Source organism: Natrinema hispanicum, assembly GCF_004217335.1.
Lineage (GTDB): Archaea > Halobacteriota > Halobacteria > Halobacteriales > Natrialbaceae > Natrinema > Natrinema hispanicum.
In genome coordinates this window covers 55,929-111,689 of sequence record NZ_SHMP01000005.1, presented here as the reverse complement: position 1 = coordinate 111,689, position 55,761 = coordinate 55,929, and the positions used below count along the sequence as shown (strand labels likewise).

At 63.6% G+C, this 55,761-nt stretch carries 56 protein-coding genes and 1 tRNA gene (1 of these 57 cut by a window edge); 32 read left to right on the top strand and 25 right to left on the bottom strand.

The window, feature by feature from the left end:
* Positions 1-88 precede the first annotated feature (88 nt).
* The 7 genes from hpt to BDK88_RS12635 all read left to right on the top strand — a co-directional run bounded on the left by hpt (position 89) and on the right by BDK88_RS12635 (position 7,468).
* Complete coding sequence (gene hpt, locus BDK88_RS12665; protein ID WP_130500736.1) at positions 89-658, top strand: hypoxanthine/guanine phosphoribosyltransferase; 570 nt, start codon at positions 89-91, stop codon at positions 656-658.
* 181 nt (positions 659-839) lie between these two features.
* On the top strand, positions 840-2,498 hold the full coding sequence (locus tag BDK88_RS12660) for an ABC transporter substrate-binding protein (RefSeq protein ID WP_207225290.1): 1,659 nt from the start codon (positions 840-842) through the stop codon (positions 2,496-2,498).
* A gap of 5 nt (positions 2,499-2,503) precedes the next feature.
* Positions 2,504-3,451: an ABC transporter permease gene (locus tag BDK88_RS12655; protein WP_130500735.1), complete on the top strand. Its 948-nt coding sequence runs from the start codon at positions 2,504-2,506 to the stop codon at positions 3,449-3,451.
* A gap of 3 nt (positions 3,452-3,454) precedes the next feature.
* Complete coding sequence (locus BDK88_RS12650; protein ID WP_130500734.1) at positions 3,455-4,588, top strand: ABC transporter permease; 1,134 nt, start codon at positions 3,455-3,457, stop codon at positions 4,586-4,588.
* Positions 4,588-5,667 carry an ABC transporter ATP-binding protein gene (locus tag BDK88_RS12645; RefSeq protein WP_130500733.1) on the top strand — a complete coding sequence of 360 codons (1,080 nt, stop codon included), beginning with the start codon at positions 4,588-4,590 and terminating at the stop codon, positions 5,665-5,667. The genes BDK88_RS12650 and BDK88_RS12645 overlap by 1 nt, the downstream gene beginning before the upstream one ends.
* Entirely contained in the window at positions 5,664-6,983 is a 1,320-nt protein-coding gene (locus BDK88_RS12640) for an ABC transporter ATP-binding protein (RefSeq protein ID WP_130500732.1), read from the top strand. Before BDK88_RS12645 ends, BDK88_RS12640 begins: the two co-directional genes overlap by 4 nt.
* Positions 6,980-7,468: a COG1361 family protein gene (locus tag BDK88_RS12635; RefSeq protein ID WP_130500731.1), complete on the top strand. Its 489-nt coding sequence runs from the start codon at positions 6,980-6,982 to the stop codon at positions 7,466-7,468. The genes BDK88_RS12640 and BDK88_RS12635 overlap by 4 nt, the downstream gene beginning before the upstream one ends.
* Before the next feature lie 450 nt (positions 7,469-7,918).
* Here BDK88_RS12635 and BDK88_RS12630 read toward each other — a convergent pair.
* The 3 genes from BDK88_RS12630 to BDK88_RS12620 all read right to left on the bottom strand — a co-directional run bounded on the left by BDK88_RS12630 (position 7,919) and on the right by BDK88_RS12620 (position 8,961).
* Positions 7,919-7,993: transfer RNA gene (locus BDK88_RS12630), tRNA-Met, on the bottom strand.
* A 66-nt stretch (positions 7,994-8,059) separates the two neighbouring features.
* Positions 8,060-8,506 carry a GtrA family protein gene (locus BDK88_RS12625; protein WP_130500730.1) on the bottom strand — a complete coding sequence of 149 codons (447 nt, stop codon included), beginning with the start codon at positions 8,504-8,506 and terminating at the stop codon, positions 8,060-8,062.
* A gap of 188 nt (positions 8,507-8,694) precedes the next feature.
* A complete protein-coding gene (locus tag BDK88_RS12620) occupies positions 8,695-8,961 on the bottom strand; it encodes an HAH_0734 family protein (RefSeq protein ID WP_130500729.1) in 267 nt (88 codons plus the stop codon).
* A gap of 199 nt (positions 8,962-9,160) precedes the next feature.
* On the opposite strand from BDK88_RS12620, the gene BDK88_RS12615 reads away from it, so the two are divergent.
* From BDK88_RS12615 to BDK88_RS12595, 5 genes are read left to right on the top strand one after another with little or no spacing between them, the layout of a single operon-like run.
* Positions 9,161-9,442 carry a 50S ribosomal protein L44e gene (locus BDK88_RS12615; RefSeq protein ID WP_092933981.1) on the top strand — a complete coding sequence of 94 codons (282 nt, stop codon included), beginning with the start codon at positions 9,161-9,163 and terminating at the stop codon, positions 9,440-9,442.
* A 5-nt stretch (positions 9,443-9,447) separates the two neighbouring features.
* Positions 9,448-9,621: a 30S ribosomal protein S27e gene (locus BDK88_RS12610; RefSeq protein WP_008009490.1), complete on the top strand. Its 174-nt coding sequence runs from the start codon at positions 9,448-9,450 to the stop codon at positions 9,619-9,621.
* Positions 9,618-10,418 (top strand): translation initiation factor IF-2 subunit alpha, encoded by an 801-nt coding sequence (locus BDK88_RS12605; RefSeq protein ID WP_130500728.1) that lies wholly within the window; start codon positions 9,618-9,620, stop codon positions 10,416-10,418. Before BDK88_RS12610 ends, BDK88_RS12605 begins: the two co-directional genes overlap by 4 nt.
* A complete protein-coding gene (locus tag BDK88_RS12600) occupies positions 10,418-10,597 on the top strand; it encodes an RNA-protein complex protein Nop10 (protein WP_130500727.1) in 180 nt (59 codons plus the stop codon). The genes BDK88_RS12605 and BDK88_RS12600 overlap by 1 nt, the downstream gene beginning before the upstream one ends.
* Before the next feature lie 6 nt (positions 10,598-10,603).
* Positions 10,604-11,371 carry a proteasome assembly chaperone family protein gene (locus BDK88_RS12595; protein WP_130500726.1) on the top strand — a complete coding sequence of 256 codons (768 nt, stop codon included), beginning with the start codon at positions 10,604-10,606 and terminating at the stop codon, positions 11,369-11,371.
* Positions 11,372-11,545: 174 nt separating this feature from the next.
* Here BDK88_RS12595 and BDK88_RS12590 read toward each other — a convergent pair whose 3' ends face one another.
* Entirely contained in the window at positions 11,546-12,325 is a 780-nt protein-coding gene (locus BDK88_RS12590; RefSeq protein WP_130500725.1) for a DUF7839 domain-containing protein, read from the bottom strand.
* Positions 12,326-12,430: 105 nt separating this feature from the next.
* On the opposite strand from BDK88_RS12590, the gene artA reads away from it, so the two are divergent.
* Both artA and BDK88_RS12580 read left to right on the top strand, forming a co-directional pair.
* Complete coding sequence (artA, locus tag BDK88_RS12585) at positions 12,431-13,423, top strand: archaeosortase A (protein ID WP_394342674.1); 993 nt, start codon at positions 12,431-12,433, stop codon at positions 13,421-13,423.
* Positions 13,416-14,135, top strand: coding sequence for a metallophosphoesterase (locus BDK88_RS12580; protein ID WP_130500723.1), 720 nt, complete (start codon positions 13,416-13,418; stop codon positions 14,133-14,135). Before artA ends, BDK88_RS12580 begins: the two co-directional genes overlap by 8 nt.
* Positions 14,136-14,175: 40 nt before the next feature.
* Here the strand turns inward: BDK88_RS12580 and BDK88_RS12575 are convergent, their stop codons facing one another.
* The 3 genes from BDK88_RS12575 to BDK88_RS12565 form a co-directional block, all read right to left on the bottom strand.
* A complete protein-coding gene (locus BDK88_RS12575) occupies positions 14,176-15,033 on the bottom strand; it encodes a metallophosphoesterase family protein (RefSeq protein WP_130500722.1) in 858 nt (285 codons plus the stop codon).
* Positions 15,034-15,091: 58 nt separating this feature from the next.
* Positions 15,092-16,447 carry an NAD(P)/FAD-dependent oxidoreductase gene (locus BDK88_RS12570; protein WP_130500721.1) on the bottom strand — a complete coding sequence of 452 codons (1,356 nt, stop codon included), beginning with the start codon at positions 16,445-16,447 and terminating at the stop codon, positions 15,092-15,094.
* Positions 16,448-16,546: 99 nt separating this feature from the next.
* Positions 16,547-16,681: a transporter gene (locus BDK88_RS12565; RefSeq protein ID WP_130500720.1), complete on the bottom strand. Its 135-nt coding sequence runs from the start codon at positions 16,679-16,681 to the stop codon at positions 16,547-16,549.
* Between the two features lie 147 nt (positions 16,682-16,828).
* Here BDK88_RS12565 and BDK88_RS12560 point away from each other — a divergent pair, with 147 nt between their 5' ends.
* On the top strand, positions 16,829-17,623 hold the full coding sequence (locus BDK88_RS12560) for an N-acyl homoserine lactonase family protein (protein WP_130500719.1): 795 nt from the start codon (positions 16,829-16,831) through the stop codon (positions 17,621-17,623).
* 172 nt (positions 17,624-17,795) lie between these two features.
* Here BDK88_RS12560 and gatB read toward each other — a convergent pair whose 3' ends face one another.
* Positions 17,796-19,292, bottom strand: a complete 1,497-nt coding sequence (gene gatB / locus BDK88_RS12555; RefSeq protein WP_130500643.1) for an Asp-tRNA(Asn)/Glu-tRNA(Gln) amidotransferase subunit GatB — start codon at positions 19,290-19,292, stop codon at positions 17,796-17,798.
* 201 nt (positions 19,293-19,493) lie between these two features.
* On the opposite strand from gatB, the gene BDK88_RS12550 reads away from it, so the two are divergent.
* The 3 genes from BDK88_RS12550 (at position 19,494) to BDK88_RS12540 (ending at position 24,380) form a co-directional block, all read left to right on the top strand.
* A complete protein-coding gene (locus BDK88_RS12550) occupies positions 19,494-19,793 on the top strand; it encodes a DUF7518 family protein (protein ID WP_130500718.1) in 300 nt (99 codons plus the stop codon).
* 89 nt (positions 19,794-19,882) lie between these two features.
* The gene (gene smc, locus BDK88_RS12545) at positions 19,883-23,455 is read left to right on the top strand and encodes a chromosome segregation protein SMC (protein WP_130500717.1); all 3,573 of its coding nucleotides are present in this window, start codon (positions 19,883-19,885) and stop codon (positions 23,453-23,455) included.
* Positions 23,448-24,380 carry a segregation and condensation protein A gene (locus tag BDK88_RS12540; RefSeq protein WP_130500646.1) on the top strand — a complete coding sequence of 311 codons (933 nt, stop codon included), beginning with the start codon at positions 23,448-23,450 and terminating at the stop codon, positions 24,378-24,380. The genes smc and BDK88_RS12540 overlap by 8 nt, the downstream gene beginning before the upstream one ends.
* Before the next feature lie 106 nt (positions 24,381-24,486).
* Here the strand turns inward: BDK88_RS12540 and BDK88_RS12535 are convergent, their stop codons facing one another.
* Positions 24,487-25,539 carry a dipeptide epimerase gene (locus BDK88_RS12535; protein WP_130500647.1) on the bottom strand — a complete coding sequence of 351 codons (1,053 nt, stop codon included), beginning with the start codon at positions 25,537-25,539 and terminating at the stop codon, positions 24,487-24,489.
* Complete coding sequence (locus tag BDK88_RS12530) at positions 25,536-26,555, bottom strand: DUF1611 domain-containing protein (protein ID WP_130500648.1); 1,020 nt, start codon at positions 26,553-26,555, stop codon at positions 25,536-25,538. The genes BDK88_RS12535 and BDK88_RS12530 overlap by 4 nt, the downstream gene beginning before the upstream one ends.
* A gap of 286 nt (positions 26,556-26,841) precedes the next feature.
* Here BDK88_RS12530 and BDK88_RS12525 point away from each other — a divergent pair, with 286 nt between their 5' ends.
* Positions 26,842-27,036: a hypothetical protein gene (locus tag BDK88_RS12525; protein ID WP_130500716.1), complete on the top strand. Its 195-nt coding sequence runs from the start codon at positions 26,842-26,844 to the stop codon at positions 27,034-27,036.
* A 123-nt stretch (positions 27,037-27,159) separates the two neighbouring features.
* On the opposite strand, the gene BDK88_RS12520 is transcribed toward BDK88_RS12525, so the two are convergent.
* Both BDK88_RS12520 and BDK88_RS12515 read right to left on the bottom strand, forming a co-directional pair.
* Positions 27,160-28,089 (bottom strand): Vms1/Ankzf1 family peptidyl-tRNA hydrolase, encoded by a 930-nt coding sequence (locus tag BDK88_RS12520; protein ID WP_130501045.1) that lies wholly within the window; start codon positions 28,087-28,089, stop codon positions 27,160-27,162.
* A gap of 29 nt (positions 28,090-28,118) precedes the next feature.
* Positions 28,119-28,511: a DUF5802 family protein gene (locus BDK88_RS12515; protein ID WP_130500715.1), complete on the bottom strand. Its 393-nt coding sequence runs from the start codon at positions 28,509-28,511 to the stop codon at positions 28,119-28,121.
* Positions 28,512-28,836: 325 nt separating this feature from the next.
* Between BDK88_RS12515 and BDK88_RS12510 the strand changes: the two genes are divergently transcribed.
* Complete coding sequence (locus tag BDK88_RS12510) at positions 28,837-29,775, top strand: prolipoprotein diacylglyceryl transferase (RefSeq protein ID WP_130500714.1); 939 nt, start codon at positions 28,837-28,839, stop codon at positions 29,773-29,775.
* An 87-nt stretch (positions 29,776-29,862) separates the two neighbouring features.
* Positions 29,863-30,522, top strand: a complete 660-nt coding sequence (locus BDK88_RS12505; protein ID WP_092934022.1) for a metalloregulator ArsR/SmtB family transcription factor — start codon at positions 29,863-29,865, stop codon at positions 30,520-30,522.
* Between the two features lie 45 nt (positions 30,523-30,567).
* On the opposite strand, the gene BDK88_RS12500 is transcribed toward BDK88_RS12505, so the two are convergent.
* The 4 genes from BDK88_RS12500 to thiC form a co-directional block, all read right to left on the bottom strand.
* Entirely contained in the window at positions 30,568-31,119 is a 552-nt protein-coding gene (locus tag BDK88_RS12500; protein ID WP_130500713.1) for a DUF456 domain-containing protein, read from the bottom strand.
* A 106-nt stretch (positions 31,120-31,225) separates the two neighbouring features.
* The gene (ppsA, locus tag BDK88_RS12495) at positions 31,226-33,562 is read right to left on the bottom strand and encodes a phosphoenolpyruvate synthase (protein ID WP_130500712.1); all 2,337 of its coding nucleotides are present in this window, start codon (positions 33,560-33,562) and stop codon (positions 31,226-31,228) included.
* Positions 33,563-33,854: 292 nt separating this feature from the next.
* Positions 33,855-34,754 (bottom strand): PhzF family phenazine biosynthesis protein, encoded by a 900-nt coding sequence (locus tag BDK88_RS12490; RefSeq protein WP_130500711.1) that lies wholly within the window; start codon positions 34,752-34,754, stop codon positions 33,855-33,857.
* Between the two features lie 53 nt (positions 34,755-34,807).
* On the bottom strand, positions 34,808-36,256 hold the full coding sequence (gene thiC, locus BDK88_RS12485) for a phosphomethylpyrimidine synthase ThiC (RefSeq protein WP_130500710.1): 1,449 nt from the start codon (positions 36,254-36,256) through the stop codon (positions 34,808-34,810).
* A 139-nt stretch (positions 36,257-36,395) separates the two neighbouring features.
* On the opposite strand from thiC, the gene BDK88_RS12480 reads away from it, so the two are divergent.
* From BDK88_RS12480 to BDK88_RS12460, 5 genes are all read left to right on the top strand, one after another.
* Entirely contained in the window at positions 36,396-37,094 is a 699-nt protein-coding gene (locus BDK88_RS12480) for a phosphoribosyltransferase (protein ID WP_130500709.1), read from the top strand.
* A 176-nt stretch (positions 37,095-37,270) separates the two neighbouring features.
* Positions 37,271-37,999, top strand: a complete 729-nt coding sequence (locus BDK88_RS12475; protein ID WP_130500708.1) for a sporulation protein — start codon at positions 37,271-37,273, stop codon at positions 37,997-37,999.
* A 73-nt stretch (positions 38,000-38,072) separates the two neighbouring features.
* The gene (gene mtnP, locus BDK88_RS12470; protein ID WP_130500707.1) at positions 38,073-38,933 is read left to right on the top strand and encodes an S-methyl-5'-thioadenosine phosphorylase; all 861 of its coding nucleotides are present in this window, start codon (positions 38,073-38,075) and stop codon (positions 38,931-38,933) included.
* Between the two features lie 133 nt (positions 38,934-39,066).
* Positions 39,067-39,303, top strand: a complete 237-nt coding sequence (locus BDK88_RS12465; RefSeq protein WP_008009447.1) for a UPF0058 family protein — start codon at positions 39,067-39,069, stop codon at positions 39,301-39,303.
* Positions 39,304-39,448: 145 nt separating this feature from the next.
* Positions 39,449-39,886: a universal stress protein gene (locus BDK88_RS12460; RefSeq protein WP_130500706.1), complete on the top strand. Its 438-nt coding sequence runs from the start codon at positions 39,449-39,451 to the stop codon at positions 39,884-39,886.
* Positions 39,887-39,897: 11 nt separating this feature from the next.
* Here the strand turns inward: BDK88_RS12460 and BDK88_RS12455 are convergent, their stop codons facing one another.
* Together BDK88_RS12455 and BDK88_RS12450 are read right to left on the bottom strand one after the other, a co-directional pair.
* On the bottom strand, positions 39,898-40,377 hold the full coding sequence (locus BDK88_RS12455; protein WP_130500705.1) for an ATP-binding protein: 480 nt from the start codon (positions 40,375-40,377) through the stop codon (positions 39,898-39,900).
* 83 nt (positions 40,378-40,460) lie between these two features.
* Positions 40,461-41,516 (bottom strand): hypothetical protein, encoded by a 1,056-nt coding sequence (locus BDK88_RS12450; protein WP_130500704.1) that lies wholly within the window; start codon positions 41,514-41,516, stop codon positions 40,461-40,463.
* 215 nt (positions 41,517-41,731) lie between these two features.
* Here BDK88_RS12450 and BDK88_RS12445 point away from each other — a divergent pair, with 215 nt between their 5' ends.
* On the top strand, positions 41,732-42,241 hold the full coding sequence (locus BDK88_RS12445; RefSeq protein ID WP_130500703.1) for an FxLYD domain-containing protein: 510 nt from the start codon (positions 41,732-41,734) through the stop codon (positions 42,239-42,241).
* Positions 42,242-42,285: 44 nt separating this feature from the next.
* Here BDK88_RS12445 and BDK88_RS12440 read toward each other — a convergent pair whose 3' ends face one another.
* Complete coding sequence (locus tag BDK88_RS12440) at positions 42,286-42,633, bottom strand: hypothetical protein (protein ID WP_130500702.1); 348 nt, start codon at positions 42,631-42,633, stop codon at positions 42,286-42,288.
* A 299-nt stretch (positions 42,634-42,932) separates the two neighbouring features.
* Positions 42,933-43,757 carry a PspA/IM30 family protein gene (locus BDK88_RS12435; RefSeq protein WP_130500701.1) on the bottom strand — a complete coding sequence of 275 codons (825 nt, stop codon included), beginning with the start codon at positions 43,755-43,757 and terminating at the stop codon, positions 42,933-42,935.
* Positions 43,758-43,869: 112 nt separating this feature from the next.
* On the opposite strand from BDK88_RS12435, the gene BDK88_RS12430 reads away from it, so the two are divergent.
* Together BDK88_RS12430 and BDK88_RS12425 are read left to right on the top strand one after the other, a co-directional pair.
* Positions 43,870-44,478 carry an alpha/beta hydrolase gene (locus BDK88_RS12430; protein WP_130500700.1) on the top strand — a complete coding sequence of 203 codons (609 nt, stop codon included), beginning with the start codon at positions 43,870-43,872 and terminating at the stop codon, positions 44,476-44,478.
* 180 nt (positions 44,479-44,658) lie between these two features.
* Complete coding sequence (locus BDK88_RS12425) at positions 44,659-46,272, top strand: long-chain-fatty-acid--CoA ligase (protein WP_130500699.1); 1,614 nt, start codon at positions 44,659-44,661, stop codon at positions 46,270-46,272.
* 194 nt (positions 46,273-46,466) lie between these two features.
* On the opposite strand, the gene BDK88_RS12420 is transcribed toward BDK88_RS12425, so the two are convergent.
* From BDK88_RS12420 to BDK88_RS12410, 3 genes are all read right to left on the bottom strand, one after another.
* Positions 46,467-48,320: an ATP-binding protein gene (locus BDK88_RS12420; protein ID WP_130500698.1), complete on the bottom strand. Its 1,854-nt coding sequence runs from the start codon at positions 48,318-48,320 to the stop codon at positions 46,467-46,469.
* 57 nt (positions 48,321-48,377) lie between these two features.
* Positions 48,378-49,160, bottom strand: a complete 783-nt coding sequence (locus tag BDK88_RS12415) for a cohesin domain-containing protein (RefSeq protein ID WP_130500697.1) — start codon at positions 49,158-49,160, stop codon at positions 48,378-48,380.
* A gap of 135 nt (positions 49,161-49,295) precedes the next feature.
* A complete protein-coding gene (locus BDK88_RS12410) occupies positions 49,296-49,925 on the bottom strand; it encodes a DUF7344 domain-containing protein (protein WP_130500696.1) in 630 nt (209 codons plus the stop codon).
* Between the two features lie 348 nt (positions 49,926-50,273).
* On the opposite strand from BDK88_RS12410, the gene BDK88_RS12405 reads away from it, so the two are divergent.
* A complete protein-coding gene (locus BDK88_RS12405; RefSeq protein WP_130500695.1) occupies positions 50,274-50,609 on the top strand; it encodes a DUF7113 family protein in 336 nt (111 codons plus the stop codon).
* 19 nt (positions 50,610-50,628) lie between these two features.
* On the opposite strand, the gene BDK88_RS12400 is transcribed toward BDK88_RS12405, so the two are convergent.
* Positions 50,629-51,906: a DNA double-strand break repair nuclease NurA gene (locus tag BDK88_RS12400; RefSeq protein WP_130500694.1), complete on the bottom strand. Its 1,278-nt coding sequence runs from the start codon at positions 51,904-51,906 to the stop codon at positions 50,629-50,631.
* 93 nt (positions 51,907-51,999) lie between these two features.
* Here BDK88_RS12400 and BDK88_RS12395 point away from each other — a divergent pair, with 93 nt between their 5' ends.
* Complete coding sequence (locus BDK88_RS12395; protein ID WP_130500693.1) at positions 52,000-52,296, top strand: hypothetical protein; 297 nt, start codon at positions 52,000-52,002, stop codon at positions 52,294-52,296.
* 267 nt (positions 52,297-52,563) lie between these two features.
* Complete coding sequence (gpmI, locus tag BDK88_RS12390) at positions 52,564-54,141, top strand: 2,3-bisphosphoglycerate-independent phosphoglycerate mutase (protein ID WP_130500692.1); 1,578 nt, start codon at positions 52,564-52,566, stop codon at positions 54,139-54,141.
* Positions 54,142-54,324: 183 nt separating this feature from the next.
* On the opposite strand, the gene BDK88_RS12385 is transcribed toward gpmI, so the two are convergent.
* A protein-coding gene (locus tag BDK88_RS12385; protein ID WP_338143221.1) for an alkaline phosphatase PhoX crosses the window boundary here: on the bottom strand, positions 54,325-55,761 show its 3' portion. Its footprint extends 726 nt past the window's final position; 1,437 of the gene's 2,163 nt are visible here — the last part of the coding sequence; its start codon lies beyond the right edge, outside the window; it ends in the stop codon at positions 54,325-54,327.

Here is a 55,761-nt window from a genome sequence, read left to right as displayed (position 1 = left end):
ATCGTGTGGGCAGCAAACACATCCCGCCGCTTGGCGGCTCACTCGGCCGGATCGTCAACTTTTACTCTCCGACCGTCCGACCGACGACATGGATCAACTCAAGCAGTCCCTCCTCGACGCGCCGATCATCGAGAAGAACGGCTATCATTACTTCGTGCACCCGATCAGCGACGGCCTCCCCAAACTCGAGCCGGGTCTGTTGCGCGAGATCGTCATCCGAATCATCCGCAAGGCCGAACTCGAGGACGTCGATCGGATCGTCACGCCTGCAGCGATGGGCATTCACATCTCGACGGCTGTCTCGCTGATGACCGACATCCCGCTGACCGTGATCCGAAAGCGCAAGTACGGGCTCGAGGACGAGGTCGCGATCTCCCAGCAGACCGGCTACTCGGAGAACGAGATGTACATCAACGACGTCCGCGAGGGCGAGCGCGTGCTCGTCATCGACGACGTGCTCTCGACGGGCGGGACGCTCGCAGCGGTGCTCACCGCACTGGACGACATCGGTGCGGAAGTCATCGACACGGTCGCCGTGATCAAGAAGGTCGGCGGCGAAAACAAGGTCGACGACGCCGGCTACGACGTCAAGACGCTGATCAACGTCGATGTCGTCGATGGCGAGGTCGTCATCGTCGACGAGGAAGGCGATTCGTAAGCGAGCGTCGACGCCTGTTCCAGCACCCGCCGCTGGATCGACCGCAGACGAGAGGCTGGATTGTCACCGGTGACTGTGGAGTTCGGACGACGAGTAGCGACAGGACTCGCTGTCGGCGGTCGAATCGGTCCATGTCGGCCCAACACAAGGAATATGGTCGCAGAATCGGAATCTCACGCGTATGGCTGGGAATAGTGTCGGGTCAGGTGAACGCACTCGGCTGGGACGGCGTTCGTTTCTGACGCGTGCGGGGGCCCTTGGGGGTGCAGGACTGGCAGGCTGTCTCAACTTCGACAGCGCCACGACCGACGGACCGGCCGCGGAACTGATCGAGGAGGGATTCGCGGCAGCGGACATCGAGCCGCCGTTCGAAACGACGATCGCCATCACGCAGGACGAAGAGCGAACCCGGTTCGCACAGCTCCTTCAGAGCGAACTCGACGGAACCGGCTTTTTCGATGTCGAAATCGAATCGCGGGATTTCGGCTCGCACGTCGAGGCGATGCTTTCTGCGGCAGACACGGAAGAAAACGCCATCTTCGTTTCGAGTTTGACCGGCGGCTGGGATCCCAGCAACTACGTCACCATGCTCTTTCACTCGGAGAACCGGACGCCAAACGGGCTCAACGTCGGCCACTACGAAAACGAAACCGTCGACGAGTACATCGATGCTGGGCTCACCGAGACCGACCCCGACGAACGTGTCGAGATCTATCGGAACCTCCAAAAAGAACTGGTCGCGGACTCGCCGGCATCGTTCGTCCGGTTTCGCGAGGCCACCCACGTCTGGAATGGCGATGTCGTCAACGACTGGCAGACGTACCCGCTGCAGCCGGGCTCATACTACGCGGTGTACGCCCCCTGGGCCGGTGTCTACACCGACCTCGAGAACGAAACCGAATTCGTCGGCGATTTCGGCAGCGATGTCACGAACTACGATCCCGTCGAAATAAATGGCACCGTCTCGAGTCAGGCGACGGCGCTCGTCTACGAGCAACTCGTCGGCGTCGACTTCGACGGCGAGGTCCAGCCGATGCTCGCGACCGACTGGGAACAACTCGACGCGACGACGTATCGGTTCTCTCTCCGCGAGGGCGTCGAGTTCCACAACGGCGAAGTGCTTACGGCTACCCACGTCAAGCGCTCGTTCGAGCGCTACGAGGGAACGACACGGGAGAGCGACGTCTACGACTGGTACGAGAGCAGCACGATCATCGACGATCACACGATCGAGATCAATTGCTGGCGGGAGTATGGCCCGTTCGAGACGGCACTGTTCAACGTCTCGATCGTCCCGCTGGCCGCGATCGATGGTGAAGGCGAAGCCGACCACGACCTCGAGACGGAGCCGATCGGAACCGGCCCATACCGGTTCGTCGAACACGAGTCTGGAACCCACTGGCGACTGCGCCGGTTCGACGACCACTGGTTTGCAGGCGACGAGACGGTCCCCGCGACCCCACCGATCGAAACCGTCACGCTCGAGATTATCACCGACCAATCGTCCCGGCAGGCAGCCCTCGAGCGCGGTGATCTCCACTTCAGCTACAACCTGCCGTCGGCGAGTCTCAGCGATTTCGAGGCGAACGACGACTATGGCGTCGGCCGGCGTGTCAGTGGTGGGTTCGATATGATTCTGTATCCCTGCTATCTGCCCCCGTTTTCGGAGCCGTCGGTTCGCCGCGGCTGTAACATGTTGGTTCCGCGCGAGCGTACCCTCGAGACCGTCTATCACGGCATCGGACAGGTGGCGTATACACCGATCTCACCGCTGCTCGAGGACTACGCAGCTGAATCGTTTCAGGAAGCGATCGCAAACGAGTACGTTCGCTCGAACTGACACTGATGTCACTCGGTCGATACGTGGGTCGACGGCTGGCGGTCACGGTGCCGGTCTTAGTCGGCGTCACCGCACTGACGTTCTCGTTCGTCCACCTGTTGCCGGGTGATGCGGTCGACGCGATCGTAGGCGTTCGAGACGTGAGCCCTGCGACCGAGGCGGCGATCCGGGCCGAATATCACCTCGATCAGCCGGTATGGGACCAATACCTGTTGTGGCTGCGTGATGCGCTCACCCTCGAGTTCGGCGAGTCGCCGGTCACCGGCCGCGACGTGTCGGCGACGATCAGCCGCCGGCTTCCGGCGACGCTCGCACTCGGTGGGGCGGCGTGGCTGCTCGCGCTCGCGATCGGCATTCCCGCAGGGATCGTCGCCGCCGTCAGCGCGGGCGAGCCGGCCGACGAGGCCGGGCGGATCGCGGCGCTTGCCGGGATCGCGACGCCGAACTTCTGGCTCGGCCTCATCCTGTTGTTCGTCTTCAGCGTCCGGCTCGGCTGGTTTCGGGTTCTCCCACCGGACGCACCGCTCGTGAGTCTCGCGACCGCGAAGTTTCTCGTGTTACCGACGATCACGCTGGGAACAGCTTCGGCCGCGCTCGTCATGCGCCTGCTCCGGTCGTCGGTGCGACGAGAACTCGACGCACCGTATGTCACAGCCGCGCGCGCGAAGGGGCTCCCGGAACGGACGGTGATCCTGAAACACGTCTTGCGAAACGCCTTCCTGCCGGTCGTCACCGTCGCTGGCCTCCAGCTTGCGTTCCTGGTCGACGGGGCCGTCGTCGTCGAGGGGATCTTCTCCTGGCCGGGTATGGGCCGACTGCTGGTACGGTCGATTCTTCGGCGGGATTACCCCGTTATTCAGGCGATCGTCCTCGTCATTGGCACCGCGATCGTCCTTGCAAATCTGCTCGTCGACATCGTCTACGCGATCCTCGATCCACGCATTCGATACTAACAGATGAGCGACCGACAGCCCACCACCGACCGCGGCCGCATTCGCATCGTCGGCTTCGACGATGCCGCCGAACAGAAGCGGGACAGCGACACGAGTAGCGACGCTGCCAACGCAGATGGCGCGGCGACTGACCAACACATCGCCTCGAGGGCGGCCACAGGCATCGAATCGACGACAGCGTCGACGTCGGCGCTCGCTCAGCCAGGACGTCGTCTCGAGAACGCGTGGCGGCGGTTCCGCCGGAACCGGTCGGCAATGGCCGGGCTGGCAGTCCTCATCGTCATGACGGTGCTCGCAGTCTTCGCCCGGCCGATCGCGGTGTCGACGACCGAGGTGACGATCACGCTGCAGCCGTTCTCGCTGGCACCCTCCGATCCAGCTGCGATGTTCGTCGGGCCGCCGAACGCCCCGCCCTCGCTGGCACATCCTTTCGGAACCGACTGGGCGGGCCGCGATCAGTTCTCGCGGGTGCTCGTCGGCGGTCGGTACACGCTCAGTATCGGTCTCGTCGCCGTCGGGCTGGCGCTCTGTGTCGGCGTTCCGCTGGGTGCGATCGCCGGCTATTTCGGCGGCTGGATCGACGAGGTGATCATGCGGATCGTCGACGTGCTCTATGCGTTCCCGTTTCTGGTGTTGGCGATCGCCATCGTTCCGATCCTCGAGCCGGTGCCGATCCTCGGGAGCGGCTACTGGACGGTGGTGGTCGCACTCGCCGTCACCGGCTGGGTCGGCTACGCCAGACTGATACGCGGCGAAGTCCTCTCGGTGCGCGAACGCGAGTACGTTACGGCCGCGCGGGCGCTCGGCGTTCCCGATCGGACGATTATCCGACGGCACGTCGTGCCAAACGCCATCGCCCCCGTCGTCGTCCAGGCGACGCTCAACATCGGGACGGTCGTCCTCACTGCGGCGGCGCTTGGCTTTCTCGGCCTCGGTCTCGAGCCCGGCAGCGCCGAGTGGGGCGCGATGCTCGCACAGGGCCGCAGCTCGCTGCTCCGGGGCGACTGGCACGTGACCGCCTTCCCCGGGCTCGCGATCTTCCTGTTCGTGCTGGCGATCAACCTCGTTGGTGACGGGATCAACGATGCGCTCGAGCCCGACCGGGACGTCGACGACGATCGGAGGCGGATGCGCTGATGGCGCTGCTCGAGGTTGAAGATCTGGTCGTCCAGTACTACACCGACGACGGCGTGGTTCGGGCGGTCGACGGCATCAGTTACGAGATCCGTGCCGGCGAGACGGTCGGCCTCGTCGGCGAGAGCGGAGCCGGGAAAAGCGCCGCCAGCCGCGCGGTGCTCCGCCTGCTCGACGGGGCAGGTGAGATCGTAGGCGGTGAAATTCGGTTTCGCGGCCGCGACATTCGCGAGTTATCGGCCGACGACCTCCGGGCGATCCGTGGCAACGAGATCGCGATGGTCTTTCAGGACGCCGGCGCGGCACTCAACCCCGTCTACACCGTCGGCGAACAGATCGCTGAGACGATCCGCGCCCACGAAGACGTCACCGACAGCGAAGCCCGTGACCGGACGATCGCCCTCCTCGATCGGGTCGGAATTCCGAACCCAGCTGCCCGATACGCCGACTACCCCCACGAGTTTTCCGGCGGAATGCAACAGCGGGCCGTCATCGCAATGGCGCTGTCCTGTGATCCCGCCGTGCTCATCTGCGACGAGCCGACGACCGGACTCGACGTGACGGTCCAGGCCGGCATCCTCGAGTTGCTCGCGGAGCTCGCAGCCAAATCAGAGACGGCGATCCAACTGGTGACTCACGATCTCGGCGTCGTCGCCGAGCTCTGTGACCGGGTGCTGGTCCAGTACGCCGGCGAGATCGTCGAGCGCGCGCCGGTCGACGAACTGTACTACGATCCCAAACACCCCTACACCGTCGGGCTGTTAGCCGCGACACCACGGCTCGGTGACGACCGCAAGCGTCTGCCGACGATTCCGGGGACGGCCCCCGATCTCGTGGCTCCGCCGACGGGCTGTCGGTTCCACCCGCGCTGTCCGTACGCGGAGGACTGCTGTGCCAGCCGTCGGCCGTCGCTTGTCGATCCGGTGTCAGGTCGGCCGGCCGATGGCGATCCCGACGCCCACGTCGCCGCCTGCCTCGAGTACACTGGCGACCTCGAGGCCGGGCTGGACTACGAGGTGCAGGTGAGAGACGATGCGGACAGTGACTGCCGCGAACAGAAACAGCAAGGTGAACCGCGATGACCGGCCGCGATGACGAGCCGCTGTTGCGCGCCGAGGGGCTTGCGACACACTATACCACCGCCGACGGCATCCTGGATCGGCTGCTCGGGCGCGGCGAGACGGTTCGGGCGGTCGACGGCGTCGACCTCGAGCTTCACGCCGGCGAGACGGTCGGTCTGGTCGGCGAGAGCGGCTGTGGCAAGACCACGCTCGGCCGCACGCTCGTCGGACTGCTCGAGCCCGCCGCTGGCTCGGTCACCTACCGCGGGACCGACCTCACCGCGTGCGCTCGAGGTGAGCTGCGGGAGCTGCGAAGCGAGATCCAGTACGTCTTTCAGGACCCGCTCTCGAGTCTGAATCCGCAGTTGACCGTCGCCGAGAGTATTGGCGAAGCGCTCGCAGTCCACGACGTGGTGCCGCCAGCGCGCCGCGACGAACGGGTTCGAGAGTTGCTCGAGACGGTCGGCCTGCAGGCCGATTACGCGACCCGATATCCCCACGAGTTCTCCGGCGGGCAGCGCCAGCGGATCGGCATCGCCCGCGCGCTCGCCGTCGAACCCGAGATGCTCATCTGCGACGAGCCGGTGTCCGCGCTCGACGTTTCGGTTCAGGCCGGGATTCTCAACCTGCTGGCCGACTTGCAAGACCGGTTTGGACTCTCCTATCTGCTGATCACCCACGACCTCTCGGTCGTCGAGCACCTCGCCGACCGGGTGGCCGTGATGTATCTCGGTCGGTTCGTCGAAACGGGACCGACCGCTGAGGTCTTTGCCGATCCCTCTCATCCCTACACCGAGGCACTGCTGTCTGCGATTCCCGAACCCGACCCCCGCTGGGACGGCGACCGGATCGTCCTCGAGGGAGCCGCCCCTTCGCCGAGCGACATCCCGCCGGGCTGCCGATTTCATCCGCGCTGTCCGCGGGTACTCCCGCCCGCGGCGTCCGACCTCGTCGACGACGAGTTCCGCGCCGTGATGGCGCTGCGAATCCGACTGAGCGACGTTGACGACGACGCTGGACTCGCGGCGCTGCTCCCGCGAGTTGACGACCACACAGCCGGTCCGGCTGCGCTCCGAGATGCCTACGACATCCCCCGACAGCTCTCCGATCCGGACGCCGACGACGCGCTCGCTGACGCGCTCGAGGCCGCCGTAGACGGAAATCTCGAGGACGCACGGACCCGGCTCGCGTCGGCGTTCGAGACGCCCTGTGAAACGACCGAACCGGTGCTAACGCCGGGGTCAGCATCCCATCCGATTGCTTGCCATCGGTTCGACGACCGGTTTACAGGTGATACCGACGCCGCCGAGTCCGGCACCCGACCGACCGACAAATGACTCGAGACGCCCGCCTACGCGAGCGCGCGACCGACGAGCGCACGCGGACGATCGACTGGGCGGCACTCAGCCACGCGGTGACGCCGCAGGCACTTCGCTATCCGGCGATCGATGTCGGCGTGTCGACGGACAAACGGCGGTACGAACCCGGCGACCCGGTCGACATCACGATCACGTTTCGCAACCGGCTCCCGATCCCGATCCGGATTCGGACGGATTCGCCGAACTACTGGTACTGGACCGTCGACGGACTCCGCTCGGCGTCACAGGTACCTCGAGCGGTGCCCGACCGGCCCGCCGCGTTTTCGTTCACGCGGCGTGAACGCAAACGCTTCCAGCGGCAGTGGCACCAGCGAATGCAAGTCAGCGAAGACGAATGGCAGCCGGTCGATCCCGGTACGTACACGCTTGCAGTGTCTCTCACTCGCTCGGACGCTGCTGCTCGCGGGCTCATCGATCACACCACCATCGAAATCGTCGACTGACCTGCTGGATTTCCGACGGTGGATTCGTGGCCAGCGGCTCGAGGAGGGTGTGCTCGAGCGCGGCGCTGAACGGTTGTCATCGGCGTGTTCACGGTCAGAAAGCGCGAGAAGGCGTTGAATTGTGAGTCACTCCTCGTTCTGTGCTGTCCGATTCGAGATCCGACCGTGCTCGAGATGGAACTCCCGGATTCGGTCACGCCAAAACGTCGCGGGAGGAAGATTTGAGCCACGCCGACTTCGGTCGCTTCGGTCCCTCGTCGTCTAGTTCAAATCTACTCGTCGTCTTTCGACGAATTCCGGACTCACTCCTCGCTCCACTCGTTGTTCGTCGGTGAATTCGTCAAAAGTAGCGGGAGGTAGATTTGAACCACGGTCGCAGCGAAGCTGCTTCCTGACTCAAACTACAACCGTGCTATGGTTGGCGCTCACGAGTTAGTTCGCGCCAAAACATAGCGGGAGGTAGATTTGAACTACCGATCTGCGGGTTATGAGCCCGCCGGAATCTCCTGGCTATCCCATCCCGCTACCTGTTCATACCCGAGTCGCCTAGTTAAGGGTTGTGATTCGGCTGCCGTATGCGGGTTTCTCCCGTTAGTCCTGATGGACCTGCCACGTATAGAGGCTCTCACAGGTGTAGTTAACGAAGAAGCCGACGCCAATTCCGACGACGTTCGCCAGCACATACCAGACCGCAAACCGGCGAACCAGAACAGCTAGTACCGCCAGCGTCACGAGAAACCCACCAAGTCGGACCACGTTTGAACGCAGGAATCGCTTCCCCAGGGGTCGAAGTCCACTCTTTCCGTAGTCAGCAAACGTCCATCGTTCGTTGACCGCAAAGATTACCGCGATGCCGAGCTCCCAAGAGAGCACTTTCGCGATAACCGGACCGAGAACTGTCGCCTCGACTAACAACACGAGAACCACATTGTCGACGGCCGCTCCGACGGCACCGACGCCGACGAACTGCCCGAATCGCGTCGTCGAACACAGCGCGCGAACCCGCATCCGGACGGCCTCTGACAGGGAATTACTCATCGTCGTATTCGGTCTCGAGCGTACCGGTCACTGTCGACGGCTTGGATTTCCATCTTCCGGTCGCCGCGTAAAAATAGCAACTAAGAGACAGATCTGTGAACTCGAGCACGCTGTCTGAGTCGCCGATGGAAGCCGGTCATGAATGGACTGGGCGGACAGAACTCGGGACGAGAGTGTATCGATGCCGATCAGATCGCGAGATCGGCTTTCGGCCGGATAACTTCGACATCCTCGGCCTCGACATGGTCGACCTCGAGGAAGTGTGGCATGTAGTTCCGTTTCTCGTAATCCTCGTATTCGTCTTCCTTGCCGACGGTACACCAGAGCTGGACCCGGTCAGGACCGTGGTACTCGCCGTTTCTGTTGATCCCAAAACAGACCACTTCCGACTCCCCGTATCGGATGATGGCCCCATTTCGAATGCCGGGATCGCCGTGGATGATGAGCTGCTTCATGCCTTCAGCTTCACAGGAGAGCGGATTAAACGCTTCGGAGGCTGCTGTCGCCTCGCGAGGCGGACGACAGAAAGCAGCCTTGTCTGCACGTCAACAGCGAGCGTGGCCGGCAGCCCGTCGTCGCCCGTGGGCGGTGGCCCGGCGGCTATCAAACGGTTTTTAAACAGCGCTGCCATAGGCCACAGCAAGTGAGATAACCATGCAGATGCCACGCCGATTCAATACGTACTGCCCGCACTGCAACGAACACCACGAACACGAAGTCGAAAAGTCCCGAACGGGCCGCTCCTCGGGGATGAAATGGGACGCTCGCCGTACCCGGCGCAACAGCGCGTCGATCGGGAACTCCGGTCGCTTCTCGAAGGTGCCCGGTGGCGAGAAGCCGACCAAGAAGACCGACCTCAAGTACCGCTGCAACGAATGTGGCAAAGCCCACCTCCGCGAGGGATGGCGCGCTGGCCGACTCGAGTTCCAGGAGTGATTTCAATGGCAGGAAACTTCTACAGCGTCCGATGCGGTGACTGCGAGAACGAACAGACCGTCTTCGGCAAGGCCTCCACGGAGGTCGCCTGTGCCGTCTGTGGCACGACGCTTGCGCGACCGACCGGCGGCAAAGCCGAGATCGAACACGAGATCATCGACACAGTCGAGTCACGATGAAATACAGCGGCTGGCCCGACCCCGGCGAACTCGTCGTCGGCAAGATCGACGAAATCGAGGACTTCGGTGTCTTCGTCGATCTCGAGGAGTACGAGGACAAGCGCGGACTGATCCACATCTCCGAAGTCGCAAGCGGCTGGATCAAAAACGTCCGCGACCACGTCCGCGAGGGCCAGATCGTCGTCTGTAAGGTCCTAGATGTCGACGAGAGCTCCCAGCAGATCGACCTCTCGCTGAAAGACGTCAACGACCACCAGCGCTCCGACAAGATTCAGGAGTGGAAAAACGAGCAGAAGGCCGACAACTGGATGGAACTGGCCTTCGGCGACGACATCGACGACGAGGCCTACACCGCGATCGCCAACGAACTGATCGGGGCCCATGGAAGCCTCTACGACGGCTTCAAGCAGGCCGCGATCCACGGTGAGGAAGCGCTCGAGAACACTGATCTCGACGACGACGAGATCGACGAGATCGTCGAGACGGCCCGCGAGAACGTCTCGGTGCCGTATGTCAACGTCACTGGCTACGTCGACTTGGAGAACCCGTCGCCAAGCGGTGTCGACGGCATCCGCGAGGCTCTCGAGGCGGCCGAAGGCAACGGCGAAGTGCCCGAGGAAGTCGACCTCGAAGTGAGCTACGTCGGCGCGCCCGAGTACCGCATCGAGGTGCAGGCACCCAACTACAAGACCGCCGAATCCCAACTCGAGGATAGCGCCGACCGCGCGATCGCCGCAATCGAAGGCCACGACGGCAGCGGCGAGTACCATCGCGAGCGACGCACCGACGACGAGTAATGAAATCCGACATTCGGGTGTGTTCGGCGTGGCGGACGGCCCACGACCGCCCGGTGTATACCCTTTCTGCGGTCTGTCCCGAGTGCGGTGCCGACGCCGAAAACAGCGCGCCGGCTCCGTTCGACCCCGAAGATCCCCACGGCGAGTACCGACGCGCTCTTAAACGTCGCAATCGCTGATACGGTATGGACGAACTCGAGATCGACGTAGTCGCCGAGGTCGAACTGGACGACCCCGTCCTCGTCGAGGGGTTGCCGGGGGTCGGACACGTCGGCACGCTCGCCGTCGAACACTTGCTCGAGGAACTCGAAGGCGAGAGCACGCTCGTCCGACGGGTCTACTCCCGCGAGTTCCCGCCGCAGGTAAGCATCGAGAACGGCGTCTCAGAACTGACCTGTGCTGAGGTCTACGCCGTCGACGTTCCCGACGGCAGGGATCTCCTGCTTTTGACCGGCGATCATCAGGCCCAGAGCAACGCCGGCCACTACACGCTGACCGACGCCTTCCTCGATATCGCCGCGGAGTTCGGCGCGACGGAGGTGTATGCACTCGGTGGCGTCCCGACCGGTGAACTCATCGACGAGTACGCCGTCGTCGGGGCCGTCAGCGACGAGTCGTTGCTCGAGGGACTCGAAGACGCTGGCGTCGAGTTCCGCGAGGACGAACCCGCCGGTGGCATCGTCGGTGTCTCCGGGCTCTTGCTGGGGCTTGGCGAGCGCCGCGGCTTCGATGCGGCCTGCCTGATGGGCGAGACCAGCGGCTATCTCGTCGATCCGAAAAGCGCTCGATCGGTGCTCGAGGTGCTCGCTGACGTGCTCGGCTTCGACCTCGATTATGAATCCCTCGACGAGCGGGCCGACGAGATGGAAGACGTCATCGGCAAGATCCAGGAGATGGAACAGCAACAGAGCATGGACGTGCCGACCGACGACGACCTGCGCTACATCGGGTAACGACTCGATTTGCTTCGTTTCTGCAACCAGTTGTGTCGCTGAGTGAGCCGCGCAGTCTTCCCGTATCAGAACTGGGAGACGGGTCGTTGGCCGGGCCGCTTATATCCGTCACTGTGTCCCGGCGCACCCGCAGCGGGTTACGGGGACGCTAAAACTGTCTGGCAGCTGTCCGTATCAACCCTCGAGTACTTCGTAGGACACGTCGGAATCACGCAGTGCGTCGGTGACACGGCCGACGGCGTCGGTCGTCGCGACGGCGGTGACCGCGAGGCCGTGACTTGCAGCGTCAGCTGCGACGTCACCAACGGCGAAGGTAACCGCAGGGTCAGTACCGGCCTGTCGGCAGGCGACGACGGCCTCGACACCGGTGGCGACGACGAGATCGGCGTCGGTACACGCGTCGGTGACCGTCGCATCGTCGATCGCACGGCTGCCGCCGGTACGGATCGATGGCACCTGGAGGACGGTGACGGAGCCGGGCTCGAGTTCCATGACACCCTCGAAGCTGGTGACACCGACATCGGTCCCGGCTTCAGCGTCGCTGGTCGCGATCCCGGTCGCGGGACCCTCATTCCCCGGCGTGGCATGAAGCAGGCCGTCCTCAACGGTCAGTGAGACCGTCTCGCCCTCCTCGATGTCGTCGGTGGCGATGTACGCATCCTCGCTCATCGCGCCGAGGACGTCGCCGGTGACGTGGTCGGCGAACCGACGAACGTCGTCGGCCGCACGGAAGAGCCAGTCGACGCCTTCGCGAGTGACGCGATATCGAGAGCGGCCTTCCTTTTCGACGAATCCTTCCTCGACGAGTTCGCGAATGTATTCGCTGACGGCCTGACTCGTCACGCCGACTTCCTCGGCGATCTCACCCTGGCTGACCGCGGGCTGGCGCTCGGCGATCTGGACGAGAATCCGGAACCGCGTCGCGGCCCGCTTGTTGTCGAGGACGTCGACCATACCGCTATATTTCGGTGCGCGGCAAAAAGGGACGCGGTCGGCCCGCTGTGTCGATCGGCCGTACCGAGGCGTCAAGTTGATAGCCGGAGAGACCATCGGAGTGAGATGAACATGCCGACCCTACCCGCGTCGACAGCGGTAACTATCGGTTCGATTCCGCTCGGAGACGTCCTCGCCTGGACCGCGATCGGCGCGTTCGTCGCAGCGATGGTCCTCGAATGGCGCGATTTCGTCGACCCTGCACGCTACCTCGCAGCAGGTGCCTGGGTCGTCTTCGGCCTCTTCTGGCTGACGATGGTCCCACACTACTATCTCGAGGTCAAAAGTCCGATTCAAACGCTGCTGACACTGGCTGCACTGCCGCTGTCCGTCTATGCCGGGTATCTGCTCGTACAGGGACGAGAGTCACTGCTCGTGCTGTCGAACGCCGTCGCGTTCATGGGTCTCTTCTATCTGCCTGCGGAGACGATCCCCGTCGTTCGCACGTGGCTGATCGAGACGACGGCCGCCCAGACGCATTTCGGGATGGAACTGTTCGGCTACAGTCCCGGCATCATCGAAGGGAGCAACGGCTACATGAGCAAGTTCGGGTTCGATCCCAACGAGACGGTGACCGGCCGGACGACCTACATCATCATGTCCTGTACCGGCATTGGCAGCATGGCCATCTTCGGCGGTCTCATCGCAGCGGTCGACGCACCGCTCAAGCGGAAAGTTACGCCCTTCGTGCTCTCGATCGGCGTCATCTGGTTTCTGAATCTCGTCCGGAACGTCTTCATCGGGCTGGCCTCGCCGTGGGGCTGGTTCCAGCAGGATTTCTTCGTCTACTTCGTCACGGAGTTCATGGGCGCACCCGCCGACCGAACCTCCTATCTCGTCGCCCACAACTTCATCGCCCAGTCGCTGTCGATCGTCGCCCTGCTTGGCATTACGTACCTCGTCGTCCGCCTGCTCCCCGAAGTGCTCGAGCCCCTCGAGGAAGTCATCTACATCCTGACTGGGACGGAGTACGACCTCGCGGACGCCCTCGGCACGGACGGTCAGGGCGAGACCGACGCGGCGGCACGCACGGCCCGCTCCGAAACGGGCGATGACTGACACCGGCGTCGCGATCGACGTTCCGTTTGCCGTCTACGACCGCGCTGTCTTTGTTCCCGCTGCCGAAACGCTCGTCCTCGCGGACGTTCACCTCGGGAAAGCAGCCGCCTCGAGCGTCGACGCCCCGATCGACGACGGTACCGACGTTTGCGACAGACTCGCGGACCTGCTCGCGGCGACCGAGCCGAGCACGGTCGTCATCGCTGGCGACCTGTTAGACTCGTTTTCGCGCCTTCCACACGGCGTCGAACGCGATCTCGAGCGACTAATCGATGTCGTCAACGCGGTTGAAGCCGAGTTTGTCGTCACACCTGGCAATCACGACACGATGCTCGAGGCGGCCTTCGACGGCGAAACGGCGCTCGAGTACGAACTGGCAGACGGCGAGACAGTAGTCTGTCACGGCCACGAGCGCCCGGAGACGACAGCCGACCGGTACGTCGTCGGCCACGACCATCCCGCGCTGTCGATCGAGGGTCGCAAACGGCCGTGTGTGCTCTACGGCCCCGATGCCTACGAGGGCGCGGACGTGCTCGTCCTTCCCGCGTTTACCCGGCTTGCTGCCGGCGCGACCGTCAACGGCATGGCCGGTCGTGACTTCCAGACGCCGCTCGTCCGGAATCCCGATGGGTTCTATCCAGCCGTTCACGACGACTCGAGCAGCGAGACGCTGTGGTTTCCGCCGCTGGGAAAACTCCGGAAACTGCTGTGAAGCCGCCTGAGTCGGCATCGTCGGCTGCGTTCCGATGCGCTTACTCGACCGGTGGTTCGGCATCGGTGATCGAGACGTCGCCGTTCTCGAGGGCCACGTCGTAGGCACTCCGGTAGCCGGCGTTGAGACAGGGCGTGCCGGCGACTGTTTCGACGCCCTCGGCCTCGTGGATGTGTCCGCACGCGACGAACGAAATGTCGTGATCGGTCAGCAGGTTCGTGAGTGCGATCGATCCCCAGTGGCGACCGCCGATACGGGGAAAGGACTCGGCTACCTGGTCGAGCGTCGTGTTGAACGGCGGGACGTGTGTGAGTCCGATCGTCCCGTGGCTGTCCTCGCCAGCCGTCGCGAGCGACGTCAGCGTCTCGTATCCGTCACTGTAGGTGGCAAACTGCTGGTCGATCTCCTCGAGTCGGTCGCGCAACGCGTCGGCAGCTTCCGTGTCGTCGCCTGTGGCACGGTCGAGCGTTCGCGCGAGCCACGCGTCGGGGTCGTCGATCCCAGTCATCTCGTCGGGATCGTATCGGACTTCCGGACCGTCGTCGAGCAGCTCGCTCCCGAAGCCGAACACGTGGCATGACCCGAGATCGGCCGTCGCTCGATGCAGGTTCCGGACCCCTGTCGTGCCGTCGATGAACTCCTCGTGTCGATGGTGATCGTGGTTGCCGGGAACCGTTAGAACTGGGACGTCGAGTTCGTCTAGGTGCTCGAAGAACGCGTTCGCCTCCTCGAGTCCGACCAGTTCCTCTTGCTGCAGCGTCCCGTTTGCGACGCTCACGCGAGAGTGAGCGACGTCGCCGACGGTGAGGACGGCGTCGAACCGCTCCCACGACGGATGCGGACGACCGGCGTACCCGTCCTCGCCGAGGTGAAGGTCTCCGAGTACAAGCAGCCTCATGTGAGAAATCAGACTGGAGAGACGGAGACCAGTGACTTAACGATTGGTGATCGAGCCGTCAGCGGCCGCGAGACGCCGACAGGTCGTCGATAACAGCCTTCGCTGCCTGTCGGCCGCTCTCCATCGCACCCTGAATGGACGACCACCGCATGTAGTCGCCCGCCAGATAGACTGGTCCCGCCGGATCGCGAACGTCGGGCAGCTGCTCGCGAAAGCCCGGTGGCTGGACGAACTGGGCAAACGGCACCCGCTCAGTATGGAGGGTCTCGAGTCCGTCGAACCGCTGAGTGGGATACCACGACTCGAGCGTTCGTTGCGTCAGCTCGGATAGTTCCCCGTCGCGTTCCGCCGCTCCGCGGCTCGCGCCGCTCTGCCTCGAGGGCCATTGGCCCTCGCCGCCGAGATACGTCGCACTGATGAGCGTCGTCCCGTCAGGGGCGTACGTCGGCGCGACCGCGCTATGCGGGACGACGTGGTTCGGCCCCTCTTCGGTCGCGTTCAACAGCAGCCGCCGGTCGGTCTCGAGGTCGACGCCGGGTGGCAGCGCGTAATACTGGGTGACACAGCCGCGTGCCTCCGTAGGGATCGCATCGACGCCGGTCAGCTCGCGGGCGGTCGGTGGGTCGGTCGCGACGACGACCGCGTCAGCTGCGACGGTCCCGGTATCGGTCTCGACCCTGACAGAACCATCCGATCCGCTCGAGTCGCCCCCGGTCGCGGTAACCGACTCGACCCTGACGCCAGTCTCGATAGTGCCGCCGACCTCGCGGACGCGGTCTGCGAGTTGGGCCGTGATCGCTCCCATTCCCGCAGCGGGGACAGCAATCTCACCCGCCGCAAGGGTCCGGAACGTGTACTCGAACACGCGACTGGAGGTCGACAGCGAGCGATCGAGGGTGATCCCACCGTAAAAGGGGGCGACGAACTCGTCGATGAACCGGTCTGAGAACCCGCGTTTATCGAGGTATGCCCGGATCGTCTCGTCGGTGCCATCCTCGAGCACCGTCTCGGGATCGGTTCGACGGAGGTCCCACCAGAGTCGAGCGATTCGGAGCGCGTCACCGACAGCGACGACGGGATTTGATAGCGTCGCCGGGATCGTGCCGGGCTCTCGAAGCGGGTCCGCGAGCACCGTTCGGCCGTCGGGGCCCGCGATGGTGGCACCCGGCGCGAACCGTCGTAGGTCGAGTGCCTCGAGATCGAGCTCCCGCTGGACTGCGGGATAGGCCGTAAACAACACTTGAAAGCCGCGATCGAACCGGTAACAGTCGCGCTCGACGGTTCGGACGCGGCCGCCGACCGTCTCGCGGCGCTCGAGCAAGGTGATGTCGACGCCACCGCCGGCGAGGTGCCGGGCGGCGACGAGTCCGGCGAGACCGCCGCCGGCGACGAGAACGTGCGGGGATGAAGCCATACGTACTGATTGAACGACAGTCAATAAAACCGTGGACCTAACGATGCAGGCTGTGCGAGCCGACGCTCGCCTCGAGTCACGTGACGACCATGGCTGTGATCAGTGATCGGTCAGGATTCTGAACGCAGCCCCGACGAGAATCACGATTGCGCCGAGGACCGTCGCCACGGGTGGAATCGGGACGAACAGTAATCCAACACCGACGACGAGCACGATCGTCGAAGCTCTGACCATGTGGAAACGACGCCCTGACGACAGGAAGAATCACGGCAGGCATTGACAACGAGATCGGAGCGAGAGACAGGACAGGATCGCTCCGAGTAGCCGGCCGCGCCGATATCGAGTCCGCACCCATAAGCGCATCCCACACGTGATATGCGTATGGTCGACGCGACACTCACACCGATCGATCGCGGGACGATCACCGCCGACGTCAACAACATTATCCAGGGAGCCGTCCTCGGAACCGCCGACGAGCCAAATCCCGAGACGGTCATGGAGGACGCGCCGGTCTACAACGTCGTCATCGACCACCCCGAGGCGACGATCCTCTGGGATACCGGTTCCCATCCCGACGCCGCAGACGGCCACTGGCCCGCCGACCTCTATGCGGCCTTCGAACACACCGGCCTCCGCCCGCTCGAGGACGATCTGGCCGACGCTGGCTACGCAATCGCCGACATCGACATGGTGATCCAGACGCATCTGCACCTCGACCATGCCGGCGGGCTTTACGCGTTCGAGGATACTGACACGCCGATCGTCGTCCACGAGGCGGAGCTGAAATACGCCTACTACAGCGCCAAAACCGACGCGGGCGACGTGGCCTACCTCGCCGGTGACTTCGACCGCGACCTGAACTGGAAGCCTGTCCACGGCGACCGCCGCCAACTCCTCGACGGCCTCGAGCTCGTTCACTTGCCCGGCCACACGCCCGGCTTGCTTGGCGTGGTGCTCGAACTCGATGACGCCGGCACGGTGATCCTCGCGGGCGATCAGGCCTACACCCGCGAGAACTACGACCAGGGCCTCCCGATGGGTGGGGGACTCCTCTGGAGCAATCGCGACTGGCATGAGAGCCTGCGAACGGTCAGGGACCTCGAGCGCCGCCACGATGCGCGGGTGTGCTGTGGACACGCCAGGGCGGATCTCGAGGCGCTACAGGATGGACTATAGGGAGACTATTCCTCGAGTTCGGCCCGCAACAACTGATTCACGTCGCCCGGATCGGCGCTGCCACCGGTCAGTTTTGCCACCTTTTTCACGTCGGGTTGCTCGCTGGACTCGCAACCCAACGTGAAAAATCTGGACCAAAAAGCCGAACGCTCGCTTTGCTCGCGTTCGGTAGTTATCTTTCCAACTCCGCTCGCAACAACTGGTTGACATCGCCCGGATCGGCGCTGCCGCCGGTCTTTTGCATGACCTGGCCCACGAGGAAGTTGATCGCGCCGTCGTCGCCCGACTCGTAGTCGTCGACGGCATCAGGATTCTCGTCGATCGCCTCGACGACGGCCTGCTGGACCTCGTCTTCGCCGGTCTTGCCTAAGCCCTCCTCGGCGACGACCTCGTCCGGCGTGCGGCCGTCGTCGAGCATCGAGCGCAGCACCGTTTCGCGGGCGTTTTTCGCCGTGATTTCGTCCTCGGCGACGAGTTCGACCAGTCGGGTGACTTCCTCGAGTCGGTCCTCGATCTCGGTGATCTCGATGTCGCGGTAGTTGAGTTCGCCAAGCAGGTTGTCCGCGACCCATGTGGCGGCGAGATCGGGATCGAACTCGCCGGCGACGTCCTCGTAGAAGTCCGCGACCTGTTTCGTCGAGGTAAGCTTCGAGGCGGCCTCCTCGTTCAGACTGTACTCCTCCTGGAACCGTTCGCGACGAGCCGAGGGGAGTTCCGGGATCGCGATCTCGTCTTTCCACCCGGAGACGCGAAGCGGCGGCAGGTCGGCCTCCTCGAAGTAGCGGTAGTCTTTCTCCTCTTCTTTCGAGCGCATCGAGACCGTGATGCCCCGACTCTCGTCCCAGTGGCGGGTCTCCTGTTCGACCGCGCGGCCGCGCTGGATGGCGTTCTTCTGGCGGGTCTCCTCGTATGCCAGAGCCTTCTCTGCGCCCTTGTGACTCGAGATGTTCTTGACCTCCGTGCGGTTCGCCGCGGCCAGCGCCTCTTCGCCGATCTCGTCGACGTCATCGCCGTCGATTTCGTCCTCGGGGATGATCGAGAGGTTGGCGTCGATCCGCAGGCTGCCGTCGCGCTCGGCGTCGAAAACACCCAGGTACTCGAGCACTTCCTCGAGTTCCGCGAGGAAGGCTCGCACTTCGCTCGGACTGCGGAAGTCCGGTGCGGTGACGATCTCCATCAGCGGCGTGCCCGCGCGGTTGTAGTCGACGAGGGTGTACTCCGCGGAGTCGATGCCGCCACCGCCGCCGACGTGCTGGAGGCTGCCCGGGTCCTCCTCTAGATGAGCGCGCTCAATTGTGATGGTACGGCGCTGGCCCTCGACAGCAACCTCGAGTTCGCCGTCGGCACAGATCGGCTCGTCGTACTGGGTGATCTGGAAGTTCTTTGGCAGGTCAGGGTAGTAGTAGTTCTTCCGGTGGAAGCGGGTCTCCTCTGGGATGTCGGCGTCGATCGCCTTCCCGATCTTGACGGCGGCCTCGACGGCGGCCTCGTTGAGGACCGGCAGCGCTCCTGGCAGGCCGAGACAGACCGGGCAGACGTTCTCGTTGGGGTCGTCGGTCTGGTCGGTCGAACAGCCACAGAAGATCTTCGTATCGGTTTCCAGCTGAACGTGGACCTCGAGCCCGATGACGGTCACGAGGTCGCCCTGCTGGACGGTCTGGGCAGTCATTGGACATCGATTCGGCCCCACGGGGGTAAAACGTAACGGGACGAAGTCGCCGCGCTTGGCTGTGCCGTCTTCGAGCACCCCAGATTCGTTGTCGGTGTCTACTCGCGTGTTCGTGACCGATCGGTCGTCGCAGGACCGTATATAAGATAGCTTATATTCGTCTGACGTACGTTTATGTGGCCGGACGGCCCCCTAGCAGATATGTCGAACAACCGTGTCGAGCAGCTCGAATCGACGGTTTCGGAACTCGAGTCGACGGTAACAGGCCTGACGGAGGAATTGATCGAGGCGAAAGAGCGGATCCGTGTTCTCGAGGCCGAACTCGATGCCGACACGCCGACGCGCGTTCCCGAGCGACGGGCGGAGCCTGCCGATGGGGACGAGACCCCCGAAGACGAACCCGACGACGTCGCCGAAGCGGCGGCCGACGCCGACGGTGAGGCAGACACGAGCGGTGACGAAACGGAAGACTCAGGTAGCGACGACATTATCGTAGCATAACTGCAGGCGACGCCGTGGGGCGGGGAACAGAGCCGTGACGAGTACCCACGACCGACGGCGCTCGACGACACGGAGGCCGCGCAAGGAGAATGTATATCAAGGCGATCATCCTCGACGATTTCAAGAGTTTTGGGAGGAAGACCAAGATCCCGTTTTACGAGGATTTCACGGTGGTGACGGGCCCGAACGGCTCCGGAAAGTCGAACATCATCGACGCCGTCCTCTTTGCGCTCGGACTCGCCCGAACCCGCGGGATCCGCGCCGAGAAGCTGACCGACCTGATTTACAACCCCGGTCACGAGGACGGGAACACGTCCAGTGGCCCCCGCGAGGCCACCGTCGAAGTAATTCTCGACAACGCCGACGGCACCCTGGAGCGCTCGCAGGTCGTCAACGCCGCGGGCAGTGAGGACGTCGGCGACGTCGACGAGATCCGCATCCGACGGCGCGTCAAAGAGACCGAGGACAACTACTACTCGTACTACTATCTCAACGATCGGTCGGTCAACCTCTCGGACATCCAGGACCTGCTGGCGCAAGCCGGCATCACCCCGGAGGGGTACAACGTCGTCATGCAAGGCGACGTCACCGAAATCATCAACATGACGCCCCACGCCCGCCGAGAGATCATCGACGAGATCGCGGGCGTCGCGGAGTTCGACGCGAAAAAGGAGGACGCCTTCGGCGAACTCGAGACGGTCCAGGAACGGATCGACGAGGCAACACTCCGGATCGAGGAGAAACGCGACCGGCTCGATCAGCTCGCGGACGAACGTCGGGAAGCGATGCGCTATCGCCGGCTCCGGCGCGAAAAGGACGAGTACGAAGGCTACAAGAAGGCCAGCGAACTCGAGGAGAAACGCGACGAACTCGCGTCGGTCGAAGCCGAGGTCGACGACCTCGCAGACGAACGCCGCGAACTGCAGCGCGAACTCGACGAACGCGAAGGCAAAGTCGTCCGCTTAGCGGAAGACCTCGAGGATCTCAATGCCGAAATCGAGCGCAAAGGCGAAGACGAACAGCTCCGGATCAAAAGCGAGATCGAGGAGCTCAAAGGCGAGATATCACGGTTCGAGGATAAGATCGAAGCCAGCGAAGAACAGATCGAAGACGCCGAATCCACACGCCGAGACGCCTTCGTCCAGATCGACCGGAAACAGGAGACGATCGACGACCTCGAGACGGAGATCCGCGAGCAGAAACTCGAGAAAGCCTCGATCAAAAGCGAGATCCAAGAACGCGAGGCCGAACGCGACGAGCTCGAGGCCGAGATCGAGGCCGTCGACACCGAGTTCGACGAACTCAAGGCCGAACTCACCGAGCGCAAAGACGACCTCGAGGCGGCCAAGACGGAGAAAAACGACCTCCAGCGCGAGCAGGATCGCTTGCTCGACGAGGCCCGGCGACGCTCGAACGCTATCAGCGAGAAAGAAGACGCGATCGAGGCCAAACGCGAGTCGATTCCCGAGATCGAAAGCGAGCGAAGCGACCTCGAGCGGGAACTCGAGAAGGCCGAGCGCAACCGGGCAAACATCGCCGAGGTCGTCGAGGACCTCAAAGGCGAGAAACGCCGGCTCCAGTCGGATCTCGACGACGTCGACGACGATCTGCAGGCCAAACAACAGGAGTACGCCGAACTCGAGGCCAACGCCGGCCAGAGCGGTGACTCCTCCTTTGGCCGCGCGGTGACGACGATCCTCAATTCGGGGATCAACGGGGTTCACGGTGCGGTCGCCCAACTGGGGACGGTTCCCGGCGAGTACGCAACCGCCTGCGAAACCGCTGCTGGCGGCCGGCTGGCGAACGTGGTTGTCGACGACGACGTCGTCGGTCAGCAGTGTATCGAACACCTCAAGTCGCGCAACGCGGGCCGAGCAACCTTCCTGCCGTTGACCGATATGAGCCAGCGCCGGCTGCCATCGGCACCGAGCGATCCGGGCGTCGTCGACTTCGCGTACAACCTCGTCGACTTCGACAGCGAATACGCGGGCGTCTTCTCGTACGTCCTCGGGGATACGCTGGTCGTCGAGGACATCGAGACTGCCCGCTCGTACATGGGCGACTACCGGATGGTCACCCTCGACGGCGACTTAGTCGAGAAAAGCGGCGCGATGACCGGCGGCTCCGGCGGCGGCTCGCGGTATTCGTTTACCGGCGGCGGCGAGGGCCAACTCGAGCGCGTCGCCAAACAGATCACCGAACTACAGGACGAGCGTGACTCCCTCCGCGAGGAACTACGTGGCGTCGAAGAGCGGCTCGACGACGCCCGCGATCGCAAGAGCGACGCGGCAGACGAGGTCCGCTCGATCGAAACCGAACTCGAGGGACTCGACGAGAAACGTGACCGGATCGAGACGGAAATCGCGGACCTCGAGGGCGACCTCGAGGACCTCCGCGAGGAGCGCGAATCCGTCGACGAGCGGATGAACGAGATCGCCGACGAGATCGAGGCGAAGACAGCAACAGTCGAGGATCTCGAGGCCGAAATCGACGCACTCGAGACCGAACTTGCCGACTCGAAGATTCCCGAGTTGACCGATCAGATCGACGCACTCGAAGCCGAGATCGACGAGCGTGAGGACCGGATTCAGGACCTCGATAGCGAACTCAACGAACTCTCCCTCGAAAAGGAGTACGCCGAAGACGCTATCGAGGACCTCCACGACGACATCGAGGCCGCGCAAAATCGCAAGGCAGAGCACCAAGACCGGATCGAGGAGTACGAGGCGAAAATCGACGCGGAACGTGACGAACTCGCAGAAAAGCGCGCGGCCGTCGAGGAGTTAGAGGATGAACTGACCGAACTGAAAGCCGAACGCAGCGATCTCAAGGAGGAACTCGCGGACGCGAAGACGAAACGTGACCAGCAGCAAGACCGGGTCAACGCCGTCGAGAGCAAACTCGAGGACGCACGCGAGCGTGCGAGTGATCTCGAGTGGGAGATCGACGCGTTAGAATCGGAAGTCGGCGATTACGACCCCGAAAACGTGCCGGATCACGATACCGTCCTCGAGATGATCGACCTGCTGAGTGCGGACATGGAGGCGATGGAGCCGGTCAACATGCTCGCGATCGACGAATACGACGAGGTTCGCGAGGATCTCGACGAACTCGAGGACGGCAAAGCGACGTTGGTCGAGGAAGCGGAGGGCATCCGTGACCGGATCGAGCAGTACGAAACCCAGAAGAAACAGACGTTCATGGACGCCTACGACGCGATCGCTGTCCACTTCACAGAGATCTTCGAGAAGCTTTCGGAGGGAACGGGGACGTTACACCTCGAGAACGAGGACGACCCGTTCGACGGCGGCCTGACGATGAAAGCCCAACCGGGCGACAAGCCCATCCAGCGACTGGACGCGATGTCCGGCGGAGAGAAGTCATTGACAGCGCTTGCCTTTATTTTCGCGATCCAGCGGCACAACCCAGCCCCGTTCTACGCCTTAGACGAGGTCGACGCGTTCCTCGACGCCGTCAACGCCGAGCGGATCGGCGAGATGGTCGACGAACTCTCCGAGAAGGCCCAGTTCGTCGTCGTCTCCCACCGGTCGGCCATGCTTGATCGCTCCGAGCGGGCGATCGGCGTGACGATGCAACAGGACAACGTCAGCGCGGTGACCGGCATCGACCTGAGCAGCGGCGAGGTGCCGGCCGATGACTGACGACGAGATTCCGCTGAACATCACGGGCCACGAGGATCGCGACCGGCCCGACGAGACCGACGGCGTCCTCGAGTTCACCGACACCGAGTCGACGGACTCCGACGAGGACGAGGCGACCGTCGAACCGGTTGAACTGCTCGTCCAACTTGCCGAAGACGGCGAGATCGATCCCTGGGATATCGACGTCGTCCGGGTCACCGACAAGTTCCTCGAGGCGATCGACGATGTCGACTTGCGAACGTCCGGGCGAGCGCTGTTCTACGCGAGCGTTCTCTTGCGGATGAAAAGCGACGAGCTGTTTGCGGCCGACGATCCCGACGAGGAGGAACTCCCGCCGTGGGAAGCGCCGTTCGCCGAGGACAGGCCGGCGGACGCTGAGCACGACGACGGTCAGGACTACCCACCAGGGTTCGATCCCGTCGAGAACCTCGAGGCAGAGATGGAACGCCGCCTCGAGCGCAAGCACGCCCGCGGCAAGCCGGAGACGCTGGACGAACTCGTGCGCGAACTCCGGACTGCGGAACGCGACAGCTGGTGGAAGGAATCTCGCAGTTACGATACGAGCGACTCACCCAGCGGCTACGATCGCGGCGTCCAGGAGTTGAACTACCACTCGGGCGATGACTTTCGGGTCGACGACGAGCCGACCAGCGACGACGTCACCCACACGACTCACGAGGAGGACATCGAAGCGGTCATCGACGACGTCGAGGCCGAACTCGAGGCCCACTACGAACGGGGCCGCGACGAGGTGCTGTACGCCGAGATCGATACGGTCGGTGGCTCGCGCGTGATGACGTATCTCGCATTGCTCTTTTTGGCCCATCGGGGCCGCGTGACCCTCGAGCAGGACGATCTGTTCGGCGACCTTTGGGTAAAGGAGGCGACGGTGGAGTCGGACGCGAGCGAAGCGATCGCTGACTGATACGGTCTGCTATCACTGGGTACCGCCGCACCCGCAGGACGGGTCGCGGGTGCGCCGGAACTGACTGAGAGGAGTCCGTATGAGAGGGGAGTCGCCGCCTGTGCTGTTAGTCGACGTCGGACTCGAGGACGGCACCAGTCCCGGGGCGCTCGAGGCCGGCGAGGTCGATCCGGCCGTCGGGCATCGGGACGCCGTCGGCGGGATCGTCGGCTAACAGCAAGGAGCCGTCGAGGTCGGCGTAGTCGAGCAGCGGCGCGAGGTGACAGGCCGCCGCGATCGAGGCGTTCGACTCGGTCATACAGCCACACATCACCTCGAGGCCGTGGGCGCGAGCCGCGTGGATCATCCGTTTGGCTTCCAGCAGGCCGCCGCATTTCATCAGTTTCAGGTTCGCGATGTCACAGCGGTCCGCGATCCGTGGAATATCGGCCAGCGTCACGCAGGACTCGTCGGCAGCGATCGGCAGCGGCGATCGTTCGGAGACGAACCGCAGTCCCTCTGGATTCTCGGCAGGAATTGGCTGTTCGACGAACGCCAGATCGTAGTCCGCTACCCGCTCGATCTTGGTGACGGCCTCGCGGGGCGTCCAGGCCTCGTTCGCGTCGACGAACAGCCGGACATCCGGTGCGACTGACCGAATCGTCTCGATGATCTCGAGGTCACGGTCGGTCCCCAGCTTGACTTTCAACGTGGTGTACCCGCGCTCGACGGCCGTCTCTGTCTTCTCGCGCATCGTTGCCGTGTCGTCGAGCCCGATGGTGTAGGAGGTCTCGAGCGTGTCGTCGGTATCGAGCCCCCAGTACCGGTAGAGCGGGATCTCGAGTTGTTTGGCAACGAGATCGTGAAGCGCGATGCTGACCGCGGTCCGGGCGGCCGGATTCTTGCGGACCGTCTCGCGCATACGGCGTTCGATCCGCTCGAGCTGGTGGGGATCACCGACGTCTTCGACGACCGACAGCAGGTCGGGTAAGACGGCCGTGACGGTCGCTGGGGTCTCGCCGTAGTGTGACGATGGGGTGCCAGCACCGATGCCGACCCGGCCCTCGTCGTCCTCGATTCGGACGAACACGGCCTCGGACTCGGTTGTTGTGCCGCGAGCGATCCCGAACGGGTACTCGAGCGGGAGCGAGCGCCGCTCGAACGCCGTCTCGAGGGTCATAGCAGTTCGTCGAGCACCGCGTCGGTCCCAAAGCGGATCACGTCGGTTGCGGGTGCGTCGAGCGTGTCGGCGTACGCGTCGACGGCGTCGCGAGCCGCCTCGTCGTCATCCATGGCGGAGGTGTTGAGCGCGCCGGCGACGATCTGGCTCTCCGCGACTGGGGCAGCGACGTTCTCGTAGAGGTCGACATACGTTGGAATCGACGGCAGCGCGAACGACTCGTAGCCGTGGATCGCCTCCTGGTCGGCGTTGTGACAGAGCACGAGTTTGTCGGCCATCGACCCGTGGAGGATGCCGAGCGTGACCGCCGAGTACGCCGGGTGGACGATGCTGCCCTGGCCTTCGACGAACAGGTAGTCGTGCTCGTCGCCTTTCTCTACGATCATCTCCTCGACCGCGCCCGCGGTGAAGTCGCTGACGACGCGGTCGATCGGGTTCCCCCAGCCTTCGATCATGATGCCCGTCTGGCCGGTCGGGATCACGGCGGCGTCGTGACCGGCCGCGCGGGCGTCGCGGGCGAGTTCCATCGTCGTCGTCATTTTGCCGGCCGAGCAATCGGTGCCGACGGTGAGGATTACCTCGGCGTCGACCTCGTCGGCCACGCCTTCGGCAACCGTGAGGTCTTCGGGCGGGTTCCGAACGTCCCAGATCTCACAGTCGTTTTCGGCCGCCAGTTGGGCGAACTCTTCGTCGTCTTCGAGGAAGTAGTGCAGTCCAGAGATGACGTCACAGCCGTATTCGAGTGCCGTCCGAACGTCGTCGCGCCAGCTCTCGTCGAAGCCGCCACCGATCGGCGCGATACCGATCAGGAGGGCGTCGACGGCGTCGGGCTCTACGGCGGCCATCTCGGAGACGATCGGTGCGTCCTGCACGTCAGAAACGAAATCGGAGACGCGGTGTCCGTCGGCCGTCCGATCGAGGATCGAGACGACGTCGTGGTCAGCATAGCGGAGGATCCCGAGTGCGGTTTTGGCGTTGTTGGGGAATTTCTCGTGGGCGAGAATTGCGACACGCATACGTGTGAGATAGACGAGGGAGTACTTGAACTACCTGACTGGCGGAATGGCAGTGAGAAGCAAACGCGCATCGAACCCGGCTGAAACGAAACGGATGGAACTACCTTGCTAAGTAGTAGCGTGCTACCGCGGCCATCGTCGGACGCTGCTATGACGGGTGCTGGTGTCAACTGCGCGTTTCATGGCCACGTCTCGAGCACGGACGGTCCCGGTGGGAGCCGGCTGCCGTCCGTCGCGGCTGCAACGGTCGATGTGCTTATTATCGTGTGGGGTGGTGGCACTGAACATGGATGGCGTCCTGAACGAAACGACAAACAAGATACATAGACACGAGACCGGCTGTTCTGACTTCCGGACGACCTGTGGCGCAACCATCCACGTCGCTCACGACAATCTCCGTCTGATCGCTATCGAGCGAGCGGTCACCGATGCGGACGTAACCAAATGCGGTCGCTGTTTTGCCGACGGCAGCGGCTACTGACGTCCCATAGACGGAGTCAGACTGCCGGATACGGGCCCATGACGACTCGAGCGCATCTCGAGAGCCGTCGCCGATGGCGACAGCGCCCGTCTCGATCGCTGGCATCCGCGTGTGCGTTGTGTCTCACAGGACCTGCAACTCCGTTGTCCAGAACGAGTGGACGGCGTCTGCAAGCGCCGGCTCCGGATCGCCGGTCGCGTCGACGGCAGCCGTCGCGGTCGGCTCGAGGTCCGATTCGTCGACCAGAGTGTCGACGATCCCGCGCTGGCCCACGAGAACGAGCGGCGTTTCGGCGTGTTCGCCGCCAGCTTCGTACGCCGCAAGCGCCTCGCGACAGCGCTCGAGGTGGGTATCGATCTGATCGTCACGGATCCGCTCGAATCGGGCCTGTGAGAAGCCGCCTTTCGAGTGGCTGCCTTTGACGTCGCTTTCGAAACCGCGGTAGTCGACGCGCTCGTCGCCCTCGTAGACGCCGCAGGCGAACAGGTCGGTCCGGACAAGCGCGACCGCGTGGCGGCCGGTCGGCAGGAACCACTCGCGCTCGAGTTCGAATCGATCGCTCCAGGTCGCGTCGACGTCGGGAGTGATCGGCGGCTCGAGCGTCACTGCCAGCAGGCCGGCATCGTCGATACAGCAGAGACACGGTGCGGTCTCGTCGATGAGGGCGACCCGTTCGCCGAGGACGTCCGCAAGGTCGTCGCGGACCGTGTCAGGAACCTCGTCGTCGATAACGGCAGTCAGCGCCCCCTCGGGCCCCGTTTGAAACGACGCGAGTCGATCGAGGATGTCCTCGAGTCGGGCTCCACGGAGCTGTTCACGGCGACGGACCTCGAGTGCCGTCTCGTCGTCTTGGAACTGCTCGAGTTCGCCCTCGAGCTGGGCGATCCGATCCTCGAGCCGATTGTTACGCTCTTCGACTTCCTGTCGGGCAGTGGCGGCTTCAGCCCGGCGTTCGGCTTCGGCCTCGTAGCGCTTTCGCAACCGCTCGGTTTCCGCCTCGAGCTCGTCGATACGCTGTTTGAGCGACGCGCGGCCGAGCAACTCGTCGAGCATGCGGCCGAAATCGGGAAGCGAGACTACTTCTAGGTTCCGGCAGTCGACGGCCAGTCGTCGGACGACGTTGCGTCGTCGGTCTGCCAACCGCCAGCGATCGAGAGCAGTTGGCGAGCGCGTTCCCGACGGGCCAGAAACACCTCCTGAAGCGAGGGTGGATTCCGAACGCTGGTTTCCTCGAGCATCGGTTCTGGCAGCGCAAGCGTATTCGTCGGAACGTCGGCGGCCCCGTGAACCGGGAAATGACGCGTCTCGAGTTTCATCACCAGCGGCGTATCGAGCCGCTCGAGGCCGTCGCCTGTCGCGTACACCTCCTCGTTGATCCGCTCGTGTTGCTCGTTGTGCATGAGCGCGTGGTCCCCGTCGGTCGGGGTCACGTAGAGCCGTCCGAGATAGTAGCCTCGAGAGAACACCTCGAACATGCTAGCTAGTACCAAGGGCTGAAGCGGGATAACTGTTTTCGGACAGGGTTACAACGACGCGCTATCAAATATGTTTCCGGCCGACAGCGACTGCCAAATCACAGTATAGACGTGATTGATTTCGTGAAACCGTATGATGAAACTGCGTGTACTATCGGTCAGCCACTGTGACAGCTGGGTCACGCGGTCGGCAGCCGAACGAGAATATTACGGAACGTCAGCCCGTTGTGAACGCTCAAAACGGATTTCAACGGTCGAACGATCCGAGTAAACGATTCGAACGAAGGTCTGTCTTTTTAGGATGTTCTGATCGACAATACGATCGATGAGAACCACGCGGTCCGTCGCCCTCCTGGTGACCCTCGCTATCGTCGGCCTCACAGTCGCGCCAGTTACGAGCGGTGTCGTCGCGAGCACGTTCACCGCAGCCGACACCGATGAGCCGCAGTCGGCCTCGACGAACGCGTCCGTCGGCACGATGATGCAAGTCAGTGCAGCCGACACGAGTAACGCGATCGAAACCGAGCTGTTCGAGACAGCCTACGAACGTACCGATACCGAGCGCAAGGCGACACTCGTCAGCGACCGCGCAGCCGAACTCGAGGAAAAAGTCGCCGCCCTCGAGGCCGAACGCGAACAACTGAAAGCGAACCGCGACCAGCTCTCGCAGGGTGCCTACCAGTCGCAGCTGTCCCGACTGACGGTCCAACTCGCCGCTCTCGAGCGGTCGATCGAACGGACCGAGCGCCGTGCCGCGGAGGTCGGCGTCGCGCAAGATCGACTTGGAGACCTCCAGCGAGACGTGGCTGCAGTCCGGCAGAACACCGCAAAACAAGCCCGTCCAGGCGTCGCGGCAGTCGCTCAGGGAATTGCTAGCAACGCCCCGTCTGACGTGTCCACCGGACCGCCGAGCGAGCGTGGCCCCGACACTGAGCAGTCGCCGGCAGGCGGGCCGGATGACCGGCCGTCGAAGGCCAGTCCAGCTGATCAGTCATCGGAGGGCAATTCAGCTACTCAGCCATCTGAAAGTAGTTCTGCTGATCAGCCATCGGAGGGTAATTCGGCTACCCAGCCATCGGAACGCAGTTCTGCTACTCAGCCATCAGAGGGCAACTCGGCTACTCAGCCATCGGAGAGCGATTCGACCGACCGGTCGTCAGATCGGCCCACGGAGACACCAGCCAGTTCATCGACAGACAAATCGAACGGTGGCGGTGACTCACCCACCGAGTCCGGCGACTCGCGCGGCGCTGCTGGCAGCTAAAGTGTGCTACCGTGTGACGAGACACCGCGTCTCCGGTCGTATTTCGAGCAGACACGCTTTTCAGCGACAGTCACTAACGCTCGCGTAATGGACTCCGCCGCGCTGTTGGATCTACTCGGGAACGAAAACCGAAGACGAATCCTTCGGTTGCTCGCCCGCAAACCGTGCTACGTCACCGAAATATCGGATTACCTCGGCGTGAGTCCCAAGGCAGTCATCGAACACCTACGCAAACTCGAGGAAGCGGGGTTGGTCGAGAGCCGCGTCGACGACCAGCGACGGAAGTATTTTCACATCGCCCGCAACGTCAGGCTCGAGGTGACCGTCTCCCCGTACGGCTTCGCGAGCAAGAGCGCCTATCCGGCCAACAACAGCTTCGATATCACGGCTTGTCGGCACCTCTCGCTCGACGTCGCCTGGGACGAGACGGACGACCTCGACGACTTGCTGGCCGTCCTCGATGAGTTAGAGCAACTCGAAAACGAGCTCTCGCTGGCCCAGCGCTGGGTGCAGGGACGCCTCTCCGACGTGCTCGATCACATCTCCGAGGCCGTCGGGGCCGGTTCGGAAAGTCGGATCTACGCCGATCTGCTCGCAAGCGTCCGTTCGGAGCCCAAATCAGTCGGCGAACTCAGTGAGGACCTCGGCGCGCCACGCGAGGTCGTCACCGAGTTACTCGAGGTGATGGCGGACAACGGCGTGGTTCGCCGGACCGAACACGGCTGGGAGCTGACGACGAACGGGTAAGCGGCAAGTGACACGCGGTCACCGATCGGCGCACGTGTCGATCGCTCACTCGAGGTCGCGGTTGAGGCCGTCGTGCAGGTCACGACCGAAGTAGTACCCGACGAGTGAGGCGAGGAGTCCGAACGTCGCTCCGATGGCGACGACCGTTTGGCCAGAACCAGCCACGGTGATGATCGCGTTATTGAGAACGGCAGTAATAGCACCGACGGAGACGCCGGCTGCCGTCACCTCGAGATAGCGCCGCTTCGACGCGACCAGCCCGATGAGAAAGGCGGTGACGAACATGCCGATCATGCGCCCGGCGATCGGCAGTACGGTCGCGCCAACCAGTAACCCGACACCGAGCAGTGCCACGAGCGCGGCGTACCCTTTTGGCGAGAAATAGCGCCCGAGCGAGAGCCGTGATGTAAGCGGCGAGTACCACGAGCGCGTCTCTCCACCCGCCACACTCGAGGTGTCACCTGCTGACGCGACCGACTCGTCGCCGCCAGCGACGTCGGATTCTGAACGCAGGCGGTTCGTCTCCTCGAGGAAGTCGTCAGTCGCGGGCACGTCCCGGTTCCGACGCTCGGTCAGTTCGTCCGAGCGGTCGCTCATGGCTGACCAGAGGGCGGCCGACAGCATGGGCCTTTCCCCGTTCGAGACGTATCGCACTCGAGCGACCACAACAGCAGCGACGGTCGAAAATGGGTGCCGGAACGCGTTAGCGGACCGAATCGAGCAGCAGCTTCTGTTCGACGCGTTTGACCTCGTGTTGGACGTCACGGACGGCGTCGATGTTCGCGGAGATGGAGCTGATCCCCTCGTTGACGAGGTACTGGACCATCTCGGGTTTGGAGCCGGCCTGGCCACAGATGCTCGTGTCGATGTCGTGTTCGCGGCAGGTCTCGATGACGTTGCCGATTAGGCGCAACACGGCTGGGTGGAGTTCGTCGAAGCGGTCGGCGACGTTCTCGTTGTTCCGGTCGACTGCGAGCGTATACTGGGTCAGGTCGTTGGTCCCGAAGGAGGCAAAGTCGATCCCCGCTTCGGCCATCTCTTCGACCGACAGCGCGGAGGCTGGCGTCTCGATCATGGCACCCCAGCGGCGCTTCTCGGGGTCGATGCCGGCCTCTTTCATGCACGCTTTGGCGCGATAGACGTCTTCGGCGTCGTTGACCAGCGGGAACATGATCTCGACGTTGTCATAGCCCATCTCGTAGAGCCGGCAAAAGGCCTCGAGTTCGTGGGCGAAGACGTCAGTCCGGTCGAGCGAGCGGCGGATGCCCCGGTAGCCGAGCATGGGGTTGTGCTCTTCAGGTTCGTCGTCGCCGCCCTCGAGCTGGCGGAACTCGTCGGTCGGTGCGTCGAGTGTGCGCACGCGAACGGGACGCGGGTAGAACTCGTCGGCGACGCCGCGGATGCCGTCGACGAGTTCCGAGATGTAGGCGTCCGTGCCGTTTTCCTCGATATATTTCTCGGGAGTCTGGTTCAGCGAGAGGATCATGTGCTCGGTCCGCAGCAGGCCAACGCCGTCGGCACCCGTCGCGGCCGCGCGTTCGGCGGCTTCGGGAATGGAGACGTTGACTTTGACTTCCGTCGCGGTCATTGGCTTGACCGGCGACTGCGGACGGACCTCCTCGACCGGTTCGGTCTCCTCGTCGGGTTCGACCGTCGAACCCTCGAGGACGGCACCCTTGTCGCCATCGAGCGTGACGACCTGCCCGTCCTCTAACGTCGTCGTCGCGTTGGTCGTCCCGACGATCGCAGGGACACCCAGTTCACGGGAGACGATGGCGGCGTGGCTGGTCATCCCGCCCTCGTCGGTGATGATCCCCGAGGCGCGTTTCATCGCGGGCACCATATCGGGCATCGTCATCTCGGTGACGATCACGTCGCCTTCGCCGACCTTCGCGAGGTCGTCGAGTTTGGTGACGATCCGGGCGGGGCCGCTGACGGTGCCCGGACTCGAGCCGAGTCCGTCGACGAGCACGTCGCCGGACCCGCTCTCGTCACCGACATCGGTGTCGCCGGCCGTGGCAGCTTGGACGCTCCCGCTGCCGTCGGTCACGCCTTTCGAGGCGTCAACGCCTTCGGTCGTCGCGGCGTCAGTGTCGCTCTCGTCGATCGTCGTGATCGGCCGCGATTGCAGCATGTAGACCTCGCCATCGACGATCGCCCACTCGACGTCCTGTGGCTCGCCGTAGTGGTCCTCGACGCGCTCGCCGAGATCCATGAGCTCGTCGATCTCGTCGGCGTCGAGGACTCGTGCCGTTCGCTTGTCCTCTGCAACCTCGCGCTCGACTGTTTGGCCGGTCTCCTCGTCTTTTTCGTGCATCACCTTCTTCTCGGCGACGGTGACGTCCATCGATCGGTCAGCGCGGTCGATGATGTAGTTGTCCGGTGAGACGGCACCGGAGACGACGGCTTCGCCGAGGCCCCACGCGGCCTCGATGATCATCGTCGGATCGCCGGTCGAGGGGTGGCTCGTGAACATCACGCCCGACTTCTCGGCGTCGACCATCTGCTGGACAACGACCGCGATGTTGACGACGGAGTGGTCGAAGCCCTGCTCCTGACGGTAGTAGATCGCTCGCTGGGTAAACAGCGACGCCCAGCACTCGCGAACGCGTTTTAGCAGCTCGTCTTCGGTGACGTTGAGGAACGTCTCCTGTTGGCCGGCAAAGGACGCATCGGGCAGGTCCTCTGCAGTCGCCGACGAGCGGACGGCGACGAACGCCTCGCCGTCGCCGACCTCGCGGTAGCTCTCGACGATCTCCTCGCGAAGCTCGTCGGGGAACGGCGTCTCGAGGATGAGTTCCTGTGCGCGGTCTGCAGCGTCAGCCAGCGCGGCCGAGTCATCGACGTCGACGTCGACGGCTGCAAACAGTTCTTCGTCGATCTCGGCTTCTTCGATAAACGAACGATAAGTCCCGGCGGTTACGACGAATCCCGGTGGGACGGGTAGCCCCGCACCCGTAAGTTCGCCCAGGGAGGCACCTTTACCGCCGACCTTCTCGAGGTCGTCGGCACCGATCTCGTCCAGCCAGAGTACAGCCATCTCTATTGGGAGAGACAGTGGACCGAATAAAGAAGGTTGCGAACGGCTGCTCGGAGTCAGAATACTCACCAAATAGGGGTTTCCAGTCTACTCGTTGATCGGTGTCAGCGCAGTTATTTCTGCGATGGAAAACAAAAACTAGACTTCGATACGATAGTACCAACACCGATAGACGCCATCGAGATGTGTTTTCGATACCGACTCTCGCAGGCGAGCACCCACCGAGCGATCACGATCGGCGGTCCGTCGGCTACAGCGCGACCACCTGTCGACCGTCCGCTCAGATTCGGACTCAGGCCTCGAGGATGTCGTCCTCTTCGTCGTCGGGGACGACGAGCGAGCCGTCGAGGACGGTCACTCCGCGGCCGCCGACTCGAACCCCGTCATCGAGGCGAACGCGGACCGTGCCCGGCCGGTCGACGTAGTGGCCCTGCTCGAGGCGGAGTTCCTCTGGCAGATCGTCGTCGAACGCGCCAAAGCGGTCGAGATACGCGCTGGTGGCCCCGCTTGCGGTGCCGGTGACGGGATCTTCCGACACGCCAGCACCCGGCGCGAACATCCGGCCGTGCAGCGTCGACGCGCGCTCGAGCGCGTCGAACGTGAAGAGATAGATCCCGGTCGCGTCGACCGCGTCGGTCACCGCCTCGATCGCAGCCATATCCGGCTCGGCGCTGCCGACGTCCGAGAGGTACGTGATCGGGACGATCAGGAAGGGAAGGCCGGTCGAAGCCACCGCTAGCGGAAGGTCGGCGCTCGCCCCCGCGAGTGCAGCCCGGTCGACGCCCAGCGCGTCGGCGACGCGGTCGTAGCCGACGTCGACCTCGCGGATCGTCGGTTCGTCCTGGGTCATCCAGACCGTCCCGTCGGGGTCGACCTCGATTTCGAGGACGCCGACGTTCGTCTCGAGGGTCGTCGTCCCGGGCTCGAGTCCCTCGTCGTGACGGTGTGCGAACGTCCCGATCGTCGCGTGCCCGCAGAGATCGACCTCCTGAGTGGGTGTGAAATAGCGGATTTGATGGTCGGCGCGCTCGCTCGAGCGGAGAAACGCCGTCTCGCTGACCGCCATTTCGGCGGCGATCGCCTGCATCTGCTCTGCCGAGAGCCCGTCGGCGTCCGGTACGACGCCAGCCGGGTTCCCAGTCAACGGTTCGTCGGTAAACGCATCGACCTGCACGACTCGAGTCGTCTCCATACGACGTGGCTCGGTCGACTGGCGTATGAATCCTCGGTCGTCGGACGGCAGCCTCAGTCGTCGCTTGCTTCCTCGACCCCGTCGGCACCCTCGTGGTCCGCCATCGGCGGGAGATCCCCAGACGCATGGGTGCCGACGGGTGGTCGGTTGACTTCGGCCGCGGGCGAGGTCTCGAGATCGGTTCTCTCGCCGTCGTCCTCGAGTGAGTCCATGTCCCCGCTTTCGCGCGCATCCTGGTCGATGCGCATCGAGCAGAACTCCGCGCCACACATCGAGCAGAAGCGGGCCTCCTTGTAGTTGTCACCGGGCAGCGTCTGGTCGTGGAACGACCGGGCGCGGTCGGGATCGAGCGCGAGGTCGAACTGTTCGCGCCAGTCGAACGCGTAGCGGGCTTCCGAGAGGGCGTCGTCCCAGTCGCGTGCGCCAGGGCGTTCGGTGCCCACGTCGGCGGCGTGGGCGGCGATCCGGTAGGACGCAAGGCCGTCGCGGACGTCTTCTTCCTCGGGGAGCCCGAGGTGTTCTTTCGGCGTCACGTAACACAACATCGCGGCACCCGCTTGCGCTGCCATCGCGGCCCCGATGGCGCTGGTGATGTGGTCGTAGCCTGGCGCAACGTCGGTCACCAGCGGGCCGAGGACGTAGAAAGGCGCGCCGTCACAGACTTCTTGTTGGCGCTCGACGTTCTCGGCGACCTTGTGCATCGGGACGTGGCCCGGCCCCTCGACCATCACCTGGACGCCGTGGTCCCAGCCGACGCGCGTGAGTTCCCCCAGTGTGTCGAGTTCGGCGTACTGGGCGTCGTCGCAGGCGTCGGCCAGACAGCCCGGCCGGAGGCTATCGCCGAGGCTGAACGTCACGTCGTGTGCGGCGAAAATTTCGCAGATCTCCGGAAACACCTGATACAGGGGGTTCTGTTCGCCGTGTGCTTCCATCCACGACGCCATAATCGAGCCGCCCCGAGAGACGATGCCCGTCTTCCGGTCGTCGGTCAGCGGTAGGTGTTCCGCGAGGATTCCGGCGTGGATCGTCATATAGTCGACGCCCTGCGTGGCCTGTTTTTCGATGATCTCGAGCAACAACTCTTTCGTGATATCCTCGGGGCGACCGGCCTGCTTGACCGCCTCGTACAGCGGCACCGTCCCGAGTGGCACCGGCGAGTGTTCGACGTGGGCCTCGCGGATCTCGTCTAAGTCACTGCCCGTTCCGAGGTCCATCACTGTGTCCGCGCCGTAGTGGACCGCGGTGTGGAGTTTCTCGAGTTCCGTCTCGAGGTCGCTGGTCGTCTCGCTGTTGCCGATGTTGGCGTTGACCTTGGTTGCGAATTCGCGGCCGATGATCATCGGATCGAGCGCGTCGTGATGCCGGTTGGCCGGGATGACGGCCTGTCCGTCGGCGACCTGCTCGCGAACGAACTCGGGATCGCGGTTCTCTCGCTCGGCAACGCGTTCCATTGCGGGTGTTACCGTCCCTTCACGGGCGGCCTGTAGCTGTGTCTGCGCCATCGATAACTAGGTTGTATCATCTGGTTATAAATAATTGTCTACGGCAGTGAATGACGCAGTCAAACGAGGCCAGTGATTGACGGGCGTTTCAGCCAACTTAAGGGGACCGCGCTCGAGACACCGGGTAGGTGGCCATCAGATGTCCGATCTACCGGACGATTTCGACTGTACCATAACCAACTGGGAGTACATTTACGGCCTGTGCCGAGACGTGGCCGACGACGTCCGCGACAACGAATTCGAGCCGGACGTCGTCGTCGCGCTGGCCCGCGGTGGCTGGTTCGCGGGTCGGTGTCTCTGTGACTTCCTCGGCTTGGACGACCTGACGAGTCTGAAAATGGAACACTACGTCGGCACCGCCGCGAAGGCCGACGAGCCGACTGTCCGGTATCCGATGCCGGAAGGCAGCGTCGAAGACAAAGACGTGCTCATCATCGACGACATCGCCGACACCGGCGGTTCGATCAGCCACGCCTACGAGTACGTCACGGACCGCGGAGCCAGCGAGGTTCGCACCGCGACCCTGCAACTGCTCGGCACCAGTGAGTTCCAGCCCGACTACGTCGGCGAACGACTCGAGGCGTGGACCTGGGTCGTCTACCCGTGGAACTTCATCGAGGACATGATCGATCTGACCTCGAGTGCCATGGAAAAGGCCGACCAAAAGACGTTCACGAACGAGGAGCTCCGTCACTTCCTCGCAGAGTTCCACGGGATCGACCGCATCGAGATGGAGATTGCCCAGCCCGACCGGCTCCCTGAAGTCCTCGCCGAGATGGAACGACGCGAGGTGCTCGAGTCGACCGGGACCGACGAGTGGACGCTCGCAGGCGAGTAGGCCTCGCAGCCAGCCTTGCCACACTTCTGCCGGGCGCGATACTGGCGACGACCAGCCAGTGCTCGCTCGTTCGAGGTGGTCGACAGGATAACCGTCCGATATCGTGAGCAACGATCAGTACTCGCGAGTGTCAACAAGACAAGTATTTATGGACTGGCTGTGACTGTTCTCGACGTATGAAGCGAGTCCTCACGAGTCTCGGCATCGGTGCGGCGACGGTCGATACGGTTCTCCCAACGACGCTCACGGCCGGCGAATCCGTCGACGCACGCGTCGACGTCACCGGCGGCAACGACAGCCAGGAGGTCGATGGGATCTACTTCGCGCTCGAGACGCGCTACGAGACCGACGATAGCACGGGCACGGCGAAGATCGACACGTTCCGTCTCGCGGACTCGTTTACGATCGAGCCAGACGAGGAGCGGAGTTTTACCGTCTCGGTCGACGTCCCATATCACACGCCCGTCACACTGGGGAAAACGAAGGTCTGGCTCGACACCGGGCTCGACATCGACTGGGCGGTCGACCCCGACGACCGCGACCCCGTCGAGATCAAGCCAGACCCGCTCCGGCAGGCGCTGTTCGACGCTCTCGAGTCGCTTGGCTTTACGCTCCGATCGGCCAAGTGCGAGGCCACGGAGTCGCTGTTCGCCGACCATCGCTTCGTCCAGGAACTCGAGTTCGTCCCCCGATCGGGGCCGTTCGCGGGCGAACTGGACGAACTCGAGGTCGTCACGCTCCCCGAGGGCGACGGCTTCGACCTGCTGCTCGAGGTCGATCGCCGTGGTGGCCTGCTGACGGAACAGTTCGACCTCGACGAGCAGTACGAGCGACTGTCGCTCATGCCCAGCGAGGAGGCCGACCTTGAGCGGCGGCTGCGAACGGTGATCAAACGGAACTGTTGAGCAGCGAACGCTCGAGCGATGGACGAACCGGTTGTCCGGCAGTATTAGGAGGCTCGTCCGCCCACGTCTCCGTATGACAATCGGCGTCATCGGTGGAAGCGGCATCTACGAGGCACTGCCACTCGAGAACGTCCATCGCGAGCACGTCTCGACACCCTACGGCGAGCCAAGCGACGCGGTTACCATGGGCGAACTTGCCGGCCACGAGGTCGCATTTCTGCCACGTCACGGCGAAGACCACCGGCACCCGCCGACCGACGCGTCCTATCAGGCGAACATCTACGCGCTCAAATCGGTCGGCGTCGATCGGGTGATTTCGACAAATGCGGTCGGGAGTCTCCGCGAGGACCTGCCGCCCCGGACGCTGGTCGTCCCCGACCAGATCTTCGACCGAACCAAACATCGCTCGCCGACGTTCTTCGGCGACGGGATGGTCGTCCACATGGGCTTTGCCAACCCCTACTGTCCGGCACTGGCCTCTCATCTCGTCGATTCGGCCCGCGAGGCGACCGACGTCGACACCAAAGTTGCAGCAGACGGCACTTACGTCTGCATCGAAGGCCCGCAGTTCTCGACGAAGGCCGAAAGCGAGTTCTACCGCGCGCAGGGCTGGGATATCATCGGCATGACCGCCATTCCCGAGGCCAAACTCGCCCGCGAAGCGGAACTGAGCTACGCCACCATCGCCGGCGTCACCGACTACGACGTCTGGAAATCGGATAACGAGGTCTCCCTCGAGGAGGTCCGCGAAAACGCCGTGGCGAACCGGGAGTCGATCAACGCAGTCGTCGAACACACGATCCGAACGATGCCCGACGACTTCGAAAGCGAAGCCTGGACTGCACTCGAGGGAGCGATCAACACGCCACCGGAGGCGATTCCCGAGGAAACCAGAGCGCGCATCGACCTGCTGGCTGGCGACTACCTCGAGTAAGCCACTCACAATCGGGACGCGACGGAGACAAACATCGACGCGGTATGTTGCTGTCTGTCATACGTCTCGATCGAACAGACACTACAGGAATAGTACAGAGAGAACTAAGAGAAACAATAGTGTGCATTGGCGCGTGAACGCGCAAGAACTCGTCCACCTACACGCATTACTGTTCGAACTCCGGGCGGCGCTCGAGCGAGAGGGGATGGTGGCCGATGACGCATTCGACGCGTACGAGGCGCAGCCGGTTCGGCCACAGCACATCCACCGCTCGAAGGAGGCACACGAAACTGCGATCGGCCTGCTACTGGACGGGCTCGGGCAGTCCGTCCGAATCCATCCGCCGCCGGAACATGTGTCGGCTTCGTGATGTTAGACGGCGGCTGCGGGTTCGATCGGGCTCACGAATTCCCGGGGTACCCGCAGGGACGTCGCGGCTATCCAGAAAATTGACTGACAGCAGACCGTCTGAACGGGTGGGCAAGGATTACCCATTTCGGCGTCGTGTGGGACGTATGGACGAGCCACATGACTTCGACGACATTCTCGTGCCGACTGACGGCAGCAACGCCGCTCGCAACGGGGCAAACCAGGCGATCAAGTTCGCACAGCGAAACGACGCGACGCTGCACGTCCTGTACGCGATGGATATGGGTGATGCCGACTACGTCGCGGTGCCAAGCGATATCAGACAGACGCGACGTCGACTCGAGAAGAAAGGCCAGACGTTCGTCTCGGAGATCGAAGACCTCGCTGCCGATGCCGACGTCTCGTGTGTCACGGCTGTCAAGTCGAACACGCCGGTCGAGGCCATCACTGAATACGTCGACGAACACGATATCGACCTCGTGGTCATGGGGAAACGCGGGCGCTCCGATCCCGACAAGCCACTGTTGGGCTCGATCACCAACCGCGTCATCGGCTCACTCGACGTCCCCGTGTTCACTGCCTGACCCGGCGTCGGTCAGGAGAGACGGTTCTCGGCCGGTGGCGCTGCGTTGTGCTCGCCCCACGTTTCGATCGCCGTCACGATCCGATCGACAGCGACGGTGGGCCCACATTGGTCGGTATCGATCTCGAGATCGGCGTCGGGGGCCTCGAACTCCCGGTAGACGACGTGGACGCCCTGTTCCGAGATCGAATCGCCCCGACGCCGATTGCGCTCGAGGCAGGTCTCGAGGCTCGCAGTCACGTGGACGAACCGCACGTCGCCGAGGGTGCGAAACTGCGTCTGCCATTTGCGACGGTAGAACGTCCCGTCGACGAGCGTCACGCCGGCTGCAGGGGCCGAACCGGCCTGTTCGGCCAGTTGCTCGTAGGTCCGACTCGAGAAGTCGTCGGAGTGGTAGAGTCGCACTGGAACGTCCCGCTCCGCGAGGCGGTCACGGACGCGGGTTGCGATGGTGGTTTTTCCGACACCCGGCGGCCCGCAGATGACGATCACAACCGTCGATAGGGGTCGCGGCCATACGAATGAGTCGGTCCGTCGGCTCGTGGACAGCTACGGCACCGCGAGAGAAGCCGTGATCACCGATCCCGGTCGTGGCCATACCCCACGTCGAACGGGCCCGCGTTGGGGTCCTTTTGTGGGACCATCGGGCCGACGGACGCGGTTCGCCGTGTGATGGTCGCGGTCCGGAGAATGTAGGACGCGAGCAGGGCAAGCGGCAAGAGGACGACGAGAAAGAGCACGCTCACGACGTACGGAAGCATGGCGGCGCTGACGCTTGGCCCAGTGACGTCGGCGTATAGCAACCCGATGAGGATCGCGGACAGGATCGATGGCACGCCACAGTAGACCGTGAGCTGGGAAAAGCGCGTGAGTTCCTGCTGTAGGTACGTCGTCTTGAACTGCTCTCGAGCCACGTGAAACAGTTTCAGAGAATGGATCAGGTCGTCAAGTCGCTCGGCAGCGGCTGGTGACAGCGAGTCGGCGTACTCGCCGCGCAGATGGGTGCCGACGTACAAGTGCCAGGACTCGTCGTACGTAATCGCCGCCGAAACGGCAGTGAACGCGTCCGAGTCGGCACTGCTGATTCGGTCGTCGATTCGGTTCGTCCGCTCTTGGACACCGTTCGTGTACCGGCTGACCGTCTCGGAGAACTCGTTGTCGTGATCCCCGACCGCATCGGCGAATGCCGTCGCGTCGTGATGAATCGATTCGAGCAGCAGTCCGAGGACCCGCGTGGGGGCTGCCGGGCTCGCGGGGACGGCCGCGTCGTCCGCGATGGTCCGGCGGAACTCGATGACGTTCTCGAGTCGGTCGCGAGCGCGGCCCGCTGCGCTGAACTCCTGGGAGAGGATGAGCTGGTTGACCGAGACGACCAGCGTCACGAGCGAGAACGTCCCCGCAATCATACCGCTTGCCACGCGCGTCACGGCGTTCGGGTTGACGAAGGTGATGACGCCGAGTTCGTACAAGACGGTGACCACCGCAAAAACGGCTAGCAAGACGATCGCGGCGACGGATAACCGATTTCCGTCGACCAGCATCCACTCCCGGAACCGCGTCAACACTCCCCCACGGGTACCGATATCGGCCCCGTACGACTCGAGCGTCTCGTCGGTTTCGGCAGAGCCCATAGTCACACGTCCCACCGACCCGGCAATAAGGGCCTGCGTTGCACATCGCCACACGCCGGTGCTAAACGGACGGGTGCGCTCGACGAGGTTGCCGGCAGTCCGTCCACCCACGGACGAGCACAGCCGCTTCAAGGCCCACACTGAAATGGGTCCGTGGCGTCGCTCCGACACATGTACCGTGACGGAACTCCCTTGCAGACGAACGCGCGACGGCAATGAGCCGCCCGGAGTCGATGAGCCGACGGCGGGTACTCGCGACAGTAGGGACCGGGGTCGCGGCCGCAGCCGCCGGCTGTCTCGGAAGCGGCGACCTCGGCGGTCAGCCGACCTACGAGGACGGCACTGTCAGCGGCATCAACGCGAGCAACGTCTCCAATCGATCGGCAACACAGCTGTCCGCGGCAGCGGCACTCGCCCAGCAACAACCCAGCGACTCGGTGACGCCACTCGAGCCGCTCTCGCTGCGCGACCACGAGTTCGTCGTCGAGGGCGGCTATCTCGGGTCGACCATTCAGGGGACCGTCGAAAACACGGGCTCAAGCCGGATTCAGACCGTCGAAGTGCGGACGCGTGTCTACGACGACGACGAGAGCATGCTCGGCCGCTATCTCGCCAGCACCGGCGATCTTACCGGTGGCTCGAGGTGGGCCTTCCAGGTGATCGTCCTCGAGTCACCGGTCGCCGTCGCCAGCTACGATATCGCCGTTCTCGGAACCCCCTCGTGACGGCGGGTCGGCGACGCCGGACAGCCAGCCGGGCTACTCGACGGCTACTCGACGAGAGTCTCGTGTAGTCTCTCGTCGATCTCGTCGTAGACCGTCGTCTCGGAGACAGCGAGGGTATACGCTGGTCGGCCCTTGCCCGTCGGCGACGTCGCCGACTGGTGAATCTCGTTGACGAGGTCTTCGTCCTCGAGTTGGTACAGCGAACGGATGATGTCGGCCTCTGAGATCGTGCCGATGACTTCCGTCTCGACATCGGCGAGTCGCTCCTGACAGTGTTTCCGAAGATCATGTGTCTGAACTGGCGTTTCGTTCTGGCGGGCGAGTTCGGCGACGGTAAGCAGGACTGCCTGATTCGTCAGCGTGATTGACTCGAACGGTGACTCGTCACTCATAGACGACAGTTCTACACGGACATTGGTAACAGTTACCCCAAATCACAGCAAGCGGTCGGCGTACTGATCGTCACTGACATCCGATTGCGCGGACTGTCCTGTGATCGATGTGGACATCGTTGCAAGAGATGGTACGCCGATTTCAGTGGAATGGAGCCAGTATCGACACCCTGTGGCTGGTAGCGAGTATGATGGCTGAGAGAAGCCAGTACCGGACGTATCCGATCGCCTGTCACTGGATCCCGGCAGGGTCCGCGGCGAGTCGCTGACGTGCCGGCATTGCGTGACAGTCGTCTATGTCAGGCTTGGTCGTCGTCCTGCAGCTCCGCAAGCTCCGCTTCGACGTCTTCCTGATCGTCGCTCTCGAGGTCCGTCCGGTCCACCTCGTCGCTCTCGCTTGCGGTGTCGGTCGCCGGTTCGGCCTCACTCTCCCCGACCTCGGATTTGAGCGTCTCGAGTTCGGCTTCGACGCCGCTGTCGGTCGACAGTTGCTCGAGTTCGCGGTCGATCGTGTCCTTATCGGACATGACATCCTCGAACGCACCCGACTCGTGGAGTTCGTCGAGGGCAGCGGCGCGGGCTTCCATATCTTCAGTCTGTTCCTCGGCGCGTTCGATAGCGCGGCCGACATCCTCGAACTCCTCGCCTGTCGCGGTCATCGCCTCCGAGACCGTCGAACTGGCTTTTGCGGCCTCGTGGCGGGCTTTCATCGTCTCTTTTTTCGTGCGGAACTCCTCGATGCGCCGCTGGAGTTCGTTTTTCTGCTCGACCAGCCGGTCTTGCTGGTTTTGCAGGTCCGAGATTTGGCCCTCTAAGTCCTCGATCTGGTTCATCTTCGTCTTCTTTTTCTCTAGGGCGCGTCGTGCTAGATCCTCTCGGTCCTGCTGGACCGCCGTGCGTGCCTGCTGGTTGTGTTTCTCGACGTTTTCCTCGAGCCGGCGTTTCTGCATCTCGAGGCGCTTTTTCTGCGTGGTGAGATCGGCGATGCCGCGTTTGACCTGCTGGAGCTGGTCACGCATCTGCTCATACGAATAGTCCAGCGTTTCGGTCGGATCCTCGGCCCGGTTGAGTACCGAGTTGAGTTTCGACCGGATGACGTAGGAAGCCCGAGAGAGGATGCCCATATTCGCTACGTATCGCTCCTGACCCTTAAAAATGTCACTTCGGGAATATTCCATGTCGAACCGGCTGTCCCAGCGCGCCGGGTTGATTACCGAGCGTCGTGATGGCCCACCCATGACGAACGTAGTGCTTCCCGGCAGCCGCGACGTGCGCGGGACACTCGAGAAACCGGACGGCGATCCACGGGCGATCGTCGTCGCTTGCCCGCCACATCCACAACAGGGCGGCTCGCGGAGTGATCAGCGCCTCGTCGCTGTCAGCGACGCCCTGCGTGATGCTGGCATTGCCTGTTTGCGCTTCGATTACGGCCCGTGGGACGAGGGCTATGGCGAGCGCGCAGACGTACGGAATGCCGTCCGGTGGGCTCGCGAGACGTACGATGAGCGTCCGGTCGGCGTCTTTGGCTACAGCTTCGGCGCGACGCTTGCGGTGCTCGCGGCAGCCGCGGTCGGCCCTGACGCGGTTGCCGTCCTCGCACCGACAGCACGTCTGGCTGACGACCTCGACGCGCTCGAGGCCATCGACTCGCTCGAGACCCCCGTCCACGTTCTGTATGGCACGCGAGATACGACCGCCGACTGGGAGCCGATCGTCGAGCGCGCGCGAGGTCGTGGCGACGAAATAACCGCCCTCTCGGCCGATCATTTCTTCCTCGGCGCGGATGCCGACATCGCGAGGGCGGTTCGGTCGTTTTTCGAGCGAACACTGCTCGAGTCGGCGTAGCACGACCGAGACAGTCACAGACAACCGCTACGCGTCTCGATCGGTCTCGAGACGACGTGTCGGGAACAGGAAAAAGATGTCAGACAAAAATTACAGTGATTGGTACGCATCAAATTGCTGTACTGAAACACGGGATGACTCCATAAAGAATATTATAATCAATGTTCGATGACGGGGTATATGGAAGTCCCACTGTTGGTGACCGATTTCCTCGACCGAGCGCGCAAGTACTACGGCGACGAAGAAGCGATCGTCGCGACGACGGGTGAGCGGTTCACGTACGAGGAGTTCGGCGACCGAGCCGACCGCCTCTCGACGGTGCTACAAGAGCGTGGCATCGAGAAGGGCGACCGCGTGGCCGTTCTCGACCCTAACACCCACTACCAGCTCGAGTCTGCCTACGGGATCATGCAACTCGGCGCGATCCACACGCCGCTGAACTACCGGCTGACTCCCGAGGACTACGAGTACCTGCTCAACGACTCTGGCACGAAAGCGATCATCGCTGACTACGAGTACGCCGACAAGATCGAAGCAATCCGTGACGACGTCCCGACGGAGATCTTCATCACGAACGACGCTGACGAAGTCGAGGGCGACTGGGAGGACTTCGACGACCTCATCGCGGACGTCGAGCCCGACTACGAGCGCCCCGAGATGAGCGAAGACGACGTCATCACGATCAACTACACCTCCGGGACGACCGGCGACCCGAAAGGCGTCATGCGGACCCACCGCACCGAGTCGCTGCACGCCCAGCTCGTGACGATCCACCACGAGATCAGCGACGACGACGTCTACCTCTGGACCCTGCCGATGTTCCACGTCAACGGCTGGGGCCACATCTACGCCATCACGGGTATCGGCGCGAAACACGTCTGTACCCGCGGCGTCGACGCCGAGGAAATCTTCCAGCAGATCAACGACGAAGACGTCTCGTTCCTCTGCTGTGCGCCGACGGTGCTCAGCATGCTCGACGAGTACTACGAGGAGAACGACGTTTCCACCGAGGGCGACAACCCGATGCGCGTCACCGCCGCCGGTGCCGCGCCGCCGGAAAGCGTCATCCGAACCGTCGAAGAGACGTTCGGCTGGCACTTCCGCCAGCTCTACGGTGCGACCGAGACCGGCCCGCTCATCGGCACCTCCGCGACCCGTCGCCTGATCGACGAGGACAGCGAAGAGCGCTTCGGCCTCAAAAAGCGCCAGGGCATCGCCCCGCTGGCCACCGAGATCGAAGTCGTCGACGACGACGGCAACGAGGTCCCGTGGGACGACGAGTCCATCGGCGAAATCCTCGTCCGCGGCAACCAGATCATGGAAGGCTACTGGGAGAAACCCGAGGAGACCGACGAAGCGTTCAACGACAAGCGCGAGGGCTGGTTCCACACTGGTGACCTCGCCGTCGTCAACGAGAAGGGCATGCTCTCGATCCAGGACCGCGAGAAAGACATCATCATCTCCGGCGGGGAGAACATCTCGAGCATCGAACTCGAGGACACGCTGTTCGACCACGAGGCAGTCGCCGACGTGGCCGTGATCCCCTCGCCCAGCGAGAAGTGGGGCGAGACCCCGAAGGCGTTCGTCGTGCCGTCGAACGACGACCCACAGAACCCGCCGGTCTCCGAGGACGAGCTGACGGAGTTCACGCGCGAGCGACTCGCCGGCTACAAGGTCGTCCACCGCGTCGAGTTCGTCAACTCCCTCCCGAAGACGGCGACGGGCAAGATCCAGAAATACGAACTGCAGGAACAGGAGTGGGACGAAGAAGAGTCGATGGTCGGGCAGGGATAACGCACGCAAGCACCCTCTGACGATGCGGACGGTCACCGAGTGCGGTCGCGACGACGTCGCGGCCCACCGTGGCCGTTCGTGACTATTTCCTCTCCTCTCAGCAGGCTCGAGTCATAACGACCGCGAGCCGACGGCACGTCACGACGATGACCGATCGGCTGTGAGATCGTCCAGCGCGCTCGAGCGTTCCGGCCTCAATCCCGCCCGTGTCGCGTCAGACACGTCGGCAGGCCGATCAGCTCGACCGGCTCCGAATTGTCGGGCGAGTAGACGACCATCTGGCCTTTCTCCATGTAGGGGACCTTCGACTCGAGGTTACTCGGAATATTCACGCTCTTGATGGCGTCCTCGTCGCCGAGATTCAACACGATGGTCGTGTTGATCTGTTTGAAGACGGCATCGTGGATGTCCTGGGGGTCCTGTGTAATGAGAAAGAGGCCGAGTCGCTCCTTGCGGCCCTGTTTGGCGGCCTCGGTGAATTTGGTAATGACTTTCCCCGCCTGGACGCTGTCGGCGTCAGTCAGGAAGTTGTGGGCCTCGTCCATCCCCAACACGAGCGGCGTCTCCTTGATTCGGTCGTAGGTCGGATCGTTCGAGAGCTTCTGGTCGATCAACAGCGACGAGACCGCGAGGACGATGGTTTCGGTCGCCCGAGTGTCATTTATGTGGTAGGTTGGGACCACGGTGAGCCCGCCGGGCCGGACGAACTCGTGGACCAACTCCGTAATTGGCCGGGCATCCTGGTCGAAGACGTGGCCGAAGCCGAGGACGCGCCGGCGCACGGCGTCGAACGTCGCCTCGTGGACGCGGCCGGACTCGTCGAGTTCCTCACGCAGTGCGGGATCGTCGAGGAACGAGGTGAACTCCTCGTAGGTGCCAGCCTCGCCGTACTGGTTCCGGAACCGCGGCAGGAGAACGCTGACGAGCGCGCCGTACTGGTTGTCGTTCAATCCGCTGCCCGCGACCAGCCACGGGTTGTCATGGACCATCGAGAAGGGGATCGTGAACTCGACCTGCTTCGCGCGGTGGTGGCCCGCCGCGTACGACGCCGAGCCGACTTTCGGGACGAACGCCGTCGTATCGGAGACGCCGCCGTAAGCGATCCCCTCACGCTCGAGGCGGCGCGCGAAGTCGCTGTCCAGGTCGGGGTTGTCGTCGTGCATCTGGGCGTACTCGTCCTGTGGGTCGAACTGGACGACAGCGGGTTGCACTGTGCGACCGTCGGCCATCGGATACGTGCGCTCGTCGGCGAGATATTGCCGCAGGATGTTCTTCGCCCCGTGGGTCTTCCCCGAGCCTGTCCCGCCGGCGATCAGCGTGTGTCGGAAGACGAGCGGATCACCCGCCTCGTAGTCGTCTTTCAGCCGGTAATCGATCGTCGGCGGGGACGCTGCCGTCCGGACCTTTTCGCCGCCGACGGAAAGATGGCCCAGAAAGACGCCATCCTCTGGCATCTTCAGCCCGGTCTTGATCGCCTCGGTGTCGTCGGCCTGCCGGATCACGGTCTGGGGCTTCGGCACGCGGTCGGTCATCCGGCGCTTCAATTCGCCGTCATCATCGTAAAGGACGGCGACGGGCTCGAGGGTCGCGACGAACTTGTAGTCGGATTCGTCGATGCCATCGGAGCGCATCGCTCGCCGGGCGTGAATCTCCGTCGCGTCGTCGGCGTGGTACTGCTGGGCGTACTCGAGTCCCGTAATCCGACAGAACAGCGTCTCACCGTCGGGATAGGGCGCGAGCAGGTAGCTCCCGATGCGGATCGATGATCGATTGCCGCGGGTGATGTAGGCCTGCAGGGTCGTATCGTCGCCGTCTTCGGCGATACGCAGTCCCTGGGAGACACAGAGCGCACCGATGCCGACGTCGTCGCCACTGGGCTCGACCGGCGTCGACTCGAACGCGTCGCTCGAGCCGTCGGTCGTCGAACTCGCAGTCGACGGCTCGTCAGTTCCTGTCGATGCCGTCGACGAGTCGGTTGCATTGGTCGCCGATCCCTCGTCAGCATCGGCGTCGGCGTCGAAATCGCCGAAGTCTCCCAGATCAGTCATATGGGGTTCATCCGTCCCATCCCTAAAACGCGTTTCCCTCCAGCCGGGCGGACTCTCTCAGCGCAAACTGGTTCGACCGATCCACAGCGCCCCCGCGGCAACAGACACGGCCACTAGCGCGAGTCCGGCCGTAAAGCCTGGAGTCGGCACTCCACCGGCATCCGCCCCGTCGTCGCTCGAGTCATTCGTCGCATCCGTCTCATCGAACTCGAGCGCCAGGTCGTCGGGATCGGTGTGATTGTACGACTCGAGGGATTCGTTGCCGCCGGCGATGGCAATCGTCGCGGACTCGTCGACGAGCGCGCTCATATAGTCACCAGTGAGGTCGACCGTACTCTCGGCAAACGAAATCGTCGTCGTGCCGGCAGGTGCATCCGCAGTAACGGTGACTGTCAGTGTTGCGATTGTGCCACTCCCGGCTGTCCCCCCAGCGACCGGCTCGCGACGCTGTTCGATGACCGTCGTCCCCTGCTCGTTGGCGATCGCCGTCGCCGTATGGACCTCGGCTTTCTCACCCTCGAGCCACGGGCCTCGTTCGATATCAGTCACCTCGAGGTAGTCCGGGTGATACTGTGCGATCACGGTCACTGCGCTGACGCCTTCGCCGCCGTGACCGCCCTGACTCCAGAGGGAGAGATCGATCGTGATCGTCTCGCCGGGTGTGGCGTTGACTGTCATCGGCTCCGGGGAGAGGATCGCGACCTGATCGATCGCGACGGCCGTCCCCGCGACGCTGGCTATCGAAAGCGCGAGCAAAACGGCGGCTCCAATGACGACGACAGCTCTGCGACCGTCGCTCGCTATGCCATCGCGGCCGGCGTCTGCGCGTGGCACCGTCATTCCTGTCTCGTGCGTACGATGCTCACCGGGAACACTCTTGTCGTTACCGGCGCGGCGACCCACAGGCGGCAACCGATGGGACGGACGACCACACTATCGACGCGAAAACGGGAACAACTGGGACGCTGCCGGCGACTACTGGACGATCGAGACGCTGTCGTCGTACCGCGTTATCAGCTTCGAGTCGTGATCGTAGCTGATAACGCCGACGTCGGCCATCGCGGGGAGATGAGAATGGTGCAGTGCGATCGCCGCGCGGTCGCCGTCGCAAAACGGTCCGCCGGTGCATGCGCTGAGCTGCGTCGCGAGTTGCTCGAGCGAGAGCGGTCGGTCGTTCGCTTCGAGCACGGAGAGAATACGCATCCGGACTGGATCGACGAGCGTTTCGAGCAGTTTTTCGGCGTTTTCGTCCTCACAGGCCTCGAGAAAGATCGAGAGGTCAGTAGGACGTACCGGCGGTTCGTCGACGAGTACGATACCAGTGTCGGTCCGGTCGATGATCCCGGCGTCCTCGAGTCGTGGCAGGTGATTGTGAACGAGGCTGATCCGCACGTCGTGTCGTGCCTGCCCGGTCGGGATCTCCGAGTTCATCCGGTCGATCAGTGCCGTCGTCAGGTCCGACAGGGACAGTCGTGTTTGCCGGCTGCCGAGAATCTCGAGAACGCGAAGCCGGCGTGGATGACGAAGGATTTCGTAACACTCCGCCGGGACGTTAACGAGCGGCCCAGGGGTGATATCGTCGCCGATGTGAGCGTCCGAAGTCATTGTCCTTAGCAATCCATGCAAGGGGCATAAGACCAGTTCCAAAAGAATTTGGGTCGTGAATGCGCCAGTACTCCGGTATCCGCTCCGTAACGTGCTGAACCGCTCGCGAACACCAGATAATGGAAATTTCCATTGGAATTTGTCCAGTGGTTTCCGATCGCGTGAGCCGACACGGGAGTCGTTCCGCGTGCGTCTCGCCGGTGCAGACGGGTCAGCAGAATCATGCCGTACCCGAGACGAGAGCCGTCGGTCGTCGCCACGACTGTCATACCGCCACGCACTGACCGAACGGCGCGTCTGGACGGAATGAGCGCTGTATTTTTGCGTCCGCGAGGCGTATCAGCAGTCATGCTTCAGGTACGCGGTCGTGCTGGCGGGACGGAGCTCACCGGCACACTGTACGAGCGAGGTGAACGAGCCCCCTCGTTCCGCGGCGCACCGGACGAAGACGCCGCGTACGTCTGGGTTTGTGACGAGTTCTACGAGGTCGATAGCGGGGGGACGACCCAACTCGTCGACGGCCGCGAGGTCAATCTCGCCTTCGAGTCACCGATGCCGCGTGGGTTCGACACCCGCGAACAGGCCCTCGAGGGTGCCAAAGAACACATCCGAACCCAGTTCGCCCGTATCGGGGTCGATCCCGAAGACGTCGATCTCGAGGTCGAGAAAAACGACGCCGAGTGACCGGATCGGCACGACCCGGTCAGTACGGCTGTTCGTCCCAGCGGTGGTCGTCGTAGGTCCGGTCCTGCACGGTGTCGAACTGTGCCTCGAGCGTCTCGCGAAGCGAGGCCTTCTCCGCGTTGCTGATCCGAGCGAGTTCGTCGGCTTTTTCGACGATCGTCGGCGGTCCGTGTGCGACGGCGACGTCCTGTAACAGCTGCATCGTCAATCGCTCGCGTGTCTCCGGGTCCTTCGTGAACGCATAGGGAGCCTCGATTCGATACAACAGGTCGTCGCGCGGATCGTAGACGACGAAGAAGGTGACCTCGTAGGCCTGACGCTCGAGCCGTCGGTCGACCCCGAGTGCATCACCCTCGGCCGACAGCGGTCGATCGACGCCACCGCGCGAGCGGAACCAATTCGTATAGGTCAGCGACGACGTGTCCCGTTCCCAGCGCTCGCCGTCGACGTCGTCGACGTACTCGCCGCGCTCGAGCAGCCGGGTAAACAGCGCCGAATCGTTGGCCCACGGGACGCTCACATCGATCTCTCGGTTGTCCTTTAGCGTCCGCGTGATGACGCGTGTCGCGGGGTTTTTGACGAAGCCGACGAGTGGCACGTCCCGGTCGACGAACGCCTCAACCAGCCGGACGTAGTTCTCGAGGACGGTCGTCGGCCGCGGATCGTCGAGCAGGAAATCGGCGAGGTCGGGGTGCTGATCGGCCCAGCGAAGCAGGCCACGGGGATACAGCGGCCCGTCGAGGACGAGCAGATCAGACACCGCCTCAGCGTGGTCGCGGGCATGAGTACTCTCCGCGAGGTACAGCGCCAGCGCGTGGACAACGCCCTCCGCGAATCGCGGCAGCGGCGGAATCTTGACCGCGCGGCTCCGGCTGTAGCCTTCGTCGAACTTGCCCCACGTCTCGTCGACGGTCATCGTCTCGTCGTTCGAGTGAACCGTCATCACGGTCGTTCGCGACCGGTGGAGGTCGAGATCGCTCGGGGTCGCGCTCATCGCCGCCTGCGCGATATCGATGACGAGCCCGTTTTTGAACGCCGTCGGGTTGATCGTCCCCGCGTCGAGGCCGTGTTCGGTCGGAAACTCGCGGTCGCGCAACGCAACCGCCTCGCAGTCGACCAGCCGCCGCGCCTGCTCGTCGACCGGCTCGAGGACCCGCCGGCCGTCATCAAGCAAAGGATCGAGGAACTCCTCCCAGACGGTCTCGGCGAAGGCGCGACGGTCGCGCTCGTCGGTCCCGGGGTCGATCCGCCTCGCAAGCTGCGCGATACCGTCGAAGTGGACCGGATCGAGCGTCATGACAGAGGGGTCCCGTCCAACCCGCAAAAAGCCAGTGGTCGTGAACGACGCTGATGTTGACTCAGGTCCGTGTAAATTACTATCAGAAAGCGTATGTATGGACGGCTCGAGGCTGGTGATATCTGGATGTCCGAGCGAGAATCGGCGACCGTTACCTCCGACGAGCGTGCGATCAACTGGCGACAGAACGGGTCCGGGATCACCATCTACGAAGCGGGGAATCCCGACGCCTGGATCCGGGCCGACTTCGAGGCCGGCGTCCCGCCGGAACACCGTCTCTTTATGATCTGTGACGAGTGCGGGGCTGTCTTCGCACAGCGAAGTACGCCCGGCAACGCCACCGTCTGTGGCGACTGCGGGACGACGTTCGATCACCCACAGAACGACTGAGACGGTCTGCTGTCAGTCAGTGCTGGCGCACCCATGACACGCCTTGGAGCGTCACAGCTCCCAGTAACAGCAGGCCGTTCGACCACACGACACTGGCCGACTCGAGTCGACTCGTCCACGCGACACGATCGGGCTGGGTCCAACCGCTCAAGCCGAACGACAGAGATACCCCAGTACTGATACGTTGGGGACGAGCGGTCCCTGCAGCCGGCCGCCGCTGACGACGACAACGACAGGTAGTTAGGACATGCCGATTTCCGATCTGGTATGGAAGCTGCGCTGATCGTTCTCGACGGCTGGGGACTCGGTGACGGCGGCAGGGACGCGGTCGACGCGGCCGAAACGCCGGTCTTCGACCGCCTCGCGGAGTCGGGCGCGTACGGCCGGCTCGAGGTCGCCGGTCGACGCGTCGGCCTCCCCGAGGGACAGATGGGAAACAGCGAGGTCGGCCACCTGAACATCGGTGCCGGCCGCGTCGTCTATCAGGAGTACACCCGCATTTCGGACTCCATCGCTGACGGCTCCTTCCGGGAGAACGACGCGATCAACGGGGCGTTCGATCGGGCGCGTGAAAACAATGGCCGAGTTCACTTCGTCGGCCTCGTCAGCGACGGCGGCGTCCACTCCGATCAGGAACACCTCCACGCGCTGATCGAGCTGGCGGCCGACCACGACGTCGAAGCCGTTACCCACGCGATTACCGACGGGCGGGACACCTCGCCGACCGGGGGTCGGGAATACCTCGGGACGCTCGAGGACGTGATCGCCGAGCACGGCACCGGCGACGTGGCGACGGTCTCGGGCCGCTACTACGCGATGGACCGCGACCAGAACTGGGAGCGGACGAAGCGAGCATACGACGCAATCGTCAACCGCGAGGCCGAATGGACCGCCGAGTCAGCCGTCGACGCGGTCGAAGAATCGTACGATCGCGGTGAGACTGACGAGTTCGTCGAGCCGACACTCATTTCGGATCAGCCGGCACTCGAGGACGGCGATGCAGTCGTCTGGTTCAACTTCCGTTCCGACCGGGCGCGACAGCTCACGCGGATGCTTGCGGACATCCGCCCCGAAGACTGGGCCGACGAGTGTGCGACCACTCCACCGGATGCCGAGGTCGTGATGATGACCCAGTACGACAAGACCTTCGACCTCCCCGTGGCCTACCCGCCGAACCAGCCCGAACAGGTGCTCGGAGAGGTGCTGGCCGACGCCGGGAAGACACAGTTACGGATCGCCGAATCCGAGAAGTACGCCCACGTCACCTACTTCTTGAATGGCGGCCGCGAGGTCGAGTTCGACGGCGAGATCCGGAAGATCGTCGAGAGTCCCGACGTGCCGACCTACGACCAGCAACCCGAGATGAGTGCCCCCGAGGTGACCGACACCGCGATCGACACCATCGATTCCGACGACCCGGACGTCCTCGTGTTAAACTACGCCAACCCGGACATGGTCGGTCACACCGGCGACTACGAGGCCGCGATCGAGGCCGTCGAAGCCGTCGACGAACAGCTCGGGCGACTCGTCGACCGGCTCGAGGCCGCCGGCGCACACGTTCTTATCACCGCCGACCACGGCAACGCCGACGACATGGGAACCGAAGCCGATCCACACACGGCACACACGTACAACGAGGTGCCGCTGGTCTATCTCGCGCCAGGAGCGAGGTCGCAAAGCGACCTCGGAGACGCGAACGGGGAGGAACGACCCGTGAGCAACGGGACCGACGGCAGCCGAACCGTCCGCGAGGGCGGCACGCTCGCCGATATCGCGCCGACGATGCTCGAGGCGATCGACCTCGACCAGCCACCCGAGATGACCGGCGAGTCGCTGCTCGAGTGAACGCGTCGGGGGCCGACCGCGGTGTGAAGACGGACTGACAGAAGAGACGTTGGCGCTGCCGGCAGTCCGTGGCGACATTCAGCAGTTACGTTCCTCGAAACGGACAGGAGATGGCACACTCGTCACCGTCCGTGTTCGTCGTCGAATCGATAGCGACAGTGTTTGCCGACGGACGGCGCTCCGTCAGTCGTCGTTGTCCGTTCGTCCACGACCACGGCCCGGGTGCTCGGCGGGACGACCCGGGATGTCGTCGGTATCACTGGTTCCGCCGCGGCCGCGCCCCGGATGCTCGGTGGGACGCCCAGGGAAGTCGTTTTCCGCCGGTTCGTACACGTAGAGACAATCGTTGCTGTAGGAGCGGCCGAACTGATCGGCGTCCTCACAGCAGAGCACGCGGCCGTCGTCCATCACCAGCACGTTGTCGACGTTGATGAGCGCGTCGTCTGCGACGTCCGCGGGATCGCTCGCGTCCGGCCCGACGATGGCCGGCTCGAGCGTCGAGACGTTGAAATCCGCCTCGAGTTCCGCCCGGTAGACGACACCGCCGTCGACTCGCTCGAGCTGGATGTCGCCGACGTCCTCGTAGCCCTCCTCGTTGGACAGGTCGTCGTTGAGTTCGGAGATGGCGAAGTAGACGTAATCGCCCGGTTCGGCACCGTCGGCGCTGTCGACGCCTTCGGCCTTGTTGAACTCGATGGACGCGCCGATCTCTTTGGCGGCTGCGCGCGTCTCGAGGAACGGTACGCGACGGAGGTCCGGCGAGACGCCGTTGGGACCCTCGTCTGCCCACTGTTCGGCCCACAGCGCGATTTCCTCGTCGGTGATGTAATCCTGATTCCCGTTGTCGACGACCTCGCGATCGGCCTCCTCGAGCGCAGTCTCGAGGTCGTCCTCCCAGTCAGTTTCGGCGTGCGTCTCGAGATAATCGGTCTGGGTAATATCGTCGTACGCAGCGATCCACGCCTCGACCTCGCGGTTCGTGGCGTGGCCCAACTCGAGCCACTCGAGCTCGAGGTCGACTTCCGCCGGCGGAAGTTCGCGGGCGGCTTCCGCGTTGGTCACCTTCGGAGCGTAGAGGGTGCCGGCGATGTCCATCGGGTCGTCGTAGCTGTCGATCGGTTCGTCGGCGACGAACTTGTAGATCCCCTTGCTGTCGCCGTCCGAACAGCCATAAACCGTCTTCCGGTCGGACTGGATGTCGGGGGACTCCCAGGCGGCCCGTCCCATCACGTAGTACTTGACTGGCTGTGGCGTGTCGGCTGCCGGCTCGCGGATGTCGACGTGATAGCCGTAGCGGTAGGGGTTGGGGTAGACATCGCCGATCGGCTGGGTCGTGTTTTCGTCGGCATCTTGGTCGACGGGGTCCGCGCCGAGGTAGTACGCGAGGAACTCGACACCGGTCATCGCCCAGTAGCCCTGGATGCCCCAGGCCTCGTCGCCGTAGTAGTCGTCGACGGCGCTTTGAATGTCCGACGGGTTCGGCCGGTTCCAGAACTCGTGAGCGCCGCGGCGTCCCTTGCCCGTTCCTGCCTCCAAAATGTCGCCGACCGTCGCGGCAAGCGAAACCCGCGGGTGTGCGTAGTTCTCCTCGGAGGAAATCATCGTATTCCACGGGCTCAG

Bases quoted from the DNA above. Each gene is read 5' to 3' on its own strand.
- BDK88_RS12515 (WP_130500715.1), bottom strand. From the start codon at position 28,511: ATGTTCGAGGTGTTCTCTCGAGGCTACTATCTCGGACGGCTCTACGTG.
- BDK88_RS12535 (WP_130500647.1), bottom strand. From the start codon at position 25,539: ATGACCCTCGAGACGGCGTTCGAGCGGCGCTCGCTCCCGCTCGAGTAC.
- gpmI (WP_130500692.1), top strand. From the start codon at position 52,564: ATGGAAGCTGCGCTGATCGTTCTCGACGGCTGGGGACTCGGTGACGGC.
- BDK88_RS12525 (WP_130500716.1), top strand. From the start codon at position 26,842: ATGGATGGCGTCCTGAACGAAACGACAAACAAGATACATAGACACGAG.
- BDK88_RS12570 (WP_130500721.1), bottom strand. From the start codon at position 16,447: ATGGCTTCATCCCCGCACGTTCTCGTCGCCGGCGGCGGTCTCGCCGGA.
- hpt (WP_130500736.1), top strand. From the start codon at position 89: ATGGATCAACTCAAGCAGTCCCTCCTCGACGCGCCGATCATCGAGAAG.
- BDK88_RS12660 (WP_207225290.1), top strand. From the start codon at position 840: ATGGCTGGGAATAGTGTCGGGTCAGGTGAACGCACTCGGCTGGGACGG.
- thiC (WP_130500710.1), bottom strand. From the start codon at position 36,256: ATGGCGCAGACACAGCTACAGGCCGCCCGTGAAGGGACGGTAACACCC.
- BDK88_RS12560 (WP_130500719.1), top strand. From the start codon at position 16,829: ATGGTCGACGCGACACTCACACCGATCGATCGCGGGACGATCACCGCC.
- BDK88_RS12610 (WP_008009490.1), top strand. From the start codon at position 9,448: ATGGCAGGAAACTTCTACAGCGTCCGATGCGGTGACTGCGAGAACGAA.
- BDK88_RS12450 (WP_130500704.1), bottom strand. From the start codon at position 41,516: ATGGGCTCTGCCGAAACCGACGAGACGCTCGAGTCGTACGGGGCCGAT.
- BDK88_RS12505 (WP_092934022.1), top strand. From the start codon at position 29,863: ATGGACTCCGCCGCGCTGTTGGATCTACTCGGGAACGAAAACCGAAGA.
- BDK88_RS12530 (WP_130500648.1), bottom strand. From the start codon at position 26,555: ATGCGTGTCGCAATTCTCGCCCACGAGAAATTCCCCAACAACGCCAAA.
- BDK88_RS12605 (WP_130500728.1), top strand. From the start codon at position 9,618: ATGAAATACAGCGGCTGGCCCGACCCCGGCGAACTCGTCGTCGGCAAG.
- artA (WP_394342674.1), top strand. From the start codon at position 12,431: ATGAACATGCCGACCCTACCCGCGTCGACAGCGGTAACTATCGGTTCG.
- BDK88_RS12550 (WP_130500718.1), top strand. From the start codon at position 19,494: ATGTCGAACAACCGTGTCGAGCAGCTCGAATCGACGGTTTCGGAACTC.
- BDK88_RS12480 (WP_130500709.1), top strand. From the start codon at position 36,396: ATGTCCGATCTACCGGACGATTTCGACTGTACCATAACCAACTGGGAG.
- BDK88_RS12650 (WP_130500734.1), top strand. From the start codon at position 3,455: ATGAGCGACCGACAGCCCACCACCGACCGCGGCCGCATTCGCATCGTC.
- BDK88_RS12440 (WP_130500702.1), bottom strand. From the start codon at position 42,633: ATGAGTGACGAGTCACCGTTCGAGTCAATCACGCTGACGAATCAGGCA.
- BDK88_RS12590 (WP_130500725.1), bottom strand. From the start codon at position 12,325: ATGGTCGACGTCCTCGACAACAAGCGGGCCGCGACGCGGTTCCGGATT.
- BDK88_RS12425 (WP_130500699.1), top strand. From the start codon at position 44,659: ATGGAAGTCCCACTGTTGGTGACCGATTTCCTCGACCGAGCGCGCAAG.
- BDK88_RS12510 (WP_130500714.1), top strand. From the start codon at position 28,837: ATGAGAACCACGCGGTCCGTCGCCCTCCTGGTGACCCTCGCTATCGTC.
- BDK88_RS12475 (WP_130500708.1), top strand. From the start codon at position 37,271: ATGAAGCGAGTCCTCACGAGTCTCGGCATCGGTGCGGCGACGGTCGAT.
- ppsA (WP_130500712.1), bottom strand. From the start codon at position 33,562: ATGGCTGTACTCTGGCTGGACGAGATCGGTGCCGACGACCTCGAGAAG.
- smc (WP_130500717.1), top strand. From the start codon at position 19,883: ATGTATATCAAGGCGATCATCCTCGACGATTTCAAGAGTTTTGGGAGG.
- BDK88_RS12395 (WP_130500693.1), top strand. From the start codon at position 52,000: ATGTATGGACGGCTCGAGGCTGGTGATATCTGGATGTCCGAGCGAGAA.
- BDK88_RS12430 (WP_130500700.1), top strand. From the start codon at position 43,870: ATGACGAACGTAGTGCTTCCCGGCAGCCGCGACGTGCGCGGGACACTC.
- BDK88_RS12615 (WP_092933981.1), top strand. From the start codon at position 9,161: ATGCAGATGCCACGCCGATTCAATACGTACTGCCCGCACTGCAACGAA.
- BDK88_RS12415 (WP_130500697.1), bottom strand. From the start codon at position 49,160: ATGACGGTGCCACGCGCAGACGCCGGCCGCGATGGCATAGCGAGCGAC.
- BDK88_RS12655 (WP_130500735.1), top strand. From the start codon at position 2,504: ATGTCACTCGGTCGATACGTGGGTCGACGGCTGGCGGTCACGGTGCCG.
- BDK88_RS12635 (WP_130500731.1), top strand. From the start codon at position 6,980: ATGACTCGAGACGCCCGCCTACGCGAGCGCGCGACCGACGAGCGCACG.
- BDK88_RS12595 (WP_130500726.1), top strand. From the start codon at position 10,604: ATGGACGAACTCGAGATCGACGTAGTCGCCGAGGTCGAACTGGACGAC.
- BDK88_RS12600 (WP_130500727.1), top strand. From the start codon at position 10,418: ATGAAATCCGACATTCGGGTGTGTTCGGCGTGGCGGACGGCCCACGAC.
- BDK88_RS12435 (WP_130500701.1), bottom strand. From the start codon at position 43,757: ATGGGCATCCTCTCTCGGGCTTCCTACGTCATCCGGTCGAAACTCAAC.
- BDK88_RS12640 (WP_130500732.1), top strand. From the start codon at position 5,664: ATGACCGGCCGCGATGACGAGCCGCTGTTGCGCGCCGAGGGGCTTGCG.
- BDK88_RS12645 (WP_130500733.1), top strand. From the start codon at position 4,588: ATGGCGCTGCTCGAGGTTGAAGATCTGGTCGTCCAGTACTACACCGAC.
- BDK88_RS12420 (WP_130500698.1), bottom strand. From the start codon at position 48,320: ATGACTGATCTGGGAGACTTCGGCGATTTCGACGCCGACGCCGATGCT.
- BDK88_RS12400 (WP_130500694.1), bottom strand. From the start codon at position 51,906: ATGACGCTCGATCCGGTCCACTTCGACGGTATCGCGCAGCTTGCGAGG.
- BDK88_RS12500 (WP_130500713.1), bottom strand. From the start codon at position 31,119: ATGAGCGACCGCTCGGACGAACTGACCGAGCGTCGGAACCGGGACGTG.
- BDK88_RS12565 (WP_130500720.1), bottom strand. From the start codon at position 16,681: ATGGTCAGAGCTTCGACGATCGTGCTCGTCGTCGGTGTTGGATTACTG.
- BDK88_RS12580 (WP_130500723.1), top strand. From the start codon at position 13,416: ATGACTGACACCGGCGTCGCGATCGACGTTCCGTTTGCCGTCTACGAC.
- BDK88_RS12410 (WP_130500696.1), bottom strand. From the start codon at position 49,925: ATGACTTCGGACGCTCACATCGGCGACGATATCACCCCTGGGCCGCTC.
- BDK88_RS12490 (WP_130500711.1), bottom strand. From the start codon at position 34,754: ATGGAGACGACTCGAGTCGTGCAGGTCGATGCGTTTACCGACGAACCG.
- BDK88_RS12575 (WP_130500722.1), bottom strand. From the start codon at position 15,033: ATGAGGCTGCTTGTACTCGGAGACCTTCACCTCGGCGAGGACGGGTAC.
- BDK88_RS12405 (WP_130500695.1), top strand. From the start codon at position 50,274: ATGCTTCAGGTACGCGGTCGTGCTGGCGGGACGGAGCTCACCGGCACA.
- BDK88_RS12520 (WP_130501045.1), bottom strand. From the start codon at position 28,089: ATGCTCGACGAGTTGCTCGGCCGCGCGTCGCTCAAACAGCGTATCGAC.
- mtnP (WP_130500707.1), top strand. From the start codon at position 38,073: ATGACAATCGGCGTCATCGGTGGAAGCGGCATCTACGAGGCACTGCCA.
- BDK88_RS12460 (WP_130500706.1), top strand. From the start codon at position 39,449: ATGGACGAGCCACATGACTTCGACGACATTCTCGTGCCGACTGACGGC.
- BDK88_RS12540 (WP_130500646.1), top strand. From the start codon at position 23,448: ATGACTGACGACGAGATTCCGCTGAACATCACGGGCCACGAGGATCGC.
- BDK88_RS12620 (WP_130500729.1), bottom strand. From the start codon at position 8,961: ATGAAGCAGCTCATCATCCACGGCGATCCCGGCATTCGAAATGGGGCC.
- BDK88_RS12625 (WP_130500730.1), bottom strand. From the start codon at position 8,506: ATGAGTAATTCCCTGTCAGAGGCCGTCCGGATGCGGGTTCGCGCGCTG.
- gatB (WP_130500643.1), bottom strand. From the start codon at position 19,292: ATGACTGCCCAGACCGTCCAGCAGGGCGACCTCGTGACCGTCATCGGG.
- BDK88_RS12445 (WP_130500703.1), top strand. From the start codon at position 41,732: ATGAGCCGCCCGGAGTCGATGAGCCGACGGCGGGTACTCGCGACAGTA.